Annotated in this window: 51 protein-coding genes, 1 tRNA gene and 1 pseudogene (1 of these 53 running past the window's edge); 41 read left to right on the top strand and 12 right to left on the bottom strand. The window is 60.0% G+C overall.

Annotated features, from left to right (window positions below):
* From HMPREF2935_RS10865 to nusB, 13 genes are all read left to right on the top strand, one after another.
* Positions 1–825 carry the 3' portion of a replication-associated recombination protein A gene (locus HMPREF2935_RS10865; RefSeq protein WP_062040576.1) on the top strand. It extends 540 nt beyond the left edge of the window, so the window shows 825 of its 1,365 coding nt (coding positions 541–1,365); its start codon lies beyond the left edge, outside the window; it ends in the stop codon at positions 823–825.
* Between the two features lie 91 nt (positions 826–916).
* Positions 917–3,604, top strand: coding sequence for an alanine--tRNA ligase (gene alaS / locus HMPREF2935_RS10860; protein ID WP_070733193.1), 2,688 nt, complete (start codon positions 917–919; stop codon positions 3,602–3,604).
* 215 nt (positions 3,605–3,819) lie between these two features.
* Complete coding sequence (gene ruvX / locus HMPREF2935_RS10855) at positions 3,820–4,362, top strand: Holliday junction resolvase RuvX (protein WP_061922754.1); 543 nt, start codon at positions 3,820–3,822, stop codon at positions 4,360–4,362.
* 37 nt (positions 4,363–4,399) lie between these two features.
* Positions 4,400–5,587, top strand: coding sequence for an endolytic transglycosylase MltG (gene mltG / locus HMPREF2935_RS10850; protein WP_070518768.1), 1,188 nt, complete (start codon positions 4,400–4,402; stop codon positions 5,585–5,587).
* Entirely contained in the window at positions 5,587–6,393 is an 807-nt protein-coding gene (locus tag HMPREF2935_RS10845; RefSeq protein ID WP_070733189.1) for a shikimate dehydrogenase, read from the top strand. The genes mltG and HMPREF2935_RS10845 overlap by 1 nt, the downstream gene beginning before the upstream one ends.
* A gap of 11 nt (positions 6,394–6,404) precedes the next feature.
* Positions 6,405–6,794 carry a prepilin peptidase gene (locus HMPREF2935_RS10840; protein ID WP_070498564.1) on the top strand — a complete coding sequence of 130 codons (390 nt, stop codon included), beginning with the start codon at positions 6,405–6,407 and terminating at the stop codon, positions 6,792–6,794.
* 51 nt (positions 6,795–6,845) lie between these two features.
* A complete protein-coding gene (gene aroC, locus HMPREF2935_RS10835; protein ID WP_070733186.1) occupies positions 6,846–8,057 on the top strand; it encodes a chorismate synthase in 1,212 nt (403 codons plus the stop codon).
* Between the two features lie 3 nt (positions 8,058–8,060).
* Positions 8,061–8,597, top strand: coding sequence for a shikimate kinase (locus HMPREF2935_RS10830; protein WP_070518765.1), 537 nt, complete (start codon positions 8,061–8,063; stop codon positions 8,595–8,597).
* 13 nt (positions 8,598–8,610) lie between these two features.
* Positions 8,611–9,681, top strand: a complete 1,071-nt coding sequence (aroB, locus tag HMPREF2935_RS10825) for a 3-dehydroquinate synthase (protein WP_061922735.1) — start codon at positions 8,611–8,613, stop codon at positions 9,679–9,681.
* Between the two features lie 12 nt (positions 9,682–9,693).
* On the top strand, positions 9,694–10,119 hold the full coding sequence (aroQ, locus tag HMPREF2935_RS10820) for a type II 3-dehydroquinate dehydratase (protein ID WP_061922732.1): 426 nt from the start codon (positions 9,694–9,696) through the stop codon (positions 10,117–10,119).
* Positions 10,120–10,182: 63 nt separating this feature from the next.
* Entirely contained in the window at positions 10,183–11,274 is a 1,092-nt protein-coding gene (locus HMPREF2935_RS10815; RefSeq protein WP_070733184.1) for a M24 family metallopeptidase, read from the top strand.
* An 82-nt stretch (positions 11,275–11,356) separates the two neighbouring features.
* Positions 11,357–11,920: an elongation factor P gene (efp, locus tag HMPREF2935_RS10810; RefSeq protein ID WP_061922726.1), complete on the top strand. Its 564-nt coding sequence runs from the start codon at positions 11,357–11,359 to the stop codon at positions 11,918–11,920.
* An 8-nt stretch (positions 11,921–11,928) separates the two neighbouring features.
* Positions 11,929–12,408, top strand: a complete 480-nt coding sequence (gene nusB / locus HMPREF2935_RS10805; protein WP_061922723.1) for a transcription antitermination factor NusB — start codon at positions 11,929–11,931, stop codon at positions 12,406–12,408.
* 49 nt (positions 12,409–12,457) lie between these two features.
* Here nusB and HMPREF2935_RS10800 read toward each other — a convergent pair whose 3' ends face one another.
* From HMPREF2935_RS10800 to HMPREF2935_RS10775, 6 genes and pseudogenes are all read right to left on the bottom strand, one after another.
* Positions 12,458–13,447 (bottom strand): HNH endonuclease signature motif containing protein, encoded by a 990-nt coding sequence (locus HMPREF2935_RS10800; RefSeq protein WP_070588501.1) that lies wholly within the window; start codon positions 13,445–13,447, stop codon positions 12,458–12,460.
* Between the two features lie 88 nt (positions 13,448–13,535).
* Complete coding sequence (locus HMPREF2935_RS10795) at positions 13,536–14,300, bottom strand: amino acid ABC transporter ATP-binding protein (protein ID WP_061922716.1); 765 nt, start codon at positions 14,298–14,300, stop codon at positions 13,536–13,538.
* Positions 14,300–15,228: pseudogene (locus tag HMPREF2935_RS10790) on the bottom strand (amino acid ABC transporter permease). The gene HMPREF2935_RS10795 and the pseudogene HMPREF2935_RS10790 overlap by 1 nt, the downstream one beginning before the upstream one ends.
* Positions 15,221–16,099 (bottom strand): ABC transporter substrate-binding protein, encoded by an 879-nt coding sequence (locus tag HMPREF2935_RS10785; protein ID WP_061922709.1) that lies wholly within the window; start codon positions 16,097–16,099, stop codon positions 15,221–15,223. The pseudogene HMPREF2935_RS10790 and the gene HMPREF2935_RS10785 overlap by 8 nt, the downstream one beginning before the upstream one ends.
* Positions 16,100–16,108: 9 nt before the next feature.
* Positions 16,109–16,945 (bottom strand): DUF368 domain-containing protein, encoded by an 837-nt coding sequence (locus HMPREF2935_RS10780; RefSeq protein ID WP_070733182.1) that lies wholly within the window; start codon positions 16,943–16,945, stop codon positions 16,109–16,111.
* Between the two features lie 225 nt (positions 16,946–17,170).
* A tRNA-Leu gene (locus tag HMPREF2935_RS10775) sits at positions 17,171–17,244 on the bottom strand.
* A gap of 151 nt (positions 17,245–17,395) precedes the next feature.
* Here HMPREF2935_RS10775 and polA point away from each other — a divergent pair.
* Complete coding sequence (gene polA, locus HMPREF2935_RS10770) at positions 17,396–19,987, top strand: DNA polymerase I (protein ID WP_246817839.1); 2,592 nt, start codon at positions 17,396–17,398, stop codon at positions 19,985–19,987.
* Positions 19,988–20,054: 67 nt separating this feature from the next.
* Here the strand turns inward: polA and HMPREF2935_RS10765 are convergent, their stop codons facing one another.
* Together HMPREF2935_RS10765 and HMPREF2935_RS10760 are read right to left on the bottom strand one after the other, a co-directional pair.
* Positions 20,055–20,510, bottom strand: a complete 456-nt coding sequence (locus HMPREF2935_RS10765; protein ID WP_201040707.1) for an RDD family protein — start codon at positions 20,508–20,510, stop codon at positions 20,055–20,057.
* Positions 20,511–20,540: 30 nt separating this feature from the next.
* Positions 20,541–21,278, bottom strand: a complete 738-nt coding sequence (locus HMPREF2935_RS10760) for a class I SAM-dependent methyltransferase (protein WP_070518760.1) — start codon at positions 21,276–21,278, stop codon at positions 20,541–20,543.
* A gap of 239 nt (positions 21,279–21,517) precedes the next feature.
* Here HMPREF2935_RS10760 and rpsA point away from each other — a divergent pair, with 239 nt between their 5' ends.
* From rpsA to HMPREF2935_RS10735, 5 genes are all read left to right on the top strand, one after another.
* On the top strand, positions 21,518–22,978 hold the full coding sequence (rpsA, locus tag HMPREF2935_RS10755) for a 30S ribosomal protein S1 (protein WP_070518759.1): 1,461 nt from the start codon (positions 21,518–21,520) through the stop codon (positions 22,976–22,978).
* Between the two features lie 80 nt (positions 22,979–23,058).
* The gene (coaE, locus tag HMPREF2935_RS10750; protein WP_070518758.1) at positions 23,059–23,658 is read left to right on the top strand and encodes a dephospho-CoA kinase; all 600 of its coding nucleotides are present in this window, start codon (positions 23,059–23,061) and stop codon (positions 23,656–23,658) included.
* A gap of 69 nt (positions 23,659–23,727) precedes the next feature.
* The gene (locus HMPREF2935_RS10745) at positions 23,728–24,090 is read left to right on the top strand and encodes a DUF4259 domain-containing protein (protein WP_210386819.1); all 363 of its coding nucleotides are present in this window, start codon (positions 23,728–23,730) and stop codon (positions 24,088–24,090) included.
* Between the two features lie 18 nt (positions 24,091–24,108).
* A complete protein-coding gene (uvrB, locus tag HMPREF2935_RS10740) occupies positions 24,109–26,202 on the top strand; it encodes an excinuclease ABC subunit UvrB (protein ID WP_061922690.1) in 2,094 nt (697 codons plus the stop codon).
* Between the two features lie 192 nt (positions 26,203–26,394).
* Positions 26,395–26,835, top strand: a complete 441-nt coding sequence (locus tag HMPREF2935_RS10735; protein WP_061922687.1) for a universal stress protein — start codon at positions 26,395–26,397, stop codon at positions 26,833–26,835.
* A gap of 66 nt (positions 26,836–26,901) precedes the next feature.
* On the opposite strand, the gene HMPREF2935_RS10730 is transcribed toward HMPREF2935_RS10735, so the two are convergent.
* From HMPREF2935_RS10730 to HMPREF2935_RS10715, 4 genes are all read right to left on the bottom strand, one after another.
* A complete protein-coding gene (locus HMPREF2935_RS10730) occupies positions 26,902–27,966 on the bottom strand; it encodes an App1 family protein (RefSeq protein WP_083313229.1) in 1,065 nt (354 codons plus the stop codon).
* Positions 27,967–27,976: 10 nt separating this feature from the next.
* Positions 27,977–30,208 (bottom strand): HelD family protein, encoded by a 2,232-nt coding sequence (locus HMPREF2935_RS10725; RefSeq protein ID WP_070733176.1) that lies wholly within the window; start codon positions 30,206–30,208, stop codon positions 27,977–27,979.
* Between the two features lie 86 nt (positions 30,209–30,294).
* Positions 30,295–31,212 (bottom strand): DoxX family protein, encoded by a 918-nt coding sequence (locus tag HMPREF2935_RS10720; RefSeq protein ID WP_070733174.1) that lies wholly within the window; start codon positions 31,210–31,212, stop codon positions 30,295–30,297.
* A gap of 127 nt (positions 31,213–31,339) precedes the next feature.
* Positions 31,340–31,942: an MBL fold metallo-hydrolase gene (locus HMPREF2935_RS10715; protein WP_061922676.1), complete on the bottom strand. Its 603-nt coding sequence runs from the start codon at positions 31,940–31,942 to the stop codon at positions 31,340–31,342.
* Between the two features lie 112 nt (positions 31,943–32,054).
* Between HMPREF2935_RS10715 and uvrA the strand changes: the two genes are divergently transcribed.
* The 22 genes from uvrA to tyrS all read left to right on the top strand — a co-directional run bounded on the left by uvrA (position 32,055) and on the right by tyrS (position 57,405).
* Entirely contained in the window at positions 32,055–34,892 is a 2,838-nt protein-coding gene (gene uvrA, locus HMPREF2935_RS10710; protein WP_070733173.1) for an excinuclease ABC subunit UvrA, read from the top strand.
* A 304-nt stretch (positions 34,893–35,196) separates the two neighbouring features.
* A complete protein-coding gene (infC, locus tag HMPREF2935_RS10705) occupies positions 35,197–35,718 on the top strand; it encodes a translation initiation factor IF-3 (protein ID WP_082778602.1) in 522 nt (173 codons plus the stop codon).
* A gap of 36 nt (positions 35,719–35,754) precedes the next feature.
* Positions 35,755–35,949 (top strand): 50S ribosomal protein L35, encoded by a 195-nt coding sequence (gene rpmI / locus HMPREF2935_RS10700; RefSeq protein ID WP_046646844.1) that lies wholly within the window; start codon positions 35,755–35,757, stop codon positions 35,947–35,949.
* Positions 35,950–36,003: 54 nt separating this feature from the next.
* Positions 36,004–36,387 (top strand): 50S ribosomal protein L20, encoded by a 384-nt coding sequence (gene rplT, locus HMPREF2935_RS10695; RefSeq protein WP_061922666.1) that lies wholly within the window; start codon positions 36,004–36,006, stop codon positions 36,385–36,387.
* Between the two features lie 255 nt (positions 36,388–36,642).
* The gene (locus HMPREF2935_RS10690) at positions 36,643–37,074 is read left to right on the top strand and encodes a TM2 domain-containing protein (protein ID WP_061922661.1); all 432 of its coding nucleotides are present in this window, start codon (positions 36,643–36,645) and stop codon (positions 37,072–37,074) included.
* A 151-nt stretch (positions 37,075–37,225) separates the two neighbouring features.
* Entirely contained in the window at positions 37,226–38,026 is an 801-nt protein-coding gene (locus tag HMPREF2935_RS10685) for a TrmH family RNA methyltransferase (protein WP_061922657.1), read from the top strand.
* Between the two features lie 86 nt (positions 38,027–38,112).
* Positions 38,113–39,159 carry a phenylalanine--tRNA ligase subunit alpha gene (pheS, locus tag HMPREF2935_RS10680; protein WP_061922654.1) on the top strand — a complete coding sequence of 349 codons (1,047 nt, stop codon included), beginning with the start codon at positions 38,113–38,115 and terminating at the stop codon, positions 39,157–39,159.
* Positions 39,160–39,195: 36 nt separating this feature from the next.
* Positions 39,196–41,724: a phenylalanine--tRNA ligase subunit beta gene (gene pheT / locus HMPREF2935_RS10675; protein WP_062040655.1), complete on the top strand. Its 2,529-nt coding sequence runs from the start codon at positions 39,196–39,198 to the stop codon at positions 41,722–41,724.
* A gap of 176 nt (positions 41,725–41,900) precedes the next feature.
* Positions 41,901–42,881: a helix-turn-helix transcriptional regulator gene (locus HMPREF2935_RS10670; RefSeq protein ID WP_062040658.1), complete on the top strand. Its 981-nt coding sequence runs from the start codon at positions 41,901–41,903 to the stop codon at positions 42,879–42,881.
* Between the two features lie 349 nt (positions 42,882–43,230).
* Positions 43,231–44,226 (top strand): ornithine carbamoyltransferase, encoded by a 996-nt coding sequence (argF, locus tag HMPREF2935_RS10665; RefSeq protein WP_061922645.1) that lies wholly within the window; start codon positions 43,231–43,233, stop codon positions 44,224–44,226.
* A 33-nt stretch (positions 44,227–44,259) separates the two neighbouring features.
* Positions 44,260–45,195 (top strand): carbamate kinase, encoded by a 936-nt coding sequence (arcC, locus tag HMPREF2935_RS10660; RefSeq protein WP_061922642.1) that lies wholly within the window; start codon positions 44,260–44,262, stop codon positions 45,193–45,195.
* 73 nt (positions 45,196–45,268) lie between these two features.
* On the top strand, positions 45,269–46,837 hold the full coding sequence (locus HMPREF2935_RS10655; protein ID WP_070733171.1) for a YfcC family protein: 1,569 nt from the start codon (positions 45,269–45,271) through the stop codon (positions 46,835–46,837).
* A gap of 174 nt (positions 46,838–47,011) precedes the next feature.
* A complete protein-coding gene (gene argC, locus HMPREF2935_RS10650) occupies positions 47,012–48,085 on the top strand; it encodes an N-acetyl-gamma-glutamyl-phosphate reductase (RefSeq protein WP_070456687.1) in 1,074 nt (357 codons plus the stop codon).
* A gap of 39 nt (positions 48,086–48,124) precedes the next feature.
* Complete coding sequence (argJ, locus tag HMPREF2935_RS10645) at positions 48,125–49,324, top strand: bifunctional glutamate N-acetyltransferase/amino-acid acetyltransferase ArgJ (protein WP_070456690.1); 1,200 nt, start codon at positions 48,125–48,127, stop codon at positions 49,322–49,324.
* 30 nt (positions 49,325–49,354) lie between these two features.
* Positions 49,355–50,284 (top strand): acetylglutamate kinase, encoded by a 930-nt coding sequence (gene argB / locus HMPREF2935_RS10640; protein WP_070733169.1) that lies wholly within the window; start codon positions 49,355–49,357, stop codon positions 50,282–50,284.
* Complete coding sequence (locus HMPREF2935_RS10635; RefSeq protein ID WP_070733166.1) at positions 50,281–51,456, top strand: acetylornithine transaminase; 1,176 nt, start codon at positions 50,281–50,283, stop codon at positions 51,454–51,456. The genes argB and HMPREF2935_RS10635 overlap by 4 nt, the downstream gene beginning before the upstream one ends.
* A gap of 38 nt (positions 51,457–51,494) precedes the next feature.
* Positions 51,495–52,466: a lactate/malate family dehydrogenase gene (locus HMPREF2935_RS10630; protein WP_141756056.1), complete on the top strand. Its 972-nt coding sequence runs from the start codon at positions 51,495–51,497 to the stop codon at positions 52,464–52,466.
* Positions 52,467–52,600: 134 nt separating this feature from the next.
* Positions 52,601–53,086 (top strand): arginine repressor, encoded by a 486-nt coding sequence (locus tag HMPREF2935_RS10625; RefSeq protein WP_049147590.1) that lies wholly within the window; start codon positions 52,601–52,603, stop codon positions 53,084–53,086.
* A 62-nt stretch (positions 53,087–53,148) separates the two neighbouring features.
* Positions 53,149–54,366 carry an argininosuccinate synthase gene (locus HMPREF2935_RS10620; protein ID WP_061922627.1) on the top strand — a complete coding sequence of 406 codons (1,218 nt, stop codon included), beginning with the start codon at positions 53,149–53,151 and terminating at the stop codon, positions 54,364–54,366.
* Entirely contained in the window at positions 54,366–55,799 is a 1,434-nt protein-coding gene (gene argH / locus HMPREF2935_RS10615; protein ID WP_070733163.1) for an argininosuccinate lyase, read from the top strand. Before HMPREF2935_RS10620 ends, argH begins: the two co-directional genes overlap by 1 nt.
* A gap of 113 nt (positions 55,800–55,912) precedes the next feature.
* Positions 55,913–56,098 (top strand): Trm112 family protein, encoded by a 186-nt coding sequence (locus HMPREF2935_RS10610; protein ID WP_070733160.1) that lies wholly within the window; start codon positions 55,913–55,915, stop codon positions 56,096–56,098.
* Positions 56,099–56,145: 47 nt separating this feature from the next.
* A complete protein-coding gene (gene tyrS / locus HMPREF2935_RS10605; protein ID WP_070733158.1) occupies positions 56,146–57,405 on the top strand; it encodes a tyrosine--tRNA ligase in 1,260 nt (419 codons plus the stop codon).
* Positions 57,406–57,671: the final 266 nt, after the last annotated feature.

Here is a 57,671-nt window from a genome sequence, read left to right as displayed (position 1 = left end):
CAGCCGCTAGACGACGCCTCCCTGAAAGCACTCGCCGAACGCGCCCTCACCAGCGATCGTGGCCTGGGCGGGCGCATTAGCGCAAACAACGAAGCACTCGACCAACTCGTGCTGCTCGCCGGCGGCGACGCCCGTCGAACGCTGACCTACCTGGAAGCCGCAGCCGAGGCCGTGGCCGACGGTGGGGAATTGACCGCCCAAGTCATCCGTGACAACGTCAACCGCGCCGTCGTGCGCTATGACCGCGACGGCGACCAGCACTACGACGTCGTCTCTGCGTTCATTAAGTCGATCCGCGGCTCGGATGTTGATGCCGCGCTGCACTACCTGGCGCGCATGATTGAGGCAGGCGAGGACCCGCGCTTTATCGCACGCCGCCTTATCGTGCATGCCTCCGAAGACATCGGCATGGCCGACCCTTCCGCGCTACAAACCGCCGTGGCAGCAGCCGAAGCCGCGCAATTGATCGGCATGCCGGAAGCGCGAATTCCGCTGGCCCAAGCCACCATCCACTTGGCCACCGCACCGAAGTCGAACGCAGTGATCCAAGCAATCAGCGCCGCGCAAGCCGACGTGCAAGCTGGGCGCATCGGTCACGTCCCGGCCCACCTGCGCGACGGCCACTACGAAGGAGCGAAAAAGCTCGACAATGCCGTGGGGTATGTTTACCCGCATGATGACCCGCGCGGCGTCGTTAAGCAGCAGTACCTCCCAGATGAATTGGAAGGCGCGCTGTACTACGAACCCACCGAACATGGTGCCGAAAAGCGCATCCATGACTACCTGGGGCGGCTGCGCAACATCATCCGCGGCAAGCGGCGCTAAAGTTTTCTCCCCCGATACCCGTGCTAGGAAGCGATACGGGTAAAGTTGAGCGCTGTTACGTACCGCTTAAACAGTGAAGGACTTTTAGCTCGTGAAGACTCATGAGATCCGGGAACGCTTTACCCAGCACTTCGTGAATACCGGACACGAGGCGGTTCCCAGCGCGTCGCTCATTTTGGACGACCCGAACCTGCTCTTCGTTAACGCCGGCATGGTTCCGTTCAAGCCGTACTTCCTCGGCCAGCAGAACCCGCCGTTTCCCAACGGCCTGGCGACCTCCATCCAGAAGTGCGTGCGCACCCTGGACATCGAAGAGGTAGGCATTACCACCCGCCACAACACCTTCTTCCAGATGGCCGGCAACTTCTCCTTCGGCCAGTACTTCAAGGAAGGCGCAATCAAAAACGCCTGGGGCCTTCTTATCAGCTCCGTGGAAGACGGCGGTTTCGGCCTCGACCCGGAGCGTCTGTGGGTTACCGTTTACTTGGACGACGATGAGGCTGCCGATATCTGGCACAACGAAGTAGGCGTGCCGAAGGAGCGCATCCAGCGCCTGGGCATGGAGGATAACTACTGGTCCATGGGCATTCCTGGCCCGTGCGGTCCGTGCTCCGAGATTTACTATGACCGCGGCCCGGAATACGGTGCCGAGGGTGGCCCAGTGGCCGACGACAACCGTTACATGGAGATCTGGAACCTGGTCTTCATGCAGAACGAGCGCGGTGAGGGCATCGGCAAGGGCAACTTCGAAATCCTGGGCCCGCTGCCGAAGAAGAACATCGATACCGGCATGGGCATCGAGCGCGTAGCCTGCATCCTGCAGGGCGTAGATAACGTCTACGAGACCGACCTTTTGCGCCCGGTTATCGACGCCGCGGAGGAGCTTTCTGGTTCCAAGTACGGCGAGGGCGCAAGCGATCAGGACAACATCCGCTTCCGCGTCATCGCGGACCACTCCCGTACCGGCATGATGCTCATCTTGGACGGCGTTACCCCGGGCAACGAAGGCCGCGGCTATATCCTGCGCCGCCTGCTGCGTCGCATCATCCGTTCCGCACGCCTGCTGGGGGCTACCGCGCCGAGCATGGAGCGCTTCATGAACACCATCATGGACACCATGACTCCGTCCTACCCGGAAATTGCGGAGCACCGCGAGCGCATCCTGCGCGTTGCCATCGCGGAGGAAAAGGCCTTCCTCAAGACCTTGGAGTCGGGCACTAAGCTTTTCGACGAAGCCGTTGCAGAGCTCAAGTCCACCTCGCGTGCTGCAACCTCCAAAGTGCTCTCCGGCGAGAAGGCTTTCGAGCTGCACGATACCTATGGCTTCCCAATTGACCTCACCCTAGAGATGGCCCAGGAGGCCGGCCTTGAGGTCGACATGGATGGCTTCAACGACGCGATGGGAGAGCAGCGCCGCCGCGCCAAGGCCGATAACCAGGCCAAGAAGCACGGCCACGCCGACCTTTCTCTCTACCGTGAGTGGGTCGATAACAACCCGACCGTCTTCACCGGTTACGAGACGCTTACTTCCGACGCCAAGATCATCGGTCTGGTTCGCGATGGCGAGAAGGTCAACGAGGTCCACGAGGGCGAGCAGGTGGAGGTCATCCTCGACCAGTCGCCGCTGTACGCCGAGGCCGGTGGACAGACCGCGGACCGCGGCCGCCTGTACGCGGGCGAGAGCCTGCTTGAGGTAGGCGATGTCCAGAAGATCGGCAAGAAGCTGTGGGTCCATAAGGCCACCGTTACTGCCGGCGGCATCGACCTGGGTGCTTCCGTGACCGCTGAGGTCGATAAGAAGTGGCGTCACGGCGCAGTCCAGGCGCACTCGGCCACCCACCTCATCCACGCGGCGCTGCGCAAGGTGCTGGGCCCAACCGCAGTTCAGGCAGGTTCCTTGAACCGCCCGGGCTACCTGCGTTTCGACTTCAACTACACCGAGCAGCTGACCCCGGCCCAGCTGGAGGAGATCGCTCTCATCACCAATCAGGCTGTCGACGCCCACTTTGCCGTCAACACCATCGAGACCTCGCTGGAGAAGGCGAAGCAGATGGGCGCCATGGCGCTGTTCGGTGAGAACTACGGCTCTGAGGTCCGCGTCGTCGAGATGGGCGGCCCGTTCTCGATCGAGCTGTGCGGCGGCACCCACGTCACCAACACGGCGGAGATCGGCCCGGTTTCCGTGCTGGGCGAGTCCTCCGTGGGCTCCGGTGCGCGCCGCATCGAGGCCTACTCTGGCCTGGATGCGTTCCGCTACTACTCAAAGGAAACCGCACTTGTGGAGGGCGTTTCCCGCGAGCTGAAGATTCAGTCCGAGGACCTTCCAGAGCGCATCGCGCAGCTGACCGAGCGCCTCAAGGCTGCTGAGAAGCAGATCGAGGACCTGCACAAGGCCCAGCTGATGTCCCAGACCGCTGAGATGGTCAACTCCGCCGTCGAGGTCAACGGCTTTAGCCTCGTGGCAACCCGTCTGCCGAACAACGTCAGCGGCGGCGACCTGCGCACCGTAGCCACCGACCTGAAGAACCGCCTCGGCGACAAGCCGGGCGTGGTTGTCCTCGCCTCCGAGAATGAGGGCGGCAAGCTGCCGTTTATCGCCGGCGTCACCAAAGCCGCCATCGAGCGCGGCATCAAGGCTGGCGACTTGGTCAAGCTGTTCGCCGGCTACATCGACGGCAAGGGCGGCGGCAAGCCAGACATGGCGCAAGGCTCCGGCGCTAACGCCGCAGGCCTTCCGGCCGCGTTCAACGCCCTGCGTGACGAGCTCGAAAAGGCTTAATTTTTTTAGCCGCTTAACTCCCCGCATCTTTAGACCAAAAGGTGCGGGGATTTTTGCGCGATAGGGGTAAACATTAGGCCTTTAAACAGCCAATAACCTAAAACTTATGCCCCTGCGAACCATAGCCGCAAATAATATGACTAGAATCTAGATGTCATCGTTACCGTTTTGCGACTTTTGTGTCGCATCCAACCGCGAAGGGGCATTCATAGAGCATGGCCGTACAACCCGATACTCCCGGGGTGGACGACCCGGGAAATGGGCGTCGACTAGCGCTAGATGTAGGCACCGTACGCATCGGTGTCGCGGTCTCTGACAACAACGCCAAGTTGGCGCTTCCTGTCGAGACCGTCGCTCGCGAAACCGGTTTCAAAGACCGCGATAAAGGCGATATCGACCGCATTTTGGAGCTCATTCACGAGTACCAAGCGGTAGAGGTAGTAGTAGGCCTGCCCCGCGATCTGCAGGGCAACGGCTCGAAAAGTGTCAAACACGCCAAGGAAATCGCGTTTCGCATCCGCCGCAGGCTGGGAAAAGATGTAACGATAGGGCAACCACCTGTCCGCATGGCTGACGAGCGGCTGACCACAGTAGCCGCCACGACAGCGCTGCGGGCGTCGGGGGTATCCGAGAAAAAGGGCCGCAAAGTCATCGACCAAGCAGCCGCAGTAGAAATCTTGCAATCCTGGTTGGACGCACGTAACAACGCGCTTCAAGCAGATGCAACCACCCACGAGCCTTCAACAGCAGGAGACTAGTTACGTGAGCCGAAACCAAGAACGAATCGGGCGCTCCATGGAGCCGAAGCACGTCAAGCGCCGCCAGCACGGCCTTGCCGTGGTGGTGGCCTCCGTGGTGCTTATCATCGGCGCCCTGGGATACATCGGCTTCCGCTTGCTTGGAGGAGGCAGCAGCATGGACTATGAGGGAACCGGCAACGGCACCGTGCAGCTGGTCGAGGTCCCAGAAGGCTCGTCGATGAGCCAGCTCGGCCCGTCGCTCGTGGAAAAGAACGTGGTCAAGACCGCGGATGCTTTCTCCTCGGCGGCCAACTCCAACCCTCGCGCTGGCAGCATTCAGCCGGGCTTCTACCGCCTGCAGGAGGAGATGAATGCAAAGGCGGCGGTTTCTGCGCTGCTCGATGACAAAAACAAGGTCGATCCTTTGGATGTGCAGGGCGGAGCCACGCTTTCCGACGTCAAGGTTGTCGGCGGGGATGTTCGCTACGGCGTCTACTCGCTGATCTCGCAAGTCTCTGAGCAAGAGGGCGGCTCTGTGACCAAGGAAGAACTGGAGAAGGTCGCGGCGACCGTCGATCCGGCCGAGCTTGGCGCGCCAGAGTGGGCGCTGGAGAAGATTCGCTCCCGTGGCGAGGATCCGAAGCGCCTTGAGGGCCTTATTGCTCCGGGCCAGTATGTGGTCGATCCGAACATGGACGCGCAGGCCATCTTGAAGGACTTGATTACTCGTTCTACCGAGCGCTACAACGAGACTGGCATCGTCGACCGCGCGCAGGCTATGGGCAAGACCCCATACGAGCTGCTGGTTGCAGCATCCTTGGTCGAGCGCGAGTCCCCAGCCGGCGAGTTCGGTAAGGTGGCCCGCGTCATCCTGAACCGCCTGGACGAGCCGATGCGTTTGGAGCTGGACTCCACCGTTAACTACGGCCTGCCGGACGTGGAGCTGGCGACTTCCGACGAAGCTCGCGCCGAGGTAACCCCGTGGAATACTTACGCCAAGGAGGGCCTGCCGGATACCCCGATTGCTTCTCCTTCCGTTGAGGCAATCGACGCCATGGAGCACCCGGAGGAGGGCAACTGGCTGTTCTTCGCCACAATCGACGCTGATGGCACCACCGTGTTCACCGATAACTACGACGAGCACTTGGCCAACGTCGATAAGGCCATCAACTCCGGCATTCTCGAGTCCCAGCGCGGCGGCGTGCAGGGTGGCGAGGATTCTGAAGCAAAGCCAGCCGAGTAATGCCACGCGCGGCGGTTCTAGGTCAACCCATCGACCATTCCTTGTCCCCGGTGCTGCATAACGCCGGTTATGCAGCCCTGGGGCTAGAGGATTGGGACTATACCCGCTTTGAGGTCACGGCGGCGTCGCTGCCGCGCTTTCTCGAGGAGGCGCCTGCTGATTTCCGCGGTTTCTCGGTGACCATGCCGGGCAAGTTCGCCGCCCTTTCTTGCGCCACGGAGCGCACTGCACGTGCCGAACTCATTGGCTCTGCCAATACCCTGGTGCGCGCCGAGAGCGGTTGGCGCGCCGACAACCCTGACACCGAGGGCGTCGCCGGTGCGTTGGCGGTGCTGATGGGGGAAAAGACCGCCCGTCACGGGCTTCTCATTGGCTCCGGCGGCACCGCCCGGCCCGCGCTTTGGGGCCTGGCGCAGCGCGGTATTACCGACGTCACCGTGCTGAACCGCTCTGACCGGCTCGCCGAGCTTGCCCCGCTTGCCGACGCCCTCGGCCTCAAGCTTTATCGCGCCACCTTCGACGATGACATCGCCGCCCTCGCGCGCGCGGCAGAGCTCATCGTCTCCACGGTTCCCTCCGCGGCCCTCGACGGTCATCTCTTTGACCTAGCCCACGCGCCAGTCCTCGACGTTATCTACGATCCCTGGCCCACCCCGCTCGTCTCGCATGCGGCCGCCAACGGCTACGCCACGGTGGGCGGCCACGTCATGCTCGCCAACCAGGCCTACAACCAGTTTGAGCAATTTACCGGCCATCCCGCGCCACAAGCCGCCATGCGCGCTGCCCTCGATGCAGCCTTGAGCTAGGCTGTGGCCCCATGGGGGGAAATCTTTATATCCACGCCTGCATCGCCGCGTGGATAATCATGCTGTGTATATTCGACATCCGCTATAAACGCCTGCCCAATTGGCTTACCCTGCCCGCCTGCCTTATCGCACTGTGCATCTTTTCGCCCGCAGGACTCATCTGGCCCGGCCTCTATCTCGCCCTTGCGCTCTGGCGCGGCGGCGTCGGTGGCGGCGACATCAAACTCGCCTTCCCGCTGGGCATGTGGACCGTCCACGAAGTAGGGGTGATGGGGCAGTTGCTGGCGATGATGGGGGCGTCGCTTAGCACTGCGTTATGGGGCCTTGCCCGCCGCGACGCCGCACCCCCGCACGGGCCCGGAATGCTGCTGGCTGCGGCAGCGTGTGTGATTGCGCTCTAAGTTCGACCCTAGTGCTAGCCCGCGTGTGCGGGGCGTGCGATAATAACCCGCATGCTTCGTTGGACTACCGCAGGTGAATCCCACGGCCAGGCGCTCATCGCCATGCTTGAGCACATGCCGGCCGGGGTACCAGTATCGCAGGATGACATCGCTGCCCAGCTCTCACGCCGCCGCTTAGGCTACGGCCGGGGCGCCCGCATGAAGTTCGAAGCCGACGAATTAACTCTCCTTTCTGGCATCCGCCACGGTAAGACTCTGGGCAGCCCGATTGCGATCATGATCGGCAACACCGAGTGGCCCAAGTGGACCACCATCATGTCACCACACGCGCTGGACATGTCCGACGAGGAGACCGCCAAGGCCATGGCGTCCGGCCGTGGCGCCCCGCTGACCCGCCCGCGGCCGGGCCACGCGGATTTTGCAGGCATGGTCAAATACGGCCACGACGAGGCGCGCCCGATCCTGGAGCGATCTTCAGCTCGTGAGACCGCCTCGCGCGTGGCCGCCGCCACCATCGCGCGCAACTTTTTGCGCGAGACCCTCGGCGTGGAGGTTATCTCCCACGTCATCTCCATCGGCGCCTCGGAGCCTTATGCGGGCCCCACACCGACGCACGCGGCTCTCGACGCCATCGATGCTTCACCCGTGCGCGCCTTCGGCGAGGATGCGCAAGCGTCGATGATTTCGGAAATTGAGACCGCCAAAAAGCAGGGAGATACCTTGGGCGGCATCGTCGAGGTCGTTGTCGAAGGCCTGCCCATTGGCCTGGGCTCGCACATCTCCGGCGAGGACCGCCTCGATGCCCAGCTCGCCGCTGCGTTGATGAGCATCCAGGCCATCAAGGGTGTTGAAGTAGGCGACGGCTTCGAGGAGGCCCGCCGCCGCGGCTCCGAGGCCCACGACGAGATGGTGCGGGAAGGCGCGGGCGTTACTCGCCTGAGCAACCGCGCCGGCGGCCTCGAAGGCGGCATGACCAACGGCGAGACCCTGCGTCTGCGCGCTGCCATGAAGCCGATCTCCACCGTCCCGCGCGCCCTACAGACCGTGGATATGGCAACCGGCAAGGCAGCCACCGGCATCCACCAGCGTTCCGACGTGTGCGCGGTGCCCGCCGCGGGCGTGGTCGCCGAAGCCATGGTCGCCCTCGTTCTCGCGCGCGCGGTGCTAGAAAAATTTGGCGGCGATAGCGTCATGGAGACCAAGCGCAATATCGCCGCCTACAATGAGTATGTTTCCCAGCGTCTTGCTTTTGAACAGGAGTAAGTAATGACCACACCGGTTTCCGTGACTGGTAGCCCGCGTCCCCGCGTTGTTCTCATTGGGCCACCTGGGGCGGGTAAGTCTTCCATCGGGCGCCGTTTAGCTCATTCCCTCAACTGCGAACTCGTCGACTCCGACCAGATGATTGAACAGCGCGAGGGCGCGGCCTGTGGCGAGGTCTTTTCCTCGCTGGGGGAGCCGGCCTTCCGCGAGCTGGAGGCGGAAGTGGTAAAGCAAGCGCTGCGTTCGCGCGGCGTCGTCAGCCTGGGCGGCGGGGCCGTGCTCGATGAAGGAACCCGCGACCTCCTGGACCGCCACACTGTCATTTTCCTTGACATTTCCCCGGAGGAGGGCGTTGCACGCACACTTGGCGACGCCAACCGCCCCGTCCTCGCCGCCGCCGACCCCCTGGCTCACTACGCTGAGCTGCTGGAATTGCGCAGGCCGTACTACGAGCAGGTCGCCAACTTGAAGGTCCGCACCGATAAGCGCAGCCCACAGCAGGTAGTCGGCGCCATCTTGGGCTTTATCGACACACTTTAAGAAAAGAGTATTCATGACCACGATTCCAGTTTCAGGCCCTAGCCCTTATGAGGTCACCGTCGGCGCGGGTTTGACCGAAGCCATCGCAGACCGGCTCAGCGCAACCGGTGCGGGCCAGGTGGGGATCGTGTTCCAGCCTGCCGTCGCGGCCGTCGCTCGCCAGCTTGCTGCGGAGGCTGCCGCGCGTAACGTCGTGGTTACCCTGTTGCCCATTCCCGATGCCGAGGCCGCCAAGCGCCTCGACGTCGTGGGTGGTCTGTGGGACAGCCTTGGCGAGGCAAATTTCAGCCGCCGCGACGCCATCGTGGGACTCGGAGGGGGAGCGGCCACCGATCTCGCAGGGTTCCTTGCCGCGACGTGGATGCGCGGCATTAAGGTCATCCAGGTGCCCACCACGTTGCTGGCGATGGTCGACGCCGCCGTCGGCGGCAAAACAGGCATTAACACCGCTGCCGGCAAGAACTTGGTCGGGGCATTCCACGAGCCCGATTCCGTCTTCGTGGACTCGGACCGCCTGCACACCCTGCCAGAGGATGAAATCGTCGCCGGGTCGGCGGAGATCGTCAAGACCGGTTTCATCCACGATCCAGTCATCATCTCGCGTTACCTCGCAGATCCCGCCGCCTGCCTCGACCCGCTGTGCGGGCTGCCCGAGCTTATCGAGCGCTCCATCGCGGTCAAGGTTCGCGTGGTGGGCGAGGACCTCAAAGAGGCCGGCCTGCGCGAGACCCTCAACTATGGACACACGTTCGGCCACGCCATCGAGCTGCGCGAGGACTACACCTGGCGTCATGGCCGCGCCGTGGCCGTGGGCATGATGTTCGTCGCCAACCTAGCCCACGCCCGCGGGCTTATCGATGCCGCCGTTTTGGACACCCACACCCAGATCCTGCGCTCGCTCGGCCTGCCCACCACCTACGAAGCAGGCCACTTCGACGAGCTTTACCAGGCCATGACGAGGGATAAGAAAAACCGCGGGGGTGCTATTCGTTTCGTAGCCCTTACCGGCATCGGCGAGACCACCCGCATCGAAGATGCTACCGAGGCCGAATTGCGCGCGGCCTATGCAGCAATTTCCCACTAGTTCGGAGCAGACATGAAGATTTTGGTTCTCAACGGCCCCAACCTAAACCGCCTGGGCAAGCGGCAGCCGGAAGTGTATGGAACGACGAGTCTCGCGGACGTCGAAAAGCGCATGCGTGCGGCCGCAGGTGGGGCAGAGCTGGAGTTCTACCAGTCCAATTACGAGGGCGAGCTCATCGATAAGGTCCACGAGGCTGCCGACGCCGGCTGGCCCGTCATCATCAACCCTGGCGGCTTTACGCATACTTCAGTCGCGCTGCGCGACGCCCTAGCCGAGGTGGCCGACGGCGCCGGCTTCGTCGAGGTGCATATCTCCAACGTGCACGCGCGCGAACAGTTCCGCCAGCATTCTTATTTAAGCCCGATCGCGCGCGGGGTTATCGCCGGATTGGGTATCTACGGCTACGAGGCCGCACTCGGTTATTTTCTCAGCGATTAGCCCCAAACCCGCGGGTGGTGGGCGTTATCATGGGTTGACCGTCAAGAAGAAAAGGATTAACGCATGACACTCGCTGATACCCGCTTTAGTGACCGCCGCCGCAAGCTCGCTGCAGAGGTAGCCGGCATGCGCATCGACGCCGTCTTGGTAACCCACCTGGTGCATGTGCGCTATCTTTCAGGCTTCTCCGGCTCCAACGGTGGCCTGCTGCTGCGCAAGGATCTCTCGGCGCTGATGGCAACCGATGGTCGTTATACCACCCAGATTGCAGAAGAAGTCCCAGACCTCGAAGCAATCTTGGGCCGTCCAGTGGGCCCGGCGTTGCCCAAGCGCCTCGAGGGGCCACTGCGCGTGGCTTTTGAGGCCGATTATGTCTCCGTATCTGAGCTCAAGGCCTTAGAAGAGGCAGCGCCCGAGGGAGTGGAGCTGGTTCCGATGAGCGGAGTCATCGAAGACATCCGCCTGGTAAAGGACCCACAGGAGCTGGAGCGCCTCGAACACATCGCGGCGCTGGCCAACGAAGCGCTGGAGGGCTTGGTCGCTGCCGGCGAGGTAGCAGTGGGGCGCACTGAGCGCCAGATCGCGGCGGACCTGGAATACCGCATGCGCAAGATGGGTTCTGAGCGCGTGAGCTTTGATACCATCGTCGCCTCCGGCCCGAATTCCGCAAAGCCGCACCACGGCGCCGACGATCGCGTACTGGTCTCCGGCGACCTCGTAACCATCGACTTCGGCGCGCACCTGCGTGGCTTTAACTCCGATTGCACCCGTACCTTCGCGGTCGGGGAGCCGAACGAGCTCTCCCGCGAGATATACGATATCGTCCTGCGCGCCCAAGAGGCTGGCGTCAAGGCGGCGGTGCCAGGGGCCAAGCTTGTCGACGTCGACGCCGCCTGCCGCGACATCATCACCGAGGCCGGCTACGGCGAGTACTTCGTGCACTCCACCGGCCACGGCATCGGCCTTGACGTGCACGAGGGCCCGGCTGCTGCGCAAACGGGTAAGGGCGAACTTGCCGAGGGCATGACCCTTACCATCGAGCCGGGTATCTACGTACCGGGCAAGTGCGGAGTGCGCATTGAGGATACGCTTATCATCACCTCCGGCGTGCCGAAGATCATCACTTCATTCCCGAAGGACTTGCAGGTTCTATAATTTGGCCCTGTTATGCTGGCAAACCTGCATAAGGTATGCTGGAACACTGTTTTCACCACTATTTTTACTGGGAGTTTGATCCATGGCTGATACCACCGATTTCAAGAACGGACTCGTTCTCAAGATTGACAACAAGCTGCAGCAGATCGTCGAGTTCCAGCACGTTAAGCCGGGCAAGGGCCCTGCATTCGTGCGTACCAAGCTCAAGGACGTCGTCTCCGGCAAGGTCACCGATAAGACCTTCAACGCTGGCGTCAAGGTGGAGACCGCAACGGTAGATCGTCGCGACATGACCTACCTGTACAACGATGGCCAGAACTTCGTTGTCATGGACGATAAGACCTTCGAGCAGTTTGAGCTGCCTTTCGACAAGTTCGGCGAGGCCGGCAAGTTCCTGCAGGAGAACATGCGGGTGCAGGTCTCCTTCCACGACGGCGAGGCTCTCTTCGGCGAGCTGCCGATCTCCGTTGACCTGAAGGTTGAGCACACCGAGCCAGGCCTGCAGGGCGATCGCTCCAACGGCGGCACCAAGCCAGCTACCCTCGAGACCGGCGCCGAGATCCAGGTACCGCTGTTTATCGAGATCGGCAACGTCCTCAAGATCGATACCCGCACCGGCGAGTACCTCTCCCGCGTCAACAACTAGGGCGCAACGTGTCTGAGCAAAAAGACATCAACTACAAGCGCCACACGGCGCGCTACCGCGCGCGCCGCCGCGCCGCGGACATTCTGTACGAGGCAGAAAACCGCGACGTCGATCCCGTAAGCATCATCGAGGACCGCGTCCAGCTGGCCCGCGAGGATGCCAACGGCGTCGCCCCGGTCGCCGAGTACACCCAGGTCATCGTCAAGGGCGCGGCCGAAGAGCTCGACGCCATCGACGAGACCATCGAGCGTTACCTTTCTTCTGAGTGGGAGCTGCACCGTATCCCCGCCGTCGACCGTGCAATTATGCGCGTGGCCGTGTGGGAGATTCTTTTCAACGAGGATGTCCCGAACGCAACCGCACTCGTGGAGGGCGTGGAGCTAGCTTCCGAGTACTCCAATCATCAGGCACCGCCGTATATTCACGCTGTGCTTGACGACGTCATCCAAGCCCAGTCCGCAGACAACCCCATGTCAGAGGAAATTTAGGCACGCCAACAAGCGCTGTTCCCCTTAAGGAGCAGCGCTTTTGCGCGTTTTAGCATCGCCCGCGGTGCCAAGTGACCACACCATCGATGCGGTCTAGCCTCCCGCGGCCTGGTGGGGCGTTCGGGTCGTCTTGGTTGACCCCGTTGTGGTAGCCACAGCAGGTGGTCAGATTCGCCATGTTGGTCTCGCCGCCTAAGCGCCAGGGGTGCATGTGGTGGACCTGGGCTTCATCGGCGCCGATGTTGCATTCCGGCCACGGACACGTCGGATTTTCCGCGGCCGCCATAAGTCGCTGCTTCGAGCTGGCGTGCCTTTGCGCGCGATATAGGTTCACCGGGCCTTCCACCGGATGGATGAGCGTAAACAGCTCGCCGAGGCCGGCGTCGGCAAGCACGCGCTCCAGGTAATCTTTTCCAGTCATGGTGGCGCCGTTGGTCAGCCGCAGGGTGATCTCGTCGCCCGTGCCGTGCAGGACGTCGATAAACTCCGGCAGGCGCACGATGACGTTGGTGCGCGGCGTCGGGCGCTGTGCAGCCTTCACGCCGCCGTACAGAAGGCCGGTCAGTTGCTCCACAGGCTTGGTCTTATCCAAGCGTGCCCACAAGTCCGCGATCATGTCGCTGGGACCGGTAATGGCGAGCGTCCACGCTTTGCGACGTCGATACAACCGTGCCCCAGCACGCGGCCCCCGTGCTGGCCTGCGGGTCAGCCGGCGCGCCTGCTTTTCGATGTCGCTGGCGGGCGCCTGCAGCGCGCAGAGCTTCTCGCGCAGCCGCCACGCTTCGGCCTGGTTGGCCGCCTTGGCGGCGTAGCGTTCGATGATTTTTAGCACCGGCAGACTGTGCGTGGACTCGCGGGCCGTTCGCTGTTTGGCGCTAAATTTGGTGGGGCCGAAGTAGGTATGCGCCAGGCGGGCGAGCATGCGGGCCTCGGTATCTGGGGCGCCGAGGGCTTCTAGTTGGGCGGCAGACATGCCTTGGGCCCCGGCGATGATTTCCATGCCGGGGCGCAGTGCATCAAGGTATGCCTGAAGAGTCATGCCTTAAACGCTAGGAGCGTTAGTCAACCGATTGCTAGCCCCAATTTCTTTTTCGGGCTAAATCTGTGGATAACTCATCGTAAGCTCGCTATAGCAGCGAGGAGAGGAATTCCTTGGTTCGCGGGTGCTGCGGATCGTCGATGACCTGCTGCGGAGTGCCAGATTCGATGACTTGGCCGCCATCCATGAAGAAAATCTTGTCGGCGACTTCTCGGGCAAATCCCATCTCGTGGGTGACCACCAGCATGGTCATTCCACCCGCGGCGAGAACCTTCATCACGCGCAATACCTCGCCGACGAGTTCGGGATCGAGTGCAGAGGTCGGCTCGTCGAAAAGCATCAGCTTCGGCTCCATCGCCACCGCCCGCGCGATGGCCACGCGCTGTTGCTGGCCGCCCGAAAGCTGCACCGGATAGGCATCCGCCTTGTGCGCAAGGCCTACCTGCTCGAGCAGCTCCATCGCGCGTTTCTTGGCCTTTTCCACCGGCTGCTTTTTCACGTTCACCGGCGCCTCAATGATGTTTTCGAGCACCGTCCGGTGGGCGAAAAGGTTAAATTGCTGGAAGACCATGCCGATATCGGTGCGCTGGGCGGCCGCCTGCTTTTCCGTAATCTCGTAGAGCACTCCGTCGCGCTCGCGGTAACCGATCAGGTCCCCGTCGACGTATAGTCGGCCCGCCGTGACCTTTTCTAGGTGATTGCAGCAGCGCAAAAACGTAGACTTGCCCGAGCCCGAAGGCCCCAGCAGGCAGGCGACCTCGCCCGGCATGACGTCGAGAGTGACGCCTTTCAACACGTCCAAACTGCCGAAGGACTTGTGCACGTTTTGTGCGGAAATCATTGGCGTAGCCATTAGTTATTTACCTCCGGGATGACGGAAACGTTACGGGGGATGGTGCCCTCGGCGTCGGCAAGCGCTGCTAGCTGACGCCCGGTGAGCTCACGCGTGGCACCGCGTTCGAAGCGGCGCTCCAAGAAGTACTGGGCCACCATAAGCAAGGAGGTGATCACCAGGTACCACGTGGCCGCGACCATAAGCAGCGGGATGGGTTCGAAGAGAGCAGCGGAGATATCGGTGGCGCGGCCGAAAATCTCGTAGGTATAGGGCACCGCAACCACGAGCGAGGAGGTCTTGAGCAAGGAGATGAACTCGTTGCCCGTCGGCGGGATGATAATGCGCATCGCCTGCGGAAGCACAGTGCGGCGCATGGTCATCCACCAGCCCATGCCCAGAGCCTTGGAGGCTTCTTTCTGGCCTTCCGGCACTGCAGAAATGCCGGAGCGAACGATTTCTGCCATGTAGGCCGCCTCGTTCAGGCCAAGCCCCAGCACGGACAGCAGGAAGGCGTTGGTCAACACTCCCGAGAGCGAAATCTCGGTGAATCCGAGGTTGATGGATTGATAGAGCGCGGATAAAAGGCCCCAGAACACCAGCTGTACGTAGACCGGGGTGCCGCGGAAGATCCACAAAAATAGCCAGGCGACGCCGCGCAAACCGGGTTGGGGGACATGCGCATCACCGCGAGCACTGCGCCACCGACGACGCCGATGAGCATCGCGAGGATGGTAATGGCCAGGGTATGCAGGGACGCGGCCCCGATGCGCTTGTCAAAGAGGTACTGGAAGTAGGTATCCCAGCCAAATGCCTCGTTGCGCGCGGAGGCGATGACAAACCAGAGGCCGAGGAGGACGAGGATAGTGGCAAAGACCCAGCGCCATGGGTGACGCAGGGGACGAGCCTGAATTTCTTGCGGCTGCGCGGCCGGAGTTGTCTTAGTCATTGACTGGCCTTTCGTTAATCATTGCCTGGTCCACGAGGCCCTCAGAGATGCCCCAGCGGCTCAAAATCTTTTCGTATTCGCCTGTTTCGATGAGGTAGTCCAGTGCCGCAGCGGCAGCAGGACCGAGCTCGGAGTCTTTCGGCACCGCCAACCCATACGGTGCGGCGTCAAACATGTCGCCGACCATGCGCATTTTGCCCTCAGAGCGGTTGACTGCCCAGGAGGAGACAGGCGAGTCGGCGGACATTGCGTCCGCGCGGCCCATCAACACGGCAAGCGCCGCGTTGTCGCTGGTGTCATAGGCCAGGATGCGCAGGTCACCGCCGCAGGCATCGCGTTTCGGATTAAGGTCGTCGGTTTCTGAGACCGTGGTGCGCTGGACCGCGACGGTAAGCCCACACGGGTTTTGCGGGTCTACGTCTTTAATGCCCTCGGTGCGCTCGGCCCATTGGATGCCGGCGTAGAGGTGGTCGACGAAGTCGAAGTTTTTGCGGCGTTCCTCGTTATCGGTAAATCCGGAGGCACCGATATCGATTTGTCCGGATTGCACCGCGGGCAGGATGAGCGAGAAATCCTGTTCGACGGGCTGGAACTCGAGCCCCAGGACGTCGGCAATAGCGTTGGTGATGTCCATCTCAACGCCGACGAGCGCGCCATCGGAGTCCTTGAACTCGAAGGGCGCAAACGGCGGGTTGGTGCCCGCCGTGAGCACGCCATCGTTGTCGTGGTACATCGCCGCGATTTCCGGAACCATCTCGATGTCAGGTGCTTGCCAACCCTCAGGCATGGAGGATTCCTTGTTGGTGACGCATCCCGTCGCTAGGACGGTGCAACTTAGTACCACGGCTGTGGTGGCGACTTTTCTTTTCATTGGGGTGTTCTAACTTTGCTTTTCTGGCTCGTTGTAGGCCTTGGCCTTGCGCGCGTCGATGAGGATGAATACGGATACGATGATGCCGCCGAGCACCATTATCGCGATGATTGCCCCGCTCGACGCGTCCTGGTCCGCGCCCCACGGCCACAAAGCGCGCAGGGAGCCGAACATGAAGCCGGCCATGGCTGCCAGCGTCAGCGAGCGGTGATTATCCAATAGGTAGTTCAGCAGTTTTACAAACGCCGCGAGGCCGCACAGGGCACCCAAGGCGAATACGGCAATGGTGCCCAGCTCGCGGTCGGAAACGGCGCCGATGACCGGCTGGTAAAGGCCCATCGTCAGTAGAATCAGCGAGCCCGAGACACCGGGGAGCACGAGCGCGCAGACCGCTACCATGGCGGCCAAGAAGACCACGATGAGCGAGGGATTGTCCACCGGTTCCGAGGTAAATCCCGTGACGAAGAAAATAAGCGCGGCCGCCACCACGAAGGTGACGATGGAGGAGACCTTGAAGCGCTCAGCCCGAGTCATCATGGAGATCGGCACGAAGATGGATACCGCCACCATTCCTAAAAACAGGGCGCTTGATATCGATACTTGGCTCTCGACGAAGTTGTGCAACAGCGTCGACAGTCCAAATACGGCCGCGAACATGCCTACCGCGACGGAGGCGAGAAAGCCCCATAACACCTTTTTGAACCGGCCAGAGATGAGAAAGTTTGCATTGTGCAGCGCGCGTTCGTAAATGCCCACGATAAGCGCGACAGTGCCACCGGAGATTCCGGGGACGAGCTCTGCCGAGCCTATGAGTGCGCCGCGAATGGCGTTGAGAATATATTGCATACTTTCGAAACTAACCTTGAATGATCGGGCTCTGGGGCGTGACGTGCCGCAATATGGCCGAGATTTTAAGCGGATCGGAGAAACGCCGCGCCGCCCGAGGAATAAACCTATTACAATAAATACCACTCGCGGCATATTATTCACGCAACGTGGCAAAATTTTGCGGCCCCGAACGTAAAAAATCCCCTCGCCGGGCAAAGCTGCCAAGCGAGGGGATGAAGGTAGTGCCCCTGGTGAGACTCGAACTCACACTGAATGGGTTTTGAATCCATTGCCTCTGCCAATTGGGCTACAGGGGCGCGTCTTGTTGACTGGAAAGCAGTTTAGCGCAGCCGGGCGAGCAATTACTAATTAGGTGGGGGTAAAGGCTCTATGATGGGGCGAGTGACTTCTTCGACAACACACAATAAGACCACCAAACCGCGCCTTTTGCTTATCGACGGCCACTCTATGGCCTTCCGCGCTTTTTATGCGCTGCCGGCAGAAAACTTCGCCACTTCCGGCGGCCAGCACACGAATGCGGTGTATGGATTTTTGTCCATGCTCTCCAACATCGTCGCCGAGGAGAAACCGGAGTTCGTGGGCGTGGCTTTCGACGTCGGGCGCAAGACCTTCCGTACCGAGATGTTCCCGGAGTACAAGGCCCAGCGCGAGGCCGCGCCCGAGGAGTTCCGCGGCCAGGTAGAGCTCATCCGCGAGGTGCTCGGCACCCTGGGTATCACCACGCTATCCCGCGAGAACTTCGAGGCCGATGACATCGTGGCCACGCTGGCTACCCAGGCCGATAATTATGAAACCCTCATCGTTACCGGCGACCGCGACTACCTGCAGCTGGTCAACGAGGACACCACCGTGTTGTACCCCATGCGCGGCGTTTCCACCCTGCATCGCTTTACCCCGGCCGCGGTGGAGGAGAAGTACGGTCTGACTCCGCAGCAGTATCCGGATTTTGCGGCCCTGCGCGGCGATCCCTCCGATAACCTGCCGAGCGTTCCCAAGGTGGGCGAGAAGACGGCCACCAAGTGGATCCTCCAATACGGCACCCTCGAGGGTCTTATCGAGCACGCCGCGGAAATCAAGGGCGTGGCCGGTCAGAACTTCCGCGATCGCATCGAGCAGGTGCGCATGAACCGCAAACTCACGCAGATGATCACGGACATGGATTTAGAGGTTGGCCCCGACGATCTGGCATTCCAAGGCGCGACCGTTAGCGAGGTGGCCGAGAAGTTCGACGAGCTCGAGTTCGGCACCAATCTCCGCGAGCGCGTGCTGGAGGCCATCCCGAACGACGGCGGTGGGGCGCCGGCCGTGGAGGAGGCACCGACGCAGGAGATTAAGGTCGTCGACAAGCCTTTGGCTCAGTGGTTGGAGGGCAAGGAGCACGTCGCGGTCTTCGTCACGGGGGACCCCCGCCCGGGCCAGGGCGATGCTAGCGCACTCGCGCTTGTCGACGCCGACTTTGAAGGCATGCAGGTCGAACTCGGCGAATTGAGCGCGGAGGATGACGCCGCGCTCGCCGCCTGGCTTTCTTCTTCTGCGCCGAAGTATTTTCACGAGGCCAAGGCCGCTTTCCATATGCTGGCAGGCCGCGGCGTCGAGCTGCGTGGCATCGCGCACGATACCGCGATCGCTGCCTACTTGCTGCGCCCGGGCCAGCGCACATATGACCTGCCGGATGTCTATCAACGTCACCTGAAGAAGACTCTCGCCCAGGCCAGCGACCAGCTCTCGCTGCTGGATGATTCTTCCCTGGTGAACCAGGCGGGTGCCATCATGGAGCTGGCCGCGGCGCTTACTAAGCAGCTGCAGGATATCGATTCCTTCGAGCTTTATGCCGACTTGGAGCTGCCGCTCGTGAGCATCCTCGCGCGCATGGAGGCCACCGGTATCGCCGTGGACGTGGAGATTCTAGAAACCCAGCGCGATGCCTTCATCGAGCAGGTTGCCGAGCAGGAGCGTGCTGCCCGCGAGCTGGCTGGCGACGAGACGCTGAACTTGAACTCGCCAAAGCAGCTGCAGACCGTGCTCTTCGAGACCTTCGAGATGCCGAAGACGAAGAAGACCAAGACGGGCTATTCCACCGCGGCCAAGGAGATTGAGCAGCTGGCGGTCAACCACCCGCACCCGTTCCTCGATCATCTGCTTGCTCACCGCGAGTATCAGAAGATGAAGACCACCCTGGAAGGCCTCATAAAGACCGTGCAGCCGGACGGTCGCATCCACACCACCTTCAACCAGACGGTGGCTTCCACGGGCCGACTTTCCTCCACCGAGCCGAACCTGCAGAACATCCCAGTGCGCACGGAGGCAGGGCGCCAGATTCGCTCCGCGTTCATCGTGGGCGCGGAGTTCGAGACCTTGATGACGGCCGATTATTCCCAGATTGAGATGCGCGTGATGGCCCATCTGTCTGAGGATCCAGGGCTTATCGAGGCCTATCGCGAGGGCGAGGATCTGCACAACTACGTCGGCTCGAAGGTCTTCGACGTGCCGGTCGATGAGGTGACCTCGGAGCTACGCCGCCGTGTCAAGGCGATGTCTTATGGTCTAGTCTATGGGCTTTCCGCGTTTGGCTTGTCCCAGCAGCTGGGCATCCCGGCCCGCGAGGCCAAGGAGATCATGGAAAGCTATTTCGAGCGTTTCGGGGGCGTGAAACGCTACCTCGACAACGTCGTTGAGCAAGCCCGCAAGGATGGCTACACCGCGACCGTCTTCGGGCGCCGTCGCTACCTGCCGGAGCTGAACTCCGATAATCGCCTCGCGCGTGAGAATGCCGAACGTGCAGCGCTGAACGCTCCGATTCAGGGCACGGCTGCGGACATCATCAAGGTCGCCATGATTCGCGTGGATAGGGCGCTCGAGGGCATGCGCTCCCGCGTGCTGCTGCAGGTCCACGACGAACTTGTGGTGGAAGTCGCCCCAGGCGAGGCTGATGCGGTCCGCGAGATTCTAGAACGCGAGATGGATTCGGCCATCGAGCTCAACGTCCCGCTCGAGGTCTCCGCCGGTGCCGGTAAGGATTGGGATGCCGCAGCGCACTAAGGCCCGCGCACGCCTGGTAGCCCAGGGCATCGAGGACCACGGTATCCCGGCCTACGCGAAGGCGAAGTTAGAAAGGCAGTGGGCGGCGCTCGACTAGGCAATTAGCCAGCATGTCGAAGGGCGTTTGGCCCGTTGCCAAAACTGATATTCCTAGCACGCCGAGAACGACTGCCTCCACGTGTGGCACGCCGGTCAAAGAGATGAGCGTGAGAAGAATCCAGCTATTGCGCAGCGCGGCCGACCACCAGCCGGGCTTGTCAGTGATGACGCGCAACTGCAGCGACCATTTGCCCAGCGAGGTGCGTTTGCGTGCCTCACAGATAACGCGGTAGAGGTAGAACACGCTGGCAAGGGCCGCGATGTCGTAGATGGCGGCGGCGTGGCCTGTGATGGGGGCGTCGAAAAGCGCGTTGATGGTCCACCGCACCACCATGATGATGGCGGCGGCGAGGAAGGCATCAATCCACCACGCCACGACGCGGCGGAGGGTGATGCCCAAGCGCTCTTTAACCAAAAAATCCATGCGCTATAGATTACTCATAGTCGATTGCTGCTAAACGGCGGTGCAGATAAAAATGATGCTGCCGGGGAAGATTTCGCCGCGCTCGCGCGACCACTGGCCCCAGGTGATGTCGAGGTCTTGCGGCCACTCCGGCTCGAGGACGTCCTCGATGAGAAAACCGCCGCGGGTTTGTATGGCGCGCACCCAGTCGCCGAGTGTGCGGTGGAACTCCGCGTAGCTCAAGTTGCCATCAGCGTCGTGCTCTAAGTAGGCGCGGTCGAAGTAGGAAAGCTCAGCGGTGAGGTTTAGCGGGTCATCGGGGAAAATCCAGCGCATCGGGTGAGTAGCGGAGATGACCAAGCGCCCGCCCGGGCGCAACACGCGGCGGACCTCCGCGAGCGCCGCGTCTAAGTCAGCAATAAAAGGGAAAGCGCCGAAAGCGGAAAAGGCGATGTCGAAGGACTCGTCGGCATAGGGCAGCGCTAGGGCATCTGCCTGTACTAGCGGCAGGCCGCTCGGCGCGTGGGAAAGCATGCCGCGTGAGATATCGAAGCCGGTGGAAAAACCCGCCCTATCCTGCAACCACGCGGTACAAGGGGCTGAACCACAGCCAATCTCGAGCACGCGCGCGGCGGCGAGGAAGGCGGCGTCGCCAAGCAGGTGTGCGTCAGCCTCGTGCAGCATCTCCGGGCACCAATAAAAGGAGGAAAGATACTCCGGATGCGCGGCATGATAGGCCGCGGCATCGTTGTCCCAAAAGGATTGGTTCGCGCGGGAGGGAGTCTGCATGGATGAAGTCCTTGTGAAAATTGAAGTATTTGCCGTTTTAGCTGCGCGGATGTAGTATTGCACGGGCGTGTCTATGCCGTGGGTTGTCTAAGGCTTCCGTAGGAGGGCTTTATACATCGTCACGGCGGGATCGGAATCCATCCTAAACTATCGCTATTTTGCCTGTTTAGAGACGCTTTTCGAGAGACGCGTAACTGTCCATTTACGATCTCCTACATCAATTCGGAGCATTTCTACATATGCCAACTTCTAACACCCCTCAGGTTGCGATCAACGACATCGGAACCGCTGAGGACTTCCTCGCTGCCGTTGACGCCACCATCAAGTACTTCAACGATGGTGACATCGTCGAGGGCACCGTGGTCAAGGTTGACCACGACGAGGTCCTGCTCGACATCGGATACAAGACCGAAGGCGTCATCCCATCCCGCGAGCTGTCCATCAAGCACGACGTCGACCCAGATGAGGTCGTCCAGGTCGGCGATCAGATCGACGCACTCGTTCTCACCAAGGAGGACAAGGAAGGCCGTCTGATCCTGTCCAAGAAGCGCGCACAGTACGAGCGCGCTTGGGGCGCAGTCGAGGAGCTGCACGCCAAGGAAGAGCCAGTTACCGGTACCGTTATCGAGGTTGTCAAGGGTGGCCTCATCCTGGACATCGGCCTGCGTGGCTTCCTGCCTGCTTCCCTCGTCGAGATGCGTCGCGTCCGCGACCTGGAGCCGTACATCGGCCAGGAGCTGGAAGCAAAGATCATCGAGCTGGACAAGCAGCGTAACAACGTTGTTCTGTCCCGCCGTGCATTCCTCGAGCAGACCCAGTCTGAGGTTCGCTCCGAGTTCCTGCACCAGCTGCAGAAGGGCCAGGTCCGCAAGGGCGTTGTTTCCTCCATCGTCAACTTCGGCGCATTCGTCGACCTCGGCGGTGTCGACGGCCTGGTTCACGTTTCCGAGCTGTCTTGGAAGCACATCGATCACCCATCTGAGGTCGTCACCGTCGGTGACGAGGTCACCGTTGAGGTTCTCGACGTTGATCTCGACCGCGAGCGCGTCTCCCTGTCCCTGAAGGCTACCCAGGAAGATCCGTGGCGCGTATTCGCCCGCACCCACGCTGTGGGCCAGATCGTCCCGGGCAAGGTCACCAAGCTCGTTCCGTTCGGCGCATTCGTTCGCGTCGAGGAAGGCATCGAGGGCCTGGTTCACATCTCCGAGCTGGCTCAGCGCCACGTCGAGGTTCCGGACCAGGTTGTCACCGTTGGCCAGGAAGTCATGGTCAAGGTCATCGACATCGATCTCGAGCGTCGTCGTATCTCCCTGTCCGTTAAGCAGGCAGACGAGGACTACACCGAAGAGTTCGATCCGTCCAAGTACGGCATGGCTGACTCCTACGACGAGCAGGGCAACTACGTCTTCCCAGAGGGCTTCGACCCAGAGACCAACGAGTGGCTCGAGGGCTACGACGAGCAGCGTCAGGCTTGGGAGGCACGCTACGCAGAGTCCGAGCGTCGCTTCAACCTGCACACCGCTCAGATCGAGCGCAACCGTGCCGCAGCCGCTGAGGCTGCAGAGGCTAACGAGTCCTCCAACTATTCCTCCGAGTCTAACGATGCAGCTCCGGCATCCGAGGCTTCGGCTGAGGTTGGCGGCTCCCTGGCTTCCGACGAGCAGCTTGCTGCTCTGCGCGACAAGCTCGCTGGCAACTAATCCCAGCTAGCTCATAAAGGCCGCATCCTTCGTTTGTTTCCAAACGCGGGGTGCGGCCTTTTCGCGTACCCTGGCCAATTATGAAACTGATTGGTTTGACCGGTGGCATAGGAAGCGGAAAGTCCACCGTGGCCGAGCTTTTGGCAGAACGCGGCTGGAACGTGGTGGACGCAGATCAGATTGCGCGCGACATCGTCGAGCCGGGCCAGCCCGCCCTAGCGGAGCTGGCAGAATCTTTCGGTTCCGACATCCTCCAGGCGGATGGCAGCTTGAATCGAGGCTTGTTGGCACAGCGCGCGTTTGGCGACGCCGCCTCTACCGCGCGCCTCAACGAAATCACCCACCCGCGCATTGCGGCTGAGACTGAATCCCGTTTCGCGCAGGCCCGCAAACGCGGTGAAACTTTTACCGTCTATGACATGCCTTTGTTAGTGGATAAAGGCCTGCACCGCGACATGGACTATACGGTCGTGGTTGACGTCGCTGTTGAGGAGCGCGTGCGGCGCCTTGTCGAGTTCCGAGGTTTGGACGAGGAAGACGCGCAGCGTCGGATAGCGGCTCAGATCCCGGATGAGGAGCGCCTGGCCGCAGCGGATTTCGTCATCGACAACAACGGTGCGCGCGAGGATTTGGTGCCGCAAGTAGAGCGACTGGTGGCGGCCCTCGACGCGAAAATTTAAATTTTGTAGCGATGAATGTTAACGCTGCGCTTTAGCTGCGTTCACTTTTCTTTCCTATTGTCTCAATCTATGGGAACGTGGGATGTAGGACCTTTCGACAATCACGCGGCGTGCGACCTGCTCACCGCTATTCGTGATGGCTCCTTCGATTTCGAACGTTTCAAGCGCATGTGCGCCGCCCCGCAACTCGACGTCGACGAGGCCGAGATGGTCATTGCCCTTGGCATGTTGGCCAAGACCTCACCTGAACATTTGCCCCAGGGTGTTAGCGCAGAAAGCATCAACGCGCTCTACAAGCCGCAGTCGCGGGCGTGGTTACGCAAGCAGATAAACGCCACCCTCGACCCGGATTCCTCTTCCGTGTACGCACTGTGGGAACCGACCGGTGAGCTAGAGACGTGGATTATGGCTGTGCGCGCTGCCTTGCCCTAAAACGCTAGACTTGCGGGCATGGCATTTGCAGCGGAACATCCAATTTTGCCGGTCTCTGAGCATCGCCCAGTGGGCGAGGTGGAGCGTCGCTCCGCCGAATTCAAGGTGGAATCAGAGTTTGAACCCTCCGGAGACCAGCCCTCCGCCATCGCGGAGCTAGACGCGCGCCTGCGTCGTGGCGAAAGCGACGTTGTGCTCATGGGCGCTACCGGTACCGGCAAGTCGGCAACGGCGGCCTGGCTGATTGAGCAGCAGCAGCGCCCCACGCTGGTTATGGCGCCGAACAAGACCCTGGCGGCACAGCTTGCGAACGAGCTGCGCCAGCTCCTGCCGCATAACGCCGTGGAGTACTTCGTCTCTTACTACGACTACTACCAGCCCGAGGCCTATATCGCGCAGACCGATACCTACATCGAGAAGGATTCCTCCATCAATGAGGACGTCGAGCGGCTGCGTCACTCTGCCACTTCGTCGCTGCTGTCCCGCCGCGACGTCGTCGTAGTTTCCTCCGTTTCGTGCATTTACGGTTTGGGTACCCCGCAGTCCTACCTGGACCGCTCGGTGGTCATTGAGGAAGGCGAGGAGATCGACCGCGATCGCTTCCTGCGCCTTTTGGTAGATATCCAATACGAGCGCAACGACGTCGGCTTTACCCGCGGTACCTTCCGTGTCAAGGGCGATACCGTGGATATTATTCCGGCATATGAGGAGCGTGCGGTGCGCATTGAGTTCTTCGGCGACGATGTCGATGAGCTTTACTACATCCACCCGCTGACCGGTGACGTCTTAGAACGCGTCGACGAGGTGCGCATCTTCCCGGCGACGCACTACGTGGCGGGGCCGGAGCGCATGGCCAAGGCCGTGGAAGACATCAAGGCGGAACTGGCTGAGCGCCTGGAGGATCTAGAAAACCGCGGCAAGCTGCTCGAAGCCCAGCGCCTGCGCATGCGCACCGAGTATGACCTCGAGATGATCGAGCAGGTGGGCTTTTGCTCAGGCATCGAGAATTACTCCCGCCATATCGACGGCCGCCCGGCAGGTTCTGCGCCGGCCACGCTGCTGGATTACTTCCCGCAGGACTTCCTGACCATCATCGACGAGTCCCACGTGACGGTTCCGCAGATCGGCGGCATGTTTGAAGGCGATATGTCGCGTAAGCGCAACCTCGTGGAGTTTGGCTTCCGCCTTCCTTCGGCCACGGATAACCGCCCGCTGACCTTTGACGAGTTCGAAGAGCGCGTGGGCCAGACTGTCTATATGTCTGCTACTCCGGGCAACTACGAGCTGACTGCCTCCCAGGGCGAGTATGTCGAGCAGGTCATTCGCCCAACCGGCCTGATCGACCCAAAGGTGACGGTCAAGCCCACCAAGGGGCAGATCGACGATCTCATCGATGAGATCCGCACCCGTACCGCAAAGCAGGAACGCGTGCTCGTTACCACCCTGACCAAGCGCATGGCCGAGGACCTCACCGACTATCTCTTGGAACACGGCGTCAAGGTTCGTTACTTGCATTCGGACATCGACACCCTACAGCGCGTGGAGCTGCTGCGTCAGTTGCGCCTTGGTGAATACGACGTCCTCGTGGGCATCAACCTCTTGCGCGAGGGCCTTGACCTTCCGGAGGTTTCTCTGGTGGCCATCCTGGACGCGGATAAGGAGGGCTTCCTGCGCTCGACCACCTCGCTCATCCAGACTATCGGCCGTGCGGCTCGAAATGTCTCGGGCGAGGTCATCATGTACGCGGACAAAATCACCGAGTCCATGCAAGAGGCCATTGATGAGACCGAGCGCCGCCGTGAAAAGCAGATTGCCTATAACAAGGAACACGGCATCGACCCGCAGCCGCTGCGCAAGAAGATTGCGGACATCTTGGACCAGGTCTACGAATCCGATGGGGAAGAGCAGGACTCTGCCGACCCAGCGGCGATGGTGGACAAACCCGACGTTTCGAGCATGGCTGCCGACGAAGTGCAAAAGCTTATCGACGACCTCACCGCCCAAATGGGGGCTGCGGCCCGCGAGTTGAAGTTCGAATTGGCGGGTCGTTTGCGTGACGAAATTGCCGATTTGAAGAAGGAATTGCGTGGCCTGAAAGAGGCGGGAATCTAGTGTGCTGCGGTGACGACAAGCGGTGCCAAAAAGTGAGAAAAACAGCACTTTCCATTCGGGGTATAAAATGCCACGTTGCGCAACGGACAGGTCACAAAGTTGTTAAACTTACGTTTGCGCCTTTATAAGGATTAGCAATTTGCACATTCTGCATCATCATTTGGGGTATAAGGCCCCTGAAGAAAGGTCATCATGAGCGATTACAAGAAGATCGTGGTCGGCACTGACGGTTCCAAGTCCTCCCTCCTGGCAGTGGAGCGCGCCGCTAAGATCGCCGCCGCATTCGATGCAACTCTCATCATCGGTTGCGCTTACTACGAGAACCAGGAGCAGGCTTCCAAGACCCTGCGCCAGGATTCCGTGACCATTCTGGGTGACCAGAAGGCAGAGGCTAACCTCACCACCGGCAAGGAGCACGCTGAGAAGTTCGGTGCCACCAAGGTAGAGACCGCCGTCCGCCCGGGCACCCCGGTCCAGGCCCTGATGTCCATCGTTAATGACAATCAGGCTGAGCTGCTCGTCGTTGGTAACCGCGGCATCAACTCCCTGACCGGCCGCCTGCTGGGTTCCGTGCCGGCTGACGTTGCTCGTCAGTCTGACTGCGACGTTATGATTGTTCACACCGTGAGCTAATTTCTCGCTTTAAGAAAGCCCAGTCAGATTCCCTCGCGGGGAATCTGACTGGGCTTTTCGCTTGTGCTACTCGACGTCGTCGGACTCCGGTGCGTCCTTTGCAAAGGCCTCAGCCTCAAGCTCCGCCGAAATCTTGTGCATCTGTGCGGCGAGCTCCGAGCCGGAACCGCCCTGGATGAGGGGGATGCTAAACGAGCCTTCCTCGTTGGCGTCGGCAAGCGGGCCCAGTGAACCGTGGGAAAGCAACTGCTCCTGCGGCGAAAGGTTGCGGATGGCCACCGCGGCCACGCGGTCTGGGTGCTCGTTCGCGGCATCACCGTAGGTGAGCGGATCGTGCTGGCCATCGTCACCGATGAGCAGCCACTTCATCCATGGAAAGGCGATAAAGAGGTTACGCAGCTGCACGCGCTTGTGCTCTTGGCCGTTGCGGAAAAGCCCGGTGGGGGTAGGGCCCCAGTCAGTCAGCAGGAGTGGACCACGCGGGAAGCCGTTGTGCTCCATGAAGCTGACCAAGGTGTCGTAGGTATTCCACGCGCCGGTGGACAGATAGATGAAAGGCATCTCTGGGTGCTGTTCCTGCAACTGCTGATAGAAGCGCGCCATGCCTTCAACCGGCTGGCGGGAGTTGGTGCGCTTGACCCAAGAGTTCCAGGCCGCTGTCATCGCACGCGGCAGCCACGTCACCATGACGGTGTCATCGATATCGCTGACGACGCCCAGCGGGGAGTCCTCAGACACGATGAGCACCTCGGAGGTAATAGGCTCGGCGCCGTCTGCCTCGATGACTACCTCGTGCCAGCCGGCACCTAGGCCATGCTCGTGTACCAAGATATCGAGATAGCCGTTGTAATTGGTCCGGCCGTGGACGGTCTTGCCATTGACCGTGACACGGACGTCGAGGTTGTTTACCTGAATCGTGAAAAACTGACGGTAACCGCGCTGCGCCCACGTCTCGGTGGCTTCGGCCGCTGGATCGTGCATGAGCACGCGGCCCAAAACGTGGACGAATTCCGTGTTGCCGTATCCGGCATAACCCGTAAGTTTCGGCGTCCAGCCTTTGCGGGTGGTGCGCTCTAGCGCCGCCCTATTTGTGGCGCGTTCAATTTTGCGTGCGATGTCAGATAGAGCCATGCCCACCAGACTAGTGGAAAGTCTCTTGGAAACGGCCGGCCAAGGTCAGCGTCTGCGTCGCACGCGTGAGCGCAACGTAGAGATTTTGCAGGCCCTGTGGCGAGGCGGCCACGATGGCATCAGGGTCAACGACCACCACGTGGTCGAATTCGAGCCCCTTGATCTCCTCGACGTTCTCGCGCGTGATGACGGCGTTCAAGCGCCCGTCGGCATCGGTGAAAGTCCCCGGTGCGTGCGTTGCTGGCTGCGCGGTGAAGACGACTTCCGCGCCGTCGCGGACCGCCACGGCGGGAGCTGCCTCGGGGTTAATGAGCTCGAGGAGGGAATTGGCCAGCTCGGTAATCGGCTGCGGCGTGCGGTAGTTCACGGTCAGCTTGTGGTGGCGGAAGCGCTGGGCCACGAAGGGTTCAAGCGCTTCGGCCCAATCGTCTACGCCAGCGGGCGCTCCGGTTTGCGCGGTATCGCCCACGAGCGTCATCCAGCGCGACGGGCTGCGGCGAAAGAGCATGCGCCATTCCATCGGGCTTAATTCCTGTGCCTCGTCGACGATGATGTGGCCGTAGGCCCATGTGTAGTCTTCCTGGGCACGTTGCGCGGTGGTGCGGTTATCGCGCACCTCTTGGCGGCGGGCAAGGGTCTCAGCGTCGATGACGTCGTGTGCAGACAGGATTTCGGCGTCGAACATGTCATCGTCGTTATCCGTGGAATCGGAGGAGGACAAGATGTCGAGCGCGTCTTCGGCGTCGGCAACTTGCTCGCGCCAGGCCTGATCCGCGGCAGCCTTTTCCTCCTCTGGGTTCGGCATTCCGATGAGTACCGCGAGCTCGTCGAGGAGCGCGGCGTCGGAAGGCGCCCAGGCGTCGCCCTGCACGCGGTACAGGCCGTCGCGGGTTTCGGCGTCGTAGTCCGGTGCCGCGGCGTCGATAAGCGCACGCGAAGATAGCAAATCCGCCAGTACTGCGCGCGGATCCAGGGTAGGCCAGAACTCGTCGATGAGCTCGCGCACTTGCGGTTCCTCCGCCAGGTCATCGTGGAGCTGGTCGATGTCCGCGCGTGAAAGCAGGTTCTTGCCACCTAGTGGGTCGGCACCAATCTTTTCTGCCATCTGCTGGGCGAGTGACTCCGTGAGATGTTCGGCGAAGGCTGCCTGCGCGTCATTGTGCGGCTTGCGCGAACGCCGCGCGCGGGTGCGGGCTGCCTTAATCATCGCGGGGTCGACGGTCAGCTCCAAGTGCTCCGCGCGAATGCGGCGCGGGCCTTCTGGAAGCGTCTGGTAGTTTTTCACCGCGGCTGCGAGAATTTCCACCATCGCCTCCGAGCCTTTGATTTCGCGCGCGGCCAAAGATTCTTGGTGGGTGGGGCGAACGCCGGGGAAGAGTTCACCGATGGTGGAAAGAACCACGCCGGTTTCACCCAGTTCTGGAAGGACGCGCGAGATGTAGTCAAGGAAGGTGGAATTAGGCCCTACGATGAGCACGCCCGTGGCCGCCAGCTGCTCGCGATGGGTGTAGAGGAGATAAGCCACGCGGTGCAAAGCGACTGCGGTCTTGCCCGTGCCGGGACCACCTTCGACCACGAGTACGCCCCGGGTGTTATCGCGGATGATCTCGTCTTGCTCGCGCTGAATGGTCTCCACGATGGATTCCATGTGGCCGGTGCGAGCACGCTGCAACGCGTGATAGAGCGCGGACTCACTGGCGACGCCCGCGGTTTCTTCCGCCGCGCCAGCACCGGAGAGGACTTCATCGTTGATATCAGTTACGGTTCGGCCCTTGGTACGGATGTGGCGGCGGACCGTAACGCCCTCTGGCTGCGCAGTGGTGGCCAGGTAGAAAGGACGTGCCATAGGCGCGCGCCAGTCCAGCAGGAGAGTGCGGTAATCCTCTTCGCGGGCATCCAGGCCCATCCTGCCGATGTAGCGGCGGTCTAGGCCTTCTGCGGTGGGATTATCGCCTGGGGCATCGATATCGATGCGGCCGAAGACGAGGCCTAGCTGCGCGAGATTTAGGCGGTCCAGCTTGGCCTGCAGGCCGTGGTACTCCGTTTCACGGCGGACCAAGGCATCCGCATCAGGCGTGTGCGGGTCCACTGCGGCCTGCACCTCGTTGAGGCGTTCGTTGGCTTGGGCGACCTCGTGGTCGAGCCTTGAAAAGAGGCTGTCAACGTAGGCCTGCTCAGCGGCAATCTCCTGTGCTACCTGCTCGTTCTGCGGGTGATTTGGGCTATTTTCTGGGGAGGCCACGACGGCTAATACACCTCAATACGCGAAGAGATTGATAAAACGACAACGGCCCAGCATACCTTGCTGGGCCGTTGGAGGTTAAAGGCTTAGTTCAGGCGGTCACCGAACTTGTTGATTGCCTTGTCGAGCTTCTTGGAAGCTTGCTTCTGCAGCTTCTCAGCGCGCTTGGAAGCCTTCTTTGCAGCACGCTTGTTGGCCTTGGTATCAACCTGTGCGCGAGCGAAGTCAGCGCGCTCCTGTGCCTTGGAAGCTGCCTTCACAGCGTTCTTGCGAGCCAGCTCAGCGTTTTCCTGGGCGGTGGACAGCCAGTCCTCCTTGTTGTCATCGATGAAGCTCTTTGCCTGCTCGGCGCTGTCCTCGATGAAGGAGCGAGCGGAATCCACCAGGTCCTTGCCGGTTGCCTGCCAGTCATCCTTGTTGTCATCGACGTATTCCTTAGCGCCCTCGAACCAATCGCTGGCCTTGGTGGAGAACTCGTCGGCGCGGTCGGAGAGGTTATCAGCGAACTTCTGCTGCTCGGACTTGGTCGGCAGAGCCTTCTGGATCTTCTTGTTGGTGCGCTCGGCGGACTTGGATGCGCGCCATGCCAGGGACGGCTTACCCTCGGTGTCCTGGGTAGCGATGAACAGTGCGCCAAGCAGAGCGGTGTTGGTAATGAAACCGTTGCGGCGATTGTTCTTCTCCTCAGAATCCTCTGCTTCCCAGAAGGCGTTGCGGCCGAGGAGATTAGGCAGGGTAGAAAGCGCCAACACTGCTGCGGAGGTGCGCGGTGCCTTGCCCAGCGCCAGGGTGGAGCCGGCGCCGACCTTCAGGCCGCCGACTGCGCGGGCAGCCAGCTCTGGGTCGTTCGGGATGTAACCGGCGTACTGTGCCGGGACAACCTTGCGCAGACGCTGCAGAACGGACTCGGTCTCGGCTACGTGGTCGGAGGCGTTACGCAGGGTATCGACGCCGTCCCAGACAAAAACAGAAGCCAGCATAGGGCGAGCAAACTTACGAATCACTTGTTACTCCATTCGTTGAGATTCATTGAGTAAAGTAATGAACTTCTCACCAGTGTACGGAAAACGCCGACCGCTGTGGGCGGAAACCGTGCTTATCCACCCACCACTTGGTGCGCAAAGGTCGCATCTACCAGCGGCGCTGCCACCATTCAGCAAGTTTTGGACGCTCCTCACCCAAAGTGGTGGACTTGCCGTGGCCGGGTCGCACGATGGCGGAATCTGGGTAGACATCGAAGATGCGCTCGTTGACGTCTTTATAAAGGCGTACAAAGTCACCCTCCGAATCGGTGCGGCCCACACCGCCGGGGAAGAGGCTGTCGCCCACGAAGAGATTCGTGGTTCCATCGATATCGACGGCGATGGCGACGCCGCCTGGGGTATGGCCGCGCAAAATAATCGCCGGGAATTCGTGGCCTGCGAAAGTCAGTGTGTCTCCCTGCTTCAACTCGACGTCGACAGGCGCCGGCATCGCAGGGGAGTCGAGGAAGGAGGCGTAGTGGGTAGCGCCGGTAGCTTTGATTACTTCCTTAGTGGCGCGGACATGGTCCCAGTGGCGGTGGGTAGTAAGCACGGCGCTAATGCGTACGCCGTTTTCCTTGGCCAGGTTGAGGAGGGCGGGCGCGTCATCGGCGGCGTCGACAAGCAGTGCTTCTTCGCCGGCACAGATGAGGTAGCAGTTGTTGTCCATCTCGGACACGGAAATACTTTTGAGCTTTAGTGCGTTATTCATGTGTCCAACCCTACGGGTAGATTTCGAGATAGACATTTTTCACTGGTCTGGCCGCTTATCCCCAACAGAACCTAGGATGGGCGCGAAGCTAGGCTGACAAAGGAGGAAATAAGTGGCTGATCGTTTGGTCGTACGCGGTGCTCGCGAGCACAATCTCAAGGGCGTCGATATCGACCTGCCGCGCGACAAGATGGTGGTCTTTACCGGCCTTTCCGGTTCCGGCAAGTCATCGTTGGCTTTTGACACTATCTTCGCGGAAGGCCAGCGGCGCTATGTTGAATCGCTGAGCTCCTACGCCCGCATGTTCCTAGGCCAAATGGACAAGCCTGACGTCGAATTCATTGACGGTCTTTCTCCCGCGGTCTCGATTGACCAGAAGTCCACCAACCACAACCCGCGTTCTACGGTGGGCACCATCACGGAGATCTACGACTATCTGCGCCTTTTATTCTCCCGCGCGGGCACGCCGCATTGCCCGAAGTGCGACGCCGTGATTGAGCGTCAGACCCCGCAGCAAATCGTGGACACAGTGCTTGAACTCGAGGAAAAGCTAAAGTTCCAGGTCCTGGCTCCCGTGGTGCGCCACCGCAAGGGCGAGTTTGTGGATCTCTTTGCCGATCTTGCGTCGCAGGGCTTTTCCCGCGTGCGGGTTGATGGCGAGGTTTATCAATTAACTGAGCCACCGACGCTGAAGAAGCAGATCAAGCACGATATTGACGTGGTGGTGGACCGTTTGCAGGTCAAGGCCTCACAGAAGCAGCGTCTGACCGATTCTGTCGAAACTGCGCTCCGCCTGGCAGATGGTCTCGTTACCCTCGACTTCATCGATCGCCCCGAGCTCACTCATACCTACTCGGAGAAGGCCGCCTGCCCCAATGGCCACACCCTAACCATCGAGGAATACGAGCCGCGTGCGTTTTCCTTTAACGCGCCTTTCGGCTCTTGTCCAGAATGTGACGGTCTAGGTACCCGCCTCGAGGTCGACGTAGATCTGCTGATTCCGGACCCTGACGCCCCGGCAGTCGACGCCATCCAGCCGTGGCATTCCAGCCCGAATTCGCGCTACTTCGTCAAGCTCGTCGAGGGGCTTGGTAAGACGTTGGGCTTTGATCCGCAGACTCCGGTCTCACAGCTGACAAAGCAGCAGCGCGATGCCCTGATTTATGGCACCGACGTGGAAGTAAACGTGCGCTATAAAAACCGCTACGGCAGGCAGCGCAACTGGTCCGCTCCCTTTGAGGGGGCGATCGGCTTCTTGGAGCGCAAGCTCGAGCAGGCCGATTCCGAGTCGCAGAAGGACCGCCTGCTGCAGTACACCCGCCGGGTGGCTTGCAATACCTGTAATGGCACGCGCCTACGCCCGGAGATCTTGGCTGTGCGGCTTGCCTCCACCGCGCACGGCGAGAAGTCCATCGCGGGGCTGTCCGCGCTGTCTATCGAAGAGGCCGCGGAATTCCTCGACTCGCTCGTACTGGGGCACCGCGAGGAAATCATCGCTGGCGCCGTATTGAAGGAGATTCAGGCCCGCCTGCGATTCCTACTCGACGTGGGTCTGAATTACCTCACCTTGGATCGTGGCGCTTCCACGCTTTCTGGTGGTGAGGCGCAGCGCATCCGCCTGGCAACCCAGATTGGTTCGGGTCTGGCTGGCGTGCTGTATGTGCTGGATGAGCCTTCCATTGGTCTGCACCAGCGCGACAATCAGCGCCTCATCGCTACTTTGAAGCGCCTCCGCGACATCGGCAATACGTTGATTGTGGTTGAGCACGATGAAGACACCATCCGCGAGGCCGACTGGCTTGTTGATGTTGGCCCGCGCGCCGGCGAGTACGGCGGCGAGGTTGTCTATCAAGGCGAGCCCGCCGGCATCATGGATAAGGAAGAATCGCTTACGGGTCAGTATCTGTCTGGCAAGCGCGTGCTGGCGGTGCCGGATAAGCGTCGCGAGATTGACCCTGAACGCAAGCTCAAAGTAGTCGGTGCTCGGGAAAACAACCTGAAGGGCATCGACGTTGAGATCCCGCTGGGCGTGCTTTGCTGCATCACCGGTGTATCGGGTTCTGGCAAGTCCACTGTGGTCAACCAGATTCTGGCAAAGACGCTGTCCAACAAGCTCAACCGTGCGCGCCAGGTGCCAGGCCGCGCCAAGCGCGTCGAGGGGGTCGAGCACCTCGACAAGCTGGTGCAGGTGGACCAGAGCCCGATCGGCCGTACCCCGCGTTCCAACCCGGCTACCTACACCGGTGTATTCGACAAGATTCGCAACCTCTTTGCGGAGACCCAAGAGGCAAAGGTGCGCGGATACAAGCCAGGCCGTTTCTCCTTTAACGTAAAGGGTGGCCGCTGCGAGGCCTGCCAGGGTGACGGCACGTTGAAGATCGAGATGAACTTCCTGCCGGACGTTTATGTCCCGTGTGAGGTCTGTGAGGGTGCGCGCTATAACCGGGAAACCCTGGAGGTCCTCTACAAGGGCAAGAACATCGCTGAGGTCCTCAACATGCCTATCTCCGAGGCCGCCGAGTTCTTCGAGCCGATCACCTCGATTCACCGTTACCTCGCCACGCTTGTCGACGTCGGACTGGGCTATGTTCGCCTAGGCCAAGCGGCCACCACGCTGTCTGGCGGCGAGGCGCAGCGCGTGAAGCTTGCTGCAGAGCTGCAAAAACGCACCAAGGGGCGCACCGTCTACATTCTGGACGAGCCAACCACGGGCCTGCACTTCGAGGACATTCGCAAGCTCATGCTGGTTATCCAAGGGCTGGTGGACAAGGGCAACTCGGTTCTTATCATCGAGCACAACCTTGACGTGATTAAGGCCGCTGACTGGATCGTGGACATGGGCCCCGAAGGCGGAAATGGCGGCGGTCGCGTCGTAGCCGAGGGCACTCCAGAAGATGTCGCAAAGGTGGAAGGCTCCTATACAGGTCAGTTCCTGAAGGAGCTCCTGTAGTCACCTCTGGCAGTGAGCGCGTAATTAGTTGCGCGTGGCGATTTGGCTCTGCGTGAAGTGGGGGTTATACTAATCAGCACTACCGCCCGTAGGGCCTTCTCCAGGAGGCTACGGGTCACAAGCGGAGTTTCTCCCACCTGAAGCCGCGAATCTCTTTGGTTCGAAGGATAAAGGTAAAAGGGTTGAGGTTAATACCTCGGCATTTTTGTGAGAACTCCCGGCTGCCTTATGGCAGACCGGGTTTTTCGTTTGTGGTCTCGGTAGGCACATCACTAACCCACCCCCTTAATCGAGGAGAACCACAATCAGCGCTGAAGCTCGCATCAATGAGCGCATCCGAGTACCCGAGGTCCGTCTAGTTGGCCCCGGTGGTGAACAGGTGGGCATCGTCCGTACTGATGATGCTCGCAAGCTTGCATATGAAGCAGACCTTGATCTTGTTGAGGTTGCGCCTAATGCAAAGCCGCCCGTAGCCAAGATCATGGACTACGGAAAGTTTAAGTACGAGCAGGCTCAGAAGGCTCGCGAAGCCCGCAAGAACCAACAGCAGACTGTGGTCAAGGAACAGAAGTTCCGTCCGAAGATCGATGATCACGATTATGAGACCAAGAAGGGCAACGTGGTGCGCTTCCTGGAGAAGGGTTCCAAGGTCAAGGTAACCATCATGTTCCGTGGCCGCGAGCAGTCGCGTCCGGAGCTTGGTTTCCGCCTGTTGGAGCGCCTCGCCGAGGATGTCGCTGAGTACGGCTCCGTCGAGTCCCGCCCCAAGCAGGATGGTCGCAACATGACCATGGTTCTGGGACCCGTCCGCAAGGGCAAGAAGTAGACCAAACTCCACTTAGGATTTAAGGACTTAATTCTCATGAAGCAGAAGACCCACAAGGGCACCGCCAAGCGCATCAAGGTGACCGGTTCCGGCAAGCTGCGCCGTGAGCAGGCTGGCCGCCGCCACCTGCTGGAGGGCAAGCCATCCAAGCAGACCCGTCGTCTTAAGGGCACCAAGGACGTTGCACCTTCCGACGTCAAGCGCGTAAAGCGCCTGCTCGGCCGCTCCTAATTAGCGCCGAATCAACCCACTTACTAGACCCACACAAGATAAGGAAGTAATACTGTGGCACGAGTAAAGCGCTCAGTTAACGCCAAGAAGAAGCGTCGCGCGATTCTGAAGTCCGCTAAGGGCTACCGCGGCCAGCGTTCCCGCCTGTACCGTAAGGCTAAGGAGCAGTGGCTGCACTCCATGACTTACGCTTACCGCGATCGTCGCGCTCGTAAGTCTGAGTTCCGTAAGCTGTGGATCCAGCGCATCAACGCCGCTGCCCGCATGAACGACATCACCTACAACCGCCTCATCCACGGCCTGCGCCTGGCTGAGATCGAGGTTGACCGCAAGATCCTCGCTGAGCTTGCAGTCAACGACTTCGAGGCATTCTCCGCACTGTGCGAGGCAGCCAAGGCTGCTCTGCCGGAGGACATCAACGCTCCGAAGGCTGCCTAATTAAATAGGTATGCGCAAAGCGTATTGCTTTTAAAGCTCCCGCTATCGCTTTCCGTCAATTATGGCGTGAAAGGGTAGAGGGAGCTTTTTATGTTGTGTTGTCTGCGCGTCTAGCCGTTTGGGGATTTTTCCCCAGCTTTCTATACCCATCTAGGAAGTCGCAGTTAGCTCGTGCTAGTTTGTCTGTGACACACGGCGCGGACTTTTCCGGCGTGTACTCCTTTTCATCTTTTGCCCATTTCTCAGGAGCCTTCTATGACCTATCCAAACAACGGAAACCCTCAAGGCTACGGCAACCAGCCGCAGAACCCGTTTGGCCAGCAGCCGCAGCAGTTCAACAACAACGCTCCTACGCCTGCTCCATACCAGGGCGGTCAGCCACAGTTCGGCCAGGCCTACCCAGTTCAGCAGTACCCAGCAGGCGTTGAGCAGAAGTCCTGGGTTGCAGCGATGCTGCTGGCTTTCTTCTTCGGATACTTGGGCGCACACAACTTCTACTTGGGCAAGACCAACCGCGGTATCGCACAGCTGATTACCTTCGTGGTTTCCGCTGTGACCCTCATCGTGATCATCGGCTTTTTCATCGGTGGCGCCCTCGAGATCTGGGCATTCGTCGAGTTCATCATGATCATCGCGGGTGCCGGCGGCTACGACCGCGATGGCCGCGGTATCCCGCTGCGTCGCTAAGCGTTTGCTCACTTAAAGCCCGAGCTCTAATACTTGCCCACTACGGCTTTTGCTGTGGTGGGTTTGGTGGTTTTCTGGGGCTTTTGGTGCTTTTGGGGTGTGGCTTAATCCTTTTGGTGTGTGGGGCGTATGCGCTGCTAGATTTGGGGCTATGGAATTGGACTTTGAATCTGCTTTTACTGAGAGAACCCCGCGCATCGTTAATGCGGTCAAGCTGCACCGCGCGGCTAATAGGCGCAAGGCCAAGCAGTTCATCATTGAGGGCGAAAATGCGGTGGACGCGGCAGTGTCCACCGGTGCCGCAACCGATGTCTTCGTCACCGAGAAAGCGGCTGAGCGTTTCGCAGACATCGTCACCGCTGCCGGCTACATGGATGTCTACGTCCATCCCATCACGGATAAAGCAGCGCGCCACATGTCTGATACCGCAAGCACCACCGGGCTATTTGCCCTCTGCAAGCCGGTGCTGTGGTCAGTGGGCAAGATTCTCAACGCCAAACCACGTCTGGTCTCGGTTCCGGTCTTGACCTCGGAGCCAGGCAACGCGGGTACCTTGATCAGGACTTCTGACGCCATGGGCGCCGATGGCGTCATCTTCGCCGGCGAGACCGTGGATCCCCTAGGCTGCAAGGTGGCGCGTTCCTCAGCAGGTTCGCTCTTCCACGTTCCCGTTGCGCGCGACCCTAACATCAAGGACGTCCTAGGCCAGTTGCGCAAGTCTGGTATGCAGATTCTTGCCACCGCAGCCGACGGCGAGGTCGACCTTGCGGAGGCAGATCTCAGCCAGCCCACCGCGTGGCTATTCGGCAACGAGGCACACGGGCTGGGGGAGCTGCTCGACGAGGCAGATATGCGCGTGCGCATTCCTATTTTGGGCCGCGCGGAGTCGCTGAATCTCGCCACCGCCGCTTCTATATGTCTTTACGAATCTGCGAAGTCTCATAGCCGCTAGCTGGTGCCCCTGCTGGCTTCTTGTGACGGTCACTACGGTATGATTAGCGCCGTTAGTTTTCGCGCAAGAAGAAGGTTTCAAGGCACGTGTCCGACACATCTCAGATCGAATTGACCGAAGCCGCGCTGGGCGCGGCTGCCGATTCCGCCATAGCTGCATTTGACGCTGCTACAAGCCTCGATGAGCTGGCTGCCGCTCGCCGCGAGCACTTGGGCGAGCAGGGCTATATCCCACAGGCACGCACCATGCTCGGCAGCCTGCCAAAGGACCAGCGCAAAGACGCAGGCAAGAACGTCAACATGGCCCGCGGTCGCGTCGAAAAGCGCTTTGCTCAGGTCCAGCAGCAGCTGGAAGCAGAGGCCCGGAAGGCGCAGCTGGCGGCAGAGACCGTCGACGTGACCATCCCGACCACCCGCACTCAGACCGGTGCACTGCACCCAATTACCGCGCTGTCGGAGCGCATTGCCGACATCTTCGTTGGCATGGGCTGGGAGATCGCCGAGGGTCCTGAGGTCGAGGCGGAGTACTTTAACTTCGACGCCCTGAACTTCAAACCTGACCACCCGGCACGTACCCTGCAAGATACCTTCCACGTGGGTAAGGAAGATTCGCGACAGGTTCTGCGCACGCACACCTCACCGGTGCAGGTACGCACCATGTTGGACCGCGATGTCCCGCTCTACATTGCTTGCCCGGGCCGTGTTTTCCGCACCGACGAGCTCGATGCCACCCACACCCCAGTCTTCCACCAGGTCGAGGGCCTGGCAGTGGACAAGGGGCTTACCATGGCACACCTGCGCGGCACTCTGGATCACCTGGCGAAGGTACTGTTTGGCCCAGAGACCAAGACGCGCATGCGCACCAACTACTTCCCATTCACCGAGCCTTCCGCTGAGGTTGACGTTTGGTTCCCGAACAAGAAGGGCGGCGCCGGGTGGATCGAGTGGGGCGGCTGCGGCATGGTCAACCCGAACGTCCTGCGCGCAGTAGGCGTTGACCCGGAGGAATACACCGGATTCGCTTTTGGCATGGGCTTGGAGCGCACCCTGCAGTTCCGCAACGGCCTGACCGATATGCGCGACATGGTCGAAGGCGACGTTCGTTTCACCCTGCCGTTCGGCGTCCAGGCATAACCGTTTACCCCGCAATTAGGAAGGAATCTAGACACAATGCTTATTTCCCAGAGCTGGGTAACCAGGTTGCTTGGCGCGAAAAATCCCGGCTGGTCCGTCACCCCGGAAGAACTCGACGCTGGTTTCGTTCGCGTCGGCTTTGAGACCGAGGGCTACGAGGGCCTGCCAGAAATCACCGGCCCGCTCGTTATCGGCCACGTTGACTCCTTCGAGGAGCTCGAGGGCTTCAAGAAGCCCATCCGCTACTGCCAGATCAATGTCGGCGACGCTAACGGCACCGGCGAGCTGCAGGGCATCATCTGTGGCGCTCGTAACTTCCGCTTGGGGGACTACGTCGTAGTCTCCCTGCCGGGCGCAGAGCTGCCAGGCGGCTTCAAGATCTCCGCACGTGAGACCTACGGCAAGATCTCTGCGGGCATGATGTGCTCCGCGGCCGAGTTGGGCATCGCTGAGAAGTCCGATGGCATCATCACCTTGGGCGAGGAGTTCGCGGACAAAGTCGGCCAGGATGCCCGTCCGTTCTTGGGGCTGGACGATACTGTCTTCGACGTCAACATCACTCCGGACCGTGGCTACGCGCTTTCCCTGCGCGGCCTCGGCAGCGAGGTTGCTTCGGCCTTCGGCCTTGATTACGCGTGCCCGGCGCAGGACCCTTCCGTTGCTGGCATCGATGTCAGCGCCGTGCCGGAGGCTAGTGGCTCACTCAACAATGTTGAGCTGCGCGAGGAGACCAAGGCACAGCGCTTTGGCCTGCGGAAGGTCACTGGCATTGACCCGACCGCGCGCACTCCGTTCTGGATGGAGCGCGAGCTCATGCTGGCAGGCCAACGCCCTGTTAACCCCGCAACCGACGTAACCAACTACGTCATGCTGCTGCTCGGCCAGCCGATGCACGCTTTCGACGCCGATCAGATTTCTGGTGACCTTGTTGTACGTAACGCGCAGGCAGGGGAGAAGTTCGAGACCCTCGACCACGTCGAGCGCACCCTCGACGCCGAAGACGTAGTCATCTGCGACGACAACGGCATCCAGTCTCTGGCCGGTGTGATGGGCGGAACGAGCTCGGAGATTACCGAGGGCGAAAACGGCACCACCAACGTCTACTTCGAGGCCGCGAACTGGGATTCCATCACCGTGGCTCGCACCTCGCGCCGCCACAAACTGTCTTCTGAGGCATCCCGTCGCTTTGAGCGAGGCGTAGATCCGGCCATCGTTGAGGTCGCACTCGACGTCGCCTGTGCACTGCTCGTGCAGATCGCTGGCGGAACCATCGAGGCCGGCCGCACCCTGGTCGGCGAGGTCGCTCGCCCGCAGCAGATCACCATGCGCGCCACCAAGCCGAGCGAGTACGCCGGTGTTGAATACTCCCGTGAGACCGTCGTGAACCGTCTCCAAGAGGTCGGCTGCGAGGTTGAGGAGTCCGGTGACAACCTGCTGGTTACCCCGGCTACCTGGCGCACTGACATCACCATGGATGTTGACCTCATTGAGGAGGTGCTGCGTCTGGAAGGCCTAGAGGATATCCCGACCATCCTGCCGACCCCAGTTGGTGGCCGTGGTCTGACCCCGGCACAGAAGCGTCGCCGCGCTATCGGCCATGGCCTGGCATATGCAGGCTACGCCGAGGTGCTTCCTTCGCCGTTTATCGCCAACAACACCTTCGACGTCTGGGGTCTGGAAGGCGATGACGAGCGCCGCAAGACCGTTTCCGTGCAGAACCCGCTCGAATCAGACAAGGCAATTCTGAGCACCACCTTGCTGCCGAACATGCTCGAAGCAGTTGCACGCAACGTCGCCCGCGGCCGCAACGACCTTGCGCTGTTCGGCCTGCAGCAGGTTTCCTTCAAGCGTGCGGATGCTTCCGCAATGCCTTCCGTTGAGGAGCGTCCAAGCGACGCCGTCGTTCAGGAGCTGCGCGACTCCCTGCCGTACCAGCCGCTGCACGTGGCCACCGTTGCTACCGGCAACGTCGAGCACGAGGGCCCCTGGGGCAAGGGTCGCGCCTACACCTACGCCGATGCCATTGAGTCTGCGCGCCTGGTCGCTCGCGCGGCCGGCGTAGAGATCGAGGTAGAGGCTGCCTCCGAGCTGCCGTGGCACCCGGGCCGTTGCGCAGCGATTAAGGCTGTCGTCGATGGTGAAAGCGTCGTCGTGGGCCATGCAGGCGAGCTGCATCCAGAGATTCTCGAGGCACTGAACCTGCCGGCACGCACCTGCGCGATGGAGATGGATGTAAACGCGCTGCCTACTGAGGAGATGTTCCCGGCTCCGGTTCTGTCTGCATTCCCGGCACTGCACCAAGACATCGCGTTGGTAGTCGACGAAGACACTCCTGCTGAGTCCGTGCGTAAGGTCGTGGAGGAAGGCGCCGGCGAACTGCTCGAGGGCGTTGAGCTTTTCGACGTCTTCCGCGGTGAGCAGCTCGGTGAGGATAAAAAGTCACTAGCCTTCCAGCTGATCTTCCGTGCCTCCGACCGCACGCTGACCGACGAGGAAGCAAGCGAGCACCGCCTGGCTGCAGCGAAGTTGGCCGAGCAGCGTTTGGGCGCTCAGATGCGCGCTTAAACGAGGCTTTAAACCCGCGCGTTGAGTCGCGCTAAGGACCGTGCAGATCACTTCTAATTATGGGTGACTGCTCGGTCCTATTCTTATGAATCCTTAATGATGTGAGCTATGATTACCCAAGTTATTGGGTCTGACTTGAAACCGGCAGTTTTTCTCTCTCGCTGCTGGGAAAGTAGGTGCTGGTGCTAGAGTATGCCGTCTTCTATTTCACTATCTGCATGCTGCTAGCCAGCGTCCTGGTCGCCGGCGTCTGCGTGGGATGCCTGGTGGCCACCCGCTCCCAAGTCTTCAAACTGTTGGCGGTATTCTTCGGCGTCTATGCCTTCGATATAGCGCTTGTCTTTCGAACGCAGTTCATCCACGGCGGGATGGCTAACCGTGAGGTTTCTGTTTACGCAATTACGGCGCCTTTCGAGTCGATATTGCTGGGTGGCGTGATGATGGCTGTGATGGCCATCGTGGTGCAGCGCTACTTAAATGGCTGGCGCTTTCTGCCGCATGCCTGCGTCGGGTTGTTCCTGATAGGCAGCGTCGCGGCCTTGTGGGCAGTAGAGGACCCGGCACTACGCCAGTTCCTTTTCTTCAACATGCGGCCTATCACGCTGACATTTCTGCTTTGCTATGGCTTTGGCTGCTACTTGCGCGCGAATGATCCCGCGGAGCGCGCACGCCTTTATTCCTACCGCCATCTCTTCTTCCAGGTCGCTATCTGTGCCGTGCTGGTGGTGGCAGAGAACGTTTACTATCAGCTCATCTTTGACTGGGAGGCTGCCGGGCCCGATGTGCTCTCATTCTTGCCGGAGCGCAATTTTATGGAAAACGTTCTAATCGTTGCCATCGGCTGGGCGGTCATCTCTCATGCGCGAGTGGTTCTGCGCCACGTTGGTGCGGATGCGGCGGTCAAGCCAATCGCAGATGCGGCAGCGGATGACTTTCATGAGCGCAGCCTTGAGCGATTTTCGGAGGTCCATGGCCTTTCGAAGCGCGAGCGTGAAGTGGCCGGCCTGGTGCTTGCCCGCAAGAGCAATCGCGAAATCGCGGACGAACTCGGCATCTCGCTTTCTACCGTAAAGGTCCACGTTCACAACATTTTGAAAAAGACATCCTACGAGTCTCGTGACCTATTGGTTGAGGGGTACTGGTCAGGGGTAATGTAACCGGCTTTTGCTCGCGTTTGGGCAGCGGTTTAAACCGGGTCAATTTGTAGGTTGCGTTACCGTCTCTAGAAAAAGGGATGGATGTCACATTCTAAACCTTGCGTGTAAACCTGCACTTCAAAGGCGGTTTAAATCGGGTTTAGTGGCGGTCAACGCTGGATTTAATGAAAAATGAACTCGATTAGCGCTTGCTCGGGTGGGGAAATCGAGTCACGATAAAGCCAGAACTTCAGATGAGAAGCACAAGGCTTCCGGGTTCGGCCGGCGCACCCCATGAGTGTGAATTGAAGGGGAGTAGCCGGAGTGAAAATAGGGCAAAAGGCCCTATTAAAGAAAGGAGTTGGCAACAATGCCAGTAAGCCTCAGCGGACGTAACTTCCTCAAGCTCTTGGACTACACCCCAGACGAGATTCGCTACCTTATCCGCCTCTCCAAGCAATTCAAAGAAATGAAGATGGCCGGTGTGCCGCACCGCTACCTCGAGGGCAAGAACATCGTCCTCCTCTTCGAGAAGACCTCGACCCGTACCCGCTGTGCATTCGAGGTTGCCGGCTCCGACCTTGGCATGGGCGTTACCTACTTGGCTCCGGATAGCTCGCAGATGGGCAAGAAGGAGTCCATCGAGGACACCGCTCGCGTGCTGGGCCGCATGTATGACGGTATCGAGTACCGCGGCTTCGCTCAAGAGATTGTTGAGGACTTGGGCGCAAACGCAGGCGTTCCAGTTTGGAACGGCCTGACCACCGAGTTCCACCCAACCCAGATGATTGCAGACATGCTCACTGTAGAGGAGAACTTCCCACAGGGCCTGAGGGGTCTGAAGCTGGTCTTCATGGGCGATGCAGGCAACAACGTTGCAAACTCCCTCATGGTTGTCTGTGCAAAGCTCGGCATGCACTTCGTCGCTTGTGGCCCGAAGGCACAGATGCCAGAAGATGGCCTGGTCGAGGAGTGCACCAAGATTGCAGCCGAGACCGGCGGCTCCGTCACTCTGACCGAAGACGTCAAGGAAGCCTGCACCGACGCTCACGTCATCTACACCGACATCTGGCTGTCCATGGGTGAGCCGGCTGAGCTCTGGGAGGAGCGCGTCAAGCTGCTCGAGCCATACCGTGTCACCAAGGATGTCATGGCAATGGCTGCCGACGACGCCATCTTCATGCACTGCCTGCCTTCCTTCCACGATGTCAAGACCGTCATTGGCAAGGAAATCTCCGAGAAGCTCGGCGTTAGCGAGATGGAGGTCTCCGACGAGGTCTTCGAGTCCGCTTACTCCAAGGTCTTCGATGAGGCAGAGAATCGTCTGCACACCATCAAGGCGGTCATGTACGCCACCTTGTCCTAGAAAATCAAGGTCTTTTCACCAGGAGAAAGTGCAATGGATAAGCGACGTGTTGTCGTTGCCCTCGGTGGCAACGCCCTTGGAAACACCCCAACCGAGCAGCTGGAAGCAATCCGCCAGACCGCCGACTCAATCGTTGACCTCATCGAGGCCGGCCACGAGGTCGTGGTTACCCACGGCAACGGTCCACAGGTTGGCATGATCAAGGTTTCCTCCGACTTCTCACACCAGGAGGGAACCACGCCAGAGATTCCTTTCGCCGAGTGCGGTGCAATGTCCGAAGGCTACATCGGATACCACCTCCAGCAGGCCATTGAGAATGTGCTGCGCATGCGGAACCTAGAGCGCGACTGCTATTCCCTCATCACGCAGACGGTTGTCGACGAAAACGACCCGGCTTTTGATAACCCAACCAAGCCCATCGGTGTGTACTACAGCGAGGAAGAGGCAAAGCGGTTGGCTAAGGAAACCGGCAACACCTACGTCGAGGATTCCGGCCGCGGCTGGCGTTGGGTCATTGCCTCGCCACTTCCTATCGAGGTTGTAGAGGCAAAGAGCATCGCCAACATCCTGGGCTCCGGTGGCATTGCCATCGCAGCCGGTGGTGGCGGCATCCCAGTAGTCCGCAAGGAAGGCCAGCTCAGCGGTGTCACCGCAGTCATCGATAAGGACCGCACCGCGGCTCTTATCGCTCAGCAGATTGAGGCAGACACCCTGTTGATTCTCACCGCAGTTGACTACGCCTACTCCGGCTTTAACACCCCAGAACAAAAGGCTCTGGAGAAGGTCACCGTTGACGAGGTACAGAAGCTGATTGATGATGCAGCCTTTGCACCAGGCTCAATGCTGCCGAAGGTGGAAGCCTGCTTGGAGTTCGCCCGTTCGGGCGCCGGCCGTCGAGCAATCATCACCTCGCTCGAACATGCCGGTGAAGCCATGACTGGTTCCGTCGGAACCGTTATAACCTCTTAGGAGAAATTTATTGGCCGGGTAAGACAGTATGTGCTGGCTTCCCCGGCCTTTTATCACATGAAAGGAAGGCGCCATGACCGCGCCAATGAAAGAGAAGGATACAGACCCCAAGAAGAGGCGGAGGTTTCACTTCTCAGTTCCGTCTGCTTTTACGATTCTGTTTGCCCTGACGGTCATCTCTGCAATCGCCACCTGGCTGGTTCCGGCAGGCTCGTATTCGAAGCTGATGTATGACCCTGACTCGGGCAAGCTGAACGTGACCAACCCTGATGGTTCGGTCGACGTTCTGGACGCTACGCAGAAGACTCTCGATAGCCTGGGCGTGCAGATCAACATCGATCAGTTCACCTCTGGTGCACTGACGCAGGCAGTTTCCGTCCCGGGCACTTATGAGCATGTCACGCAGAACCCGGCTGGTCTGTGGGATATCCCGGTCAGCATGGTGCAGGGCACCATCGAGGCCGTTGACATCATCGTGTTCATCCTCGTGCTGGGTGGCCTCATTGGCGTGGTCCGCGCAACGGGCGCTTTCGAGTCGGGCCTGGTCGCACTGACCAAGAAGACGAAGGGGCACGAGTTCCTGCTCGTCGTCGTGGTCTCCGTGCTGATGGTGATGGGCGGTTCCGCCTGTGGCTTGGGGGAGGAAGCTGTTGCTTTTTACCCAATCCTCGCCCCAATCTTTATCTCGCTAGGCTATGACGCCATCGTCGTGGTGGGCGCCATCTTCCTGGCAGGTTCCATGGGTACGGCGTTCTCTACGATTAACCCGTTCTCGGTTGTTATCGCGTCGAACGCGGCGGGTATCAACTTCACAGACGGCATCGTATGGCGTCTGGTCGGCTGTGTCGTCGGCGGCATCGTGGTGATTAGCTACATGGCTTGGTATGCGCGTCGCCTCAAGGCAGACCCGAACTTCTCCTATGTCCTGGAGGATAAGGAAGTCTTTGAGGGCCAGTGGTCCATGGACGCCACCGGTGACGTTAAGAAGTTCGACCTTCGTCAGAAGGTCATCCTCATCCTCTTCGCTATCGCGTTCCCGTTGATGGTCTGGGGTGTTATGTCCCAGGGCTGGTGGTTCCCAACGATGGCGGCCGCATTCCTCACGGTGGCCCTGGCCATCATGTTCATTGCGGCAACCGGTGAGAATCGCTTGGGCGAAGCTGAGCTTTGCGACGCCTTCACTGAGGGTGCTTCCAGCCTGGTCGGCGTTTCCCTGATTATCGGTCTGGCCCGCGGCATCAACCTGGTGCTCAATGATGGTCATATCTCCGATACACTGCTGAACTCTGCAACCAACCTGGTTGAGGGAATGCATGGTCCAGTCTTCATCATCATGCTGATGATCATCTTCTTCCTGCTGGGCTTCGTTGTTCCTTCCTCCTCCGGCCTAGCTGTGCTGTCCATGCCGATTATGGCGCCGCTGGCAGATACGGTGGGCATCGACCGTTGGATTGTGGTCTGTGCTTATCAGTGGGGACAGTATGCAATGCTGTTCATCTGCCCGACCGGCCTGGTCATGGCAACGCTGCAGATGCTGAAGATGAAGTACACGCACTGGCTGCGCTTCGTCTGGCCGATGATGGTCTTCCTTCTGGTCTTCGGCGGCATCATGCTGGTAACTCAGGTGCTGATTTACTCCTAAGCTGTGGCTCGAGGGTGGAGGCCCTCAGGCTCAGTGTTTAGTGCCTCCCGCTTGGCTTTCTTCTCCACTCAATTGTTAGAGGAGGGCCGCGGGAGGCACTTTGCGTTTTGGAGCGATATAAAAGACTCCTCGTATATATTGCAGTGCCTTGCATAACTTGTTATTGTTTCCCGCATGAGTATTTCAGTAGCCATCGCGGGCGTTTCCGGATATGCAGGCGGCGAGATTCTGCGCCTGCTCTTGTCCCATCCAGCATATTTGTCCGGTAAGCTGCGGATTGGCGCCCTCTGTGGGCACTCCACAGCCGGGCAACCGGTGGCGCAGGTCGTGCCAAATGCGCCGCAGGTGTGGGGGAATACTATTCAAGACATTGCGGCGGAAAACCTGCTTGGGCATTCGGTGGTCTTCCTGGCGCTGCCGCACGGACACTCGGCGAAGTTGGCGCGGGAGATTGAGGCGGCGTCGCAAAGCACCGGCGTCGCAGCGCCGGTGTTGATTGATTGCGCGGCCGATTTCCGCCTCCGGAGCGAAGAGGACTGGCGGGAGTTCTATGGTGGGGATTACGCGGGCGCATGGCCCTATGGCATCCCAGAGCTGCCTGGAAATCGCGCACAGCTGCAGGGGGCATCGCAGGTAGCGGTGCCGGGATGCTTTCCCACCGCCGTGACTTTGGGTGCTGTGCCGGCCTTGGCGCAGGAGCTCATCGAACCTGATCTCAACGTGGTTGCGGTTACTGGCGTTTCCGGTGCAGGCAAGAAGGCCGCAGTGGGGTTGCTTGGTGCTGAGACCATGGGCAGTTTGCGCGCCTATTCGCCGGGCGGCACGCACCGTCATACCCCGGAGATGGTGCAGAACCTGGCGCCTTTCGTGCACGGTGACGCTGAGCTCAACCTCAGCTTTACTCCGGTCTTGGCCCCGCTGGTGCGGGGGATTTTGGCAACTATCAGCGCTCCTCTTGCCGGAGGAGTGGATGCCTCCCAGGTGCACAAAGCCTTCGCGGATTTCTACAAGGACGAGCCTTTTTGCCTAGTTTTGCCAGAAGGAATCCAGCCAGAAACGCAGAACGTAGTGGGCTCCAATATGGTGCATATCCAGGCTCATGTGGACGGTCGTGCCCGACGATTGCTCATCACTGTTGCGCTCGACAATCTGACCAAGGGCACCGCCGGTGCCGCCGTTCAATGTATGAATCTCGCGCTAGGGCTTGAAGAATCCGCCGGCCTGCCACAAGCGGCCGTCGCGCCCTAGGCGGTTATTAATAGCCACCTTTTTAATTAGGAGAAGACCATGTCTCTATCGCCCACCACGCTAGGAGGGCCCGTTCCCAAACCGACTGGCGTTACCGCGCCGAAAGGCTTTGTGGCGGGAGCAACTACTGCTGGGATTAAGCCATCTGGGAAATCAGATATGGCGCTCGTTGTAAATCAAGGCCCACACTTTAATGCAGCGGCGGTATTTACTCGCAACCGGGTCGTTGCCTCACCGGTAAAACTTTCCAAGGCCGCCGTCGCAGACGGGCAGGTAAGGGCCGTGTTGTATAACTCGGGCAACGCCAACGCCTGTAACGGGAAGCAAGGCGACAAAGATGCCCAAGCCATGGTGGATGAACTTGCTGCTCTAACTGGAATTGTCGGGCAAGATATCGCTGTATGTTCCACGGGGCTGATTGGCGAGCCTTTGCCGATGGATAAAGCATTAGGCGGCGTTAGCAGCGTCGTGGGGAAACTCAGCTCAGAAAGAGGTCACGCTGCCGCCGAGGCGATCATGACCACCGATACCGTGGCGAAGGAAGCTGTGGTGCACGGTGGTGGATGGACTTTGGGTGCGATGGGCAAGGGCGTGGGTATGATGGCGCCCTCGCTTGCAACGATGCTCGTGTGCCTGACAACCGACGCCGCGGCCACGCCTGCCGCGCTGCAGCAAGCGCTGCACAGTGCATGCGATGCGACCTTCAATACCTTAGATATTGATGGCTCGACCTCGACTAATGACACCGTCATCATCTTGGCAAATGGTGCATCGGGCATCGAGCCTTCGCAGGAAGAGCTCGACGATGCTGTTCTTAAAGCCTGTGCCGATATCGCGGATCAGCTGCAGGCCGACGCGGAAGGGGTGACCAAGCGCGTCAAAATCACCGTCGAGGGCACCACTGACGATGCGCAGGCGCTTGCCGCTGCGCGGACGCTGGGCCGGGATAACCTGTTCAAGTGTGCGATGTTTGGCTCCGATCCCAATTGGGGCCGCGTCCTTGCGGCAGTGGGCATGGCGGACGCGGATATGGACCCGGAAAACATCTCTGTTGCCTTCAACAATCAGCCTGTCTGCATCAACTCCACGGGCGCGCCCGGCGCGCGCGAGGTGGACCTATCAGGAATCGATATTGACGTCCACGTTCACTTAGGTCTTAACGGGCCAGGCCGAGCATTTTTACGGACTACGGATCTGTCTCATCAGTACGTCGAAATCAACTCGGCCTATAGCTCTTAGCTTCGGGGAATAGGCAAAGGCGAGGAGACTATGCAGTTAACGAACTTGGAGCGGGCCACGGTCTTGGCGGAGGCACTGCCGTGGCTCCAGCATTATCGCGACACAATAGTCGTGGTGAAGTATGGCGGTAATGCCATGGTGGATGAGCGGCTCAAGGCGGCGTTCGCGGCAGACATGGTTTTTCTGCGCGCGGTAGGCGCGAAGCCGATTGTCGTCCACGGCGGCGGCCCGCAGATCAACCAGATGCTGGGCAGGCTCGGCATCGAGGGCGAATTCAAAGGTGGCTTTCGGGTAACCACCCCGGAGGTTATGGAAGTCGTACGGATGGTCTTGTTTGGCCAGGTGGGCAGGGGATTGGTCAACCTCATCAACTCCCACGGGCCCTACGCGGTGGGCACTTCGGGCGAGGACGCAGGACTATTTCGCGCCCGAAAGCGCCTGGTCAACATCGATGGGCGGCTGACAAACATTGGTTTGGTCGGCGATATTACCGACGTCAACCCCGAAGCCTTGATGGACATCGTGGATGCGGGAAGGATTCCCGTTGTGTCAACCATTGCGCCCGGTAGGGATGGCGAGGTTTATAACGTGAATGCGGATACCGCGGCGGGTGCGCTTGCTAGCGCTGTGGTTGCGGAAAGGCTCGTGGTCCTAACCAACGTGGAGGGCCTTTATACCGACTGGCCAGATTCCGATTCTTTGGTCTCCAAGATTGAGTGCAGCGAGCTTTCGCAGCTCTTGCCCACCTTAGACAGCGGGATGATCCCCAAGATGGAGGCCTGCCTTAAAGCAGTGGAGGCAGGGGTAAATGCGGCCCACGTTATCGATGGCCGCACCGAGCATGCGGTGGTCCTAGAGCTGCTGACCTCCGGCGGCATCGGAACGATGATTCTGCCTGATAACTATGACCGTGCTGATTATCCGGAAGGAACGGTCTTTAGAAAGGACGATAACGCATGACTTCGCTTATAAAGCAGTGGAACGAGGCGATCGCGAATAACTACGGCGCTCCGCCGCTCGGATTGGTCTCAGGTGCAGGATCTACCGTGCTTGATGAAGAGGGGAAGTCCTACATTGACATGCTGGCCGGCATTGCGGTCAATTCACTAGGCTACGGGCATCCTGCCGTAGTTCAGGCGGTAAGCCAGCAGGTGGCTAAGTTGGCGCACGTATCCAACCTTTTTGCTAGCGAGCCTGTGGTTGAGGTTGCACAGAAGCTCAAGGCTCGGGTGGGCGATAGCGATGCCCGGGTATTCTTCTGCAACTCCGGTACTGAGGCCAACGAGGCTGCGTTCAAGGTAGCACGCTTGACTGGAAAGAAGCGGGTGCTGGCGGCGCACCACGGATTCCACGGGCGTACGATGGGCGCGCTCGCGATGACGGGGCAGCCGGGCAAACGGGCGCCTTTCGAGCCGCTGCCAGCTGGCGTGGAATTTTATCCCTATGGCGACATTGAATATCTGCGCACATTGGTGGAACAAGACCCAGCCAATACCGCGGCAATCATTTTGGAGCCTATCCAAGGCGAGACCGGAGTGATTCCCGCGCCGGATGGATTTCTGGTTAAGGTGCGCCAGTTATGCGATGAATACGAGCTCCTCTTGATTGTTGATGAGGTTCAGACTGGCGTCGGGCGTACTGGTGACTTCTTCGCTTTCCAGTCTGCGAGAATCTTGCCCGATGTGATTACCATGGCCAAAGGCTTGGGGGCGGGCCTGCCCATCGGCGCGACCATCGTACGGGGCGCGGCGAAGGATTTGCTTACTCCGGGTAGCCACGGCACGACCTTTGGCGGCAATCCCGTTGTGTGTGCGGCGGCAAATGCGGTACTGGACACTATCGATGCCGCGTTCATTGCTGAGGTACGCAACAAGGGAGAGCGGCTCGCAGAACGCGTAGCTGCGTTGCCTGGCGTAGTAGAAGTGCGCGGTCGCGGCCTGATGTTGGGCGTGGTTCTGGAACGCCCTGTGGCTAAACAGGTGGTCAGCGCCGGCTTCAAGCACGGAGTAATTGTGAATGCGCCGAATGATTCCGTCGTGCGTTTGACGCCGCCGCTGGTGATTGAAGAGGCAGAGCTGGACGCCGCGGTTAACCGCTTTGCGCTGGCGCTTTCCGACGCCACCGTCAGTTAAAGCACCACGTGTCCGGCGTGAGGTTTATGCTCGGGAATATGAAGAACCTAAACACCACAAAGCTTGTTTGTATTGGCCTGGGTCACGTTGGATCCTCGGTCCTTGCTTATGCCATGGAGTCCGGCCTTTTCGCGGATATCGCCGCAATCGATGTCAACGATAAGGTGGCACACGGTGAGGCGCTGGACCATGATCAATCCACCGGCGTGCCTGGCATTGACCATATCCACGTCCACGCCGGTACCTACGAGGACTGCGCTGATGCTGATCTCATCATCGTATCTGCCGGTGCGTCCATGCAGCCGGACCCGGACAATCCGGGTTCTGCCCCTGACCGTGCCGAGTTGGCAGTTTCTTCCGGCCACGTTATTCGCAACGTTATGGAAGGCATCACTGCCCATACGAGTGAAGCGGTCATCCTGTTTATCACCAATCCTCTGGACGCAATGGTTACCCTTGCGCACCGCGAGTTCGACTACCCGCGCGAGCTACTCTTTGGTACCGGCACCATGCTCGATTCAGCGCGTCTGCGCTGGGCTATAGGGCGCGAGCTCGGTATCGATCCAAAGTCTGTCACCGGTTACATGATGGGTGAACACGGCATGACTGCCTTCCCAGTGCTGTCGAAAATGAACGTCCAGGGCTTGGGCTGGGAAGAACTCGAAGAGCTCCACCAGGGCTCGCTACCAGGTAAGGAAGAGCTCAAAGAAACCGTCGTCGGCGCGGCCTACGACGTCTTCAATGCAAAGGGCTGGACCGACGCTGGTGTGGCACGTTCCGCGGTAGCGATTGCGCGATCGATCATGCTGGATGAGAAGGCGGTTCATCCGGTCTGCTCCATGCTGGAGGGGGAATACGGCATCGACGATGTTGCGCTTTCCATGCCATCGGTTGTCGGCCGCGGCGGTGTCGAAAAGCGCTTGGCCCCCAAGCTCGATGAATGGGAGACCCAGAAGTTGGCTGAGTCCGCAAGCTATATCCGCGCAACCTTCGAGCGTACGCAGAATTAATGGCTCCCGCCGGGACAAATCCGGAATCCTTCACGCTGAAGGTTTATGCTTGAAAGCGAATTTAATGCACTAAGACTTAGCGCATTTGAGGATATCGGATTGCCGGCATGAGTTTTAAGGAGAATTCTTTCGCGATGACAACGACGCCGACCACGCGCAATGCGCGCCAAGCCAAGATCCTGGAAATTCTGGATCGCACCCGCGTTACCAGCCAGGTGCAGCTTTCTGAGCTGCTGCTTGATGAGGGAATCGACATTACCCAGGCAACCCTTTCGCGCGATCTTGACGAGCTCGGCGCGAAGAAAGTAAAGCGCGGTGGCGGGCGTTCCTTCTATATGGTCGGCGGAGAGCTGGAGCAATTCGAAGACCAGCTTAACGGACCCCGCGAGAAGCTGCGCCGCATGCTCGACGAACTTGTTGTCTCGCATGATCATTCAGGAAACATCGCCATGCTGCGCACTCCAGCCGGCGCTGCGCAGTATTTGGCCTCCTTTATTGACCGCGTTGGTTTGAGCGATGTAGTCGGCTGCATTGCTGGTGATGACACTATTTTCGTCCTCGCGCGCGAGTCGACCACCGGCGAGGAACTTGCGAAGAAGCTCACAGCACGCGACGTTTAGGTTTTATACGTTCTATTGTATAATATTAACGATAGCTCGAAGATAACCAAAGGAGAATGATTATGAGCGCACGTGTTGTACTGGCTTATTCCGGCGGACTGGATACGTCCGTGGCGATCCCTTACCTGGCTAAGATGACCGGTGGCGACGTTGTTGCTGTCTCTCTTGACCTTGGCCAGGGTGGCGAGGATATGGAGTCGGTACGCCAACGCGCCCTCGATTGCGGCGCGGTCGAGTCCATCGTCATTGACGCTAAGGATGAATTCGCAGAAGAGTACTGCCTGCCTACCATCAAGGCTAACGGCATGTACATGAAGCAGTACCCGCTCGTTTCTGCGATTTCCCGCCCGCTTATCACCAAGCACCTCGTGAAAGCTGCGCAGGAGCACGGCGGAACACATGTTTCCCACGGTTGCACTGGCAAAGGTAATGATCAGGTCCGCTTCGAGGTTTCCTTCCGCGCACTCGATCCTTCGCTAGAGATCATCGCGCCAGCGCGTGACTACGCCTGGACTCGTGACAAGGCAATCGCCTTCGCAGAGGAGATCAACCTGCCGATTGAGCAGTCCGCATCCTCGCCATTTTCTATTGACCAGAACGTGTGGGGCCGCGCGGTAGAAACCGGCTTTTTGGAGGATCTGTGGAATCCGCCAACAAAGGATCTTTACGCCTACACCGAGGATCCGGCATTGGGTAACGCCCCCGATGAGGTCATCATTTCCTTTGAAAAAGGCAAGCCCGTCGCCATCGACGGCAAGCCGGTGACCGTTCTGGAAGCAATCGAAGAGCTCAATCGCCGCGCGGGTGCACAAGGCGTCGGCCGTCTCGACATGGTTGAGGACCGGCTCGTGGGCATCAAGTCCCGCGAGGTCTACGAGGCCCCGGGTGCCATGGTGCTCATCAAGGCTCACGAGGCGCTGGAGGATGTCACCGTCGAGCGTGAGCTCGCACGTTATAAGCGCCTGACCGACGCTCGCTGGAGCGAAGAGGTCTACGACGGCCTCTGGTACTCGCCGCTGAAGCGTTCCCTGGACGCCTTCATCGAGTCCTCCCAGGAGAACGTCACCGGCGATATCCGCATGGTTCTCCACGCCGGCACCGCAACTGTCAATGGTCGCCGCTCGGGTGAGTCTCTGTACTCCTTCGACTTGGCCACCTATGACACTGGCGACGCCTTCGATCAGTCCGCGGCCAAGGGCTTTGTCCAGCTGCACGGCTTGTCCACCCAGATCTCCAACCAGCGTGACCGCGACGGCGGCTTCCCAACCGGAAAGAAATAATGCATAAGACTAACGAGGGCGCATTGTGGGGCGGCCGCTTCAGCGGCGGCCCGTCCGAGGCAATGTTCGCCCTGTCCGTATCCACTCACTTCGACTGGGTCCTGGCGCCATATGACGTCTTGGCTTCCAAGGCACACGCCAAGGTGCTGCACAAAGCAGGCCTGCTTTCCGACGCCGACCTGCAGACCATGCTCGATGGCCTGACGCAGCTGGGGGAGAAAGTCGCCTTCGGCGAGTTTCGCCCGTTGCCCACCGACGAGGACGTCCACGGCGCGATGGAGCGCGGGCTTATCGACATTGTTGGGCCTGAGGTCGGCGGCCGCCTGCGCGCGGGCCGTTCCCGCAACGACCAGGTAGCAACCCTGTTTCGCATGTGGGTCCGCGATGCCATTCGCGATATTGCTCTGCAGGTCACTGACCTGGTGGATGCTTTGTCTCAGCAGGCAGCGGCGCACCCGGAGGCAATCATGCCGGGTAAGACTCACTCGCAGGCAGCGCAGCCGATCTTGTTGGCACACCAGCTGCTGGCGCACGCGCAACCTTTGCTTCGCGACGTCGATCGCTTAAAGGATCTGGACAAGCGCCTTGCTGTATCGCCTTATGGCTCCGGCGCGCTGGCGGGTTCTTCGCTGCACCTCGACCCAGAGGCAATCGCTGCGGAGCTGGGCTTCGAGTCAGCTGCGGAGAACTCGCTGGACGGAACCTCATCGCGTGACTTTGCCTCGGAGGCAGCTTTCGTCTTGGCGCAAATCGCGGTCGATATGTCTCGCTTGGCGGAAGAAATCATCTACTGGTGTACGCCGGAGTACGGCTACGTCACCCTGGATGATGCGTGGTCGACTGGTTCTTCCATCATGCCGCAGAAAAAGAATCCCGATGTTGCGGAGCTAACCCGCGGCAAGACGGGCCGCCTCATTGGCAATCTTTCCGGGTTGCTGGCCACGCTGAAGGCGCAGCCTTTGGCCTATAACCGTGACTTGCAGGAGGATAAAGAACCGATCGTTGACTCGGTGGCGCAGCTCAATCTGCTGCTGCCAGCAATGACCGGCCTGGTTTCCACCTTGGAATTCCACGAAGACCGCATGCGTGAGCTTGCCCCACGTGGATTCACTCTGGCAACGGACCTCGCCGAGTGGATGGTTCGCCAAGGCGTTCCGTTCCGCGAGGCACATGAGGCTTCGGGCGCGTGCGTTCAGATTGCCGAGGCAAGGGGAGTGGACCTGGTGGACCTCAGCGATGAGGAGCTCGCGGGCGTCGATAAGCGCTTGCTCCCTGCAGTGCGTGACGTACTCACCATCGATGGTGCGGTGGCCTCGCGTTCTACCAAGGGTGGAACCGCAGGTGTGCGGGTCGCCGAACAGCGTGAACGCGTTGACGAGATTGCCGCGGAATTTAAGAAGTGGGCACAGACTCCGGTTATTCCAGGGGTCTAAGCCAGAAAAGTCGGTCATCTTCGATGCGTGAAGGCGGCCGGCTTTTCGCTTGTGCATTTCGCATCGCTGGGTTGGAGCCGCCGCTAAACGTACCGAGATGTAGGATGAACGCCATGAGTCTTGATCCACAACTTCTAGAGATTTTGGTCTGCCCCCAAGATAAAGGGCCGCTGACTTATAACGAGGATGCACAGGTTCTGGTTAATGAGCGTCTCGGCATTGCCTATCCCGTCGAGGACGACATCCCAGTGATGCTAGCTGATCACGCAAAAGCATGGCCTGCAGAAGCAGAGGCCTAACAAACTTTTCTGCACCTCGAATCTAGGAAGAGATTAGGAAGACTTTTATGAACATCATTGACGAGCTGTCTTGGCGCGGCCTCATCAACCAGTCCACCGACCTCGACGCACTGCGCGAAGAGTGCGAAAAGCCGATTACCCTGTACTGCGGTTTCGACCCGACGGGGGATTCCCTTCACGCAGGGCACCTAGTGCCGATGATTATGCTGCGCCGTTTCCAGGAATTCGGGCACCGTCCAATCACCGTTGCAGGTGGTGCGACGGGCACCATTGGTGACCCGCGCGACGTCGGCGAGCGCTCCATGCTCAGCATGGACGTCATCGAGCAGAACCTGCAGGCAATCCAGAAGCAGCTGCGTCGTTTTGTGGACTTCGAAGGCGAGAACGCCGCCATCATGGTTAACAACGCTGATTGGACCATGAACCTTTCCGTTATCGACTTCCTGCGTGATATCGGAAAGAATTTTTCCCTGAACACGATGCTTGACCGCGATACCGTCAAGCGCCGACTGGAATCCGACGGAATTTCCTACACCGAGTTCTCCTACATGCTGCTGCAGTCCAATGACTACGTGCACTTGCGCCGTGAGTACGACTGTGTCCTGCAGATCGGTGGCGGCGACCAGTGGGGCAACATCGTCTCTGGTGTTGACCTGAACCGTCGCATGGATAACGCTAAGGTCCATGCGCTCACCGTTCCGCTGGTTACCGATGCCCAGGGGCAGAAGTTCGGTAAGTCTACGGGTGGCGGCAAGTTGTGGCTGGATCCTGAAAAGACCTCTGCTTACTCCTGGTACCAGTACTTCCTTAACGCTGGCGACTCTGTCGTCATTGACTACCTGCGTTGGTTCACCTTCCTGACTCAGGAAGAAATCGCGGAGTACGAGAAGGCCGTGGCGGAAGAGCCATACAAGCGCGCTGCGCAGCGTCGCCTGGCTCAGGAGATGACCAACATGGTTCATGGTGAAGAGGCAACCAAGGCAGTCGAGCTTGCTGCCCAGGCACTCTTCGGTAAGGCGGAGCTTAAAGAACTGGATGAAAAGACCCTGGCGGGTGCGTTGTCTGAAACTACAGTCGCTGAGATTACGGAAGGCGAGCCGCGGACCATCGTTGACCTTCTGGTGGCTTCTGGTCTGGCTGACTCCAAGGGCGCTGCACGCCGCACCATTAAGGAAGGTGGCGCTTACGCCAACAACCAGCGCATTGAATCGGATGACTGGGAGCCTGCAGCAGAGGACCTACTGCATGGCACCTGGCTCGTCCTACGCCGCGGCAAGAAGAACTTTGCGGGCGCACGCCTGGCTTAAAGGCCTCTAGCGCGACAAGTCGTGAGAACCGTCCACCAAAGGTGGGCGGTTTTCGTGTTTGACCTGGCGATTTGTCAACCTTTAGGGGCGTGCGTATATTTATCGAAGTCGCCGCGACAAGCGGTCGGCGGAGAGATTAACTCTTGGTTGACAAGATATCGACTTGTTAGCTAAAGTATGAACTCCAGTCGCTTAGAGAAACAGCAGGTTAAATGTTGTTGAACTAATGCGAATGATGTCTGAGAACTCAATAGTGTGCCAATGTA

Origin of the sequence: Corynebacterium sp. HMSC076D02, from assembly GCF_001813815.1 — a bacterium.
In the GTDB taxonomy this organism is placed as follows: Bacteria; Actinomycetota; Actinomycetes; order Mycobacteriales; family Mycobacteriaceae; genus Corynebacterium; species Corynebacterium simulans.
This window is presented reverse-complemented; position numbering and strand designations above follow the sequence as displayed.

Bases quoted from the DNA above. Each gene is read 5' to 3' on its own strand.
- HMPREF2935_RS10830 (WP_070518765.1), top strand. From the start codon at position 8,061: ATGACCACACCGGTTTCCGTGACTGGTAGCCCGCGTCCCCGCGTTGTT.
- HMPREF2935_RS10815 (WP_070733184.1), top strand. From the start codon at position 10,183: ATGACACTCGCTGATACCCGCTTTAGTGACCGCCGCCGCAAGCTCGCT.
- uvrB (WP_061922690.1), top strand. From the start codon at position 24,109: ATGGCATTTGCAGCGGAACATCCAATTTTGCCGGTCTCTGAGCATCGC.
- polA (WP_246817839.1), top strand. From the start codon at position 17,396: ATGGCCTTCCGCGCTTTTTATGCGCTGCCGGCAGAAAACTTCGCCACT.
- aroB (WP_061922735.1), top strand. From the start codon at position 8,611: ATGACCACGATTCCAGTTTCAGGCCCTAGCCCTTATGAGGTCACCGTC.
- HMPREF2935_RS10655 (WP_070733171.1), top strand. From the start codon at position 45,269: ATGACCGCGCCAATGAAAGAGAAGGATACAGACCCCAAGAAGAGGCGG.
- aroQ (WP_061922732.1), top strand. From the start codon at position 9,694: ATGAAGATTTTGGTTCTCAACGGCCCCAACCTAAACCGCCTGGGCAAG.
- rpsA (WP_070518759.1), top strand. From the start codon at position 21,518: ATGCCAACTTCTAACACCCCTCAGGTTGCGATCAACGACATCGGAACC.
- HMPREF2935_RS10795 (WP_061922716.1), bottom strand. From the start codon at position 14,300: ATGGCTACGCCAATGATTTCCGCACAAAACGTGCACAAGTCCTTCGGC.
- HMPREF2935_RS10735 (WP_061922687.1), top strand. From the start codon at position 26,395: ATGAGCGATTACAAGAAGATCGTGGTCGGCACTGACGGTTCCAAGTCC.
- HMPREF2935_RS10620 (WP_061922627.1), top strand. From the start codon at position 53,149: ATGAGCGCACGTGTTGTACTGGCTTATTCCGGCGGACTGGATACGTCC.
- mltG (WP_070518768.1), top strand. From the start codon at position 4,400: ATGGAGCCGAAGCACGTCAAGCGCCGCCAGCACGGCCTTGCCGTGGTG.
- HMPREF2935_RS10715 (WP_061922676.1), bottom strand. From the start codon at position 31,942: ATGAATAACGCACTAAAGCTCAAAAGTATTTCCGTGTCCGAGATGGAC.
- argJ (WP_070456690.1), top strand. From the start codon at position 48,125: ATGTCTCTATCGCCCACCACGCTAGGAGGGCCCGTTCCCAAACCGACT.
- rpmI (WP_046646844.1), top strand. From the start codon at position 35,755: ATGAAGCAGAAGACCCACAAGGGCACCGCCAAGCGCATCAAGGTGACC.
- HMPREF2935_RS10760 (WP_070518760.1), bottom strand. From the start codon at position 21,278: ATGCAGACTCCCTCCCGCGCGAACCAATCCTTTTGGGACAACGATGCC.
- HMPREF2935_RS10635 (WP_070733166.1), top strand. From the start codon at position 50,281: ATGACTTCGCTTATAAAGCAGTGGAACGAGGCGATCGCGAATAACTAC.
- HMPREF2935_RS10610 (WP_070733160.1), top strand. From the start codon at position 55,913: ATGAGTCTTGATCCACAACTTCTAGAGATTTTGGTCTGCCCCCAAGAT.
- HMPREF2935_RS10730 (WP_083313229.1), bottom strand. From the start codon at position 27,966: ATGGCTCTATCTGACATCGCACGCAAAATTGAACGCGCCACAAATAGG.
- HMPREF2935_RS10690 (WP_061922661.1), top strand. From the start codon at position 36,643: ATGACCTATCCAAACAACGGAAACCCTCAAGGCTACGGCAACCAGCCG.
- HMPREF2935_RS10685 (WP_061922657.1), top strand. From the start codon at position 37,226: ATGGAATTGGACTTTGAATCTGCTTTTACTGAGAGAACCCCGCGCATC.
- aroC (WP_070733186.1), top strand. From the start codon at position 6,846: ATGCTTCGTTGGACTACCGCAGGTGAATCCCACGGCCAGGCGCTCATC.
- argB (WP_070733169.1), top strand. From the start codon at position 49,355: ATGCAGTTAACGAACTTGGAGCGGGCCACGGTCTTGGCGGAGGCACTG.
- HMPREF2935_RS10845 (WP_070733189.1), top strand. From the start codon at position 5,587: ATGCCACGCGCGGCGGTTCTAGGTCAACCCATCGACCATTCCTTGTCC.
- argF (WP_061922645.1), top strand. From the start codon at position 43,231: ATGCCAGTAAGCCTCAGCGGACGTAACTTCCTCAAGCTCTTGGACTAC.
- pheT (WP_062040655.1), top strand. From the start codon at position 39,196: ATGCTTATTTCCCAGAGCTGGGTAACCAGGTTGCTTGGCGCGAAAAAT.
- argC (WP_070456687.1), top strand. From the start codon at position 47,012: ATGAGTATTTCAGTAGCCATCGCGGGCGTTTCCGGATATGCAGGCGGC.
- arcC (WP_061922642.1), top strand. From the start codon at position 44,260: ATGGATAAGCGACGTGTTGTCGTTGCCCTCGGTGGCAACGCCCTTGGA.
- ruvX (WP_061922754.1), top strand. From the start codon at position 3,820: ATGGCCGTACAACCCGATACTCCCGGGGTGGACGACCCGGGAAATGGG.
- HMPREF2935_RS10625 (WP_049147590.1), top strand. From the start codon at position 52,601: ATGACAACGACGCCGACCACGCGCAATGCGCGCCAAGCCAAGATCCTG.
- HMPREF2935_RS10630 (WP_141756056.1), top strand. From the start codon at position 51,495: ATGAAGAACCTAAACACCACAAAGCTTGTTTGTATTGGCCTGGGTCAC.
- coaE (WP_070518758.1), top strand. From the start codon at position 23,059: ATGAAACTGATTGGTTTGACCGGTGGCATAGGAAGCGGAAAGTCCACC.
- argH (WP_070733163.1), top strand. From the start codon at position 54,366: ATGCATAAGACTAACGAGGGCGCATTGTGGGGCGGCCGCTTCAGCGGC.
- efp (WP_061922726.1), top strand. From the start codon at position 11,357: ATGGCTGATACCACCGATTTCAAGAACGGACTCGTTCTCAAGATTGAC.
- HMPREF2935_RS10765 (WP_201040707.1), bottom strand. From the start codon at position 20,510: ATGGATTTTTTGGTTAAAGAGCGCTTGGGCATCACCCTCCGCCGCGTC.
- HMPREF2935_RS10800 (WP_070588501.1), bottom strand. From the start codon at position 13,447: ATGACTCTTCAGGCATACCTTGATGCACTGCGCCCCGGCATGGAAATC.
- HMPREF2935_RS10780 (WP_070733182.1), bottom strand. From the start codon at position 16,945: ATGCAATATATTCTCAACGCCATTCGCGGCGCACTCATAGGCTCGGCA.
- HMPREF2935_RS10840 (WP_070498564.1), top strand. From the start codon at position 6,405: ATGGGGGGAAATCTTTATATCCACGCCTGCATCGCCGCGTGGATAATC.
- tyrS (WP_070733158.1), top strand. From the start codon at position 56,146: ATGAACATCATTGACGAGCTGTCTTGGCGCGGCCTCATCAACCAGTCC.
- HMPREF2935_RS10745 (WP_210386819.1), top strand. From the start codon at position 23,728: ATGGGAACGTGGGATGTAGGACCTTTCGACAATCACGCGGCGTGCGAC.
- HMPREF2935_RS10785 (WP_061922709.1), bottom strand. From the start codon at position 16,099: ATGAAAAGAAAAGTCGCCACCACAGCCGTGGTACTAAGTTGCACCGTC.